Source organism: Melioribacter sulfuriphilus (assembly GCF_052656625.1).
In genome coordinates this window covers 119,678-177,348 of sequence record NZ_JBQXXK010000007.1, presented here as the reverse complement: position 1 = coordinate 177,348, position 57,671 = coordinate 119,678, and the positions used below count along the sequence as shown (strand labels likewise).

Below are 57,671 nucleotides of genomic sequence, written 5' to 3'. Positions count from 1 at the left end.
AGCTGATGGAATTATTACACCTTCACATTCAGTTAAAAACGAAATATTGAATATGTTTGGAAGTAAATTGGAAGAAAAATTATATGTTGCTTATGATGGTATTAGGGACCTATTTTTAATTTCCAATCCATCAATTCAACAGCTGAATAAATATAATTTAGAACCTTATAGTTACTATTTCTTTTTAGGAAGCTTGTCTAAAAGAAAAAATATGGAATTTTTGCTCAGATCTTTTATCAAGGCCAAAAAAGAAAAGATAATCGATAAAAATACTTTGCTTGTGCTGGGAGGCTTAAAATGGTGGAGATCTAGTGAATTCGTAGGACTAGTCACTAAAGAAAATGGAATACTGAGCCTTGGTTATGTTAATGATGAAGACATACCGGCATTGTACAAATTTAGTAGGGGATTTATTTTCCCTTCAATTTACGAAGGATTTGGTATGCCTATAATTGAAGCAATGAGTCAAAATGTTCCAATAATAATTTCAAACATACCAACCTCTATTGAGTTAAACATGAGACACAATAACCAGATGCTAGTTTTTGAATTAAAAAATGAGAGCTCGTTTTTAGAGGCCCTTCATAGAATTGATGTTAAAAACGAGGAGATACGCCGTAATTTGAATTATGGGGATCTATCTTTGTACAATTATCAAAATATTGCAAAGATACATCTGAATATTTATCAACAATTACACTGAAATTATAAAAATGTGATTAGAGCAGAGTTGGATAAAAGCGAAGAAAGAAGTATTAAGAAAAATTCTTTTTTTTCTTTTTTAACTACATCTCTTCGTGTTATAGCTAATTTTTTTCTCTTCTTGACCATAGCACGATTTTATGGACCGGAAGTGTTTGGACAATTCACTTATGCTTTTACTACAATCACAATTTTCCTTTACATCTCTGATTTTGGCATAGATATTTTGCTGGCAACAGAACTACCCAAAAATCGTTCTATCATTGATTCTATTTTCAATGAATTGTTTTCTATTAAAATTATTTTTATAGTCTTTTCATTTTCTTTACTCTTGGTGTATATAATCATTGTTGATATTGGTAAAGTAACTTCTGGATTACTTATTATTCTGAGTTTTTATTTAATTACATCATCTTTACTAAATTATTTTTTTGCTTTTTTCAAAGGTATAGAAAGATTAGAAATAGAGACAAAGGTTACATTTATTTATAATCTGTGTGTTATTGTTCTTATTGCTTTGCTCTACTTTTTCAATTTCAAAATTATTTATATAGCTCTTTCATTGGTAGTATTTAGGATTTTTTCTTTAGCTATAGCTTATTACGATTTATTACGTTTTATAAGCAGTATAAAAATTAAATTTGATTTTAGCTTAATCAATAAATATAGAAATAAGGTCAGTATATTCGGCTTGCATTATATTTTTAATTATTTATACTATAATATAGATACATTGTTATTGGCATATATACTTAATGAAAGGGCAGTAGGTATCTTTCAAGCTGCATTTAAGTTATTGGTTATTTTACTAATAATTCCTGAGATCATAAACAATGCTTTATTGCCAGCACTCTCAAGATTAAATAACGAAAACAAATTAGCCTGGGAAAAATATTCTTATTTATTTAATAAGTTCCTGATGATAATAATTTTTCCAGCAGCAATTATCATTTATCTGAATTCTAAAGATATAATAAATTTTGTTTATGATAATGATTTTAACAAATCCGCAGAGATTCTTAAGTATTATGTTTTAATTATTGCTATCCGGTTTCTTATAGAACCACTAGGCTTACTGCTTACGACAGCTAATAAGCAAAATTTACGAGCGTATACCGTCTTCATTGTAACCATAGTTAGTATTGTTATGAATATAATTTTTATTCACAAATATGGTGTACTCGGTTTAGTATGGACAGGATTCATAACAAATTTATTGATATTAATAACCTATATCTTTTTCAACTATAACATTTGTAAAAATTGGTATGTAAATAAAACAACGCTATCATTTTTTGTCTCTATAATAATACTTGCTCTTTTATTAGCCTATATTAAATCATTATTGATTCAATTTATTATTGCTATTATATATATATTTGTTTACGGTTACTTTATATTTTTAAATCGTGAAGAAAGAATTCTTATAAATCCTTTGAAATATAAGATTAAAACTAAATGAATGAAATCAGTTTATCTTTGTTTATATTACTTCTTTTTACATTAATATTTTCATTAACAAGAAAATTAGATCTTTTGTCACCGGGAAGGCTGTTTTCAGTTGTATGGATGCTATCAATAGGAGTTACACATCTCAAATTAAGTAGATTACAATTTGAATGGCCTGTAATTAGCTGGATCTACTTATTAATACCTGTGTTTTCTGTACTGGCTGGTATCTTTACTATGTATGTAATTTATTTTGATAAAGAAATTATACCGCTGACTTCAATTAGAAATAGATTGGGTAGTATTCAACTGAATGATAAAAAATTATCTCAATCCATTTTAATTTTGTTCTTAGTGTATGCAATTTCGTATTTAGCAATTTATTTATATTTAGGTTATGTCCCTCTTTTTACCAAATATCCTAATGAGGCTAGAACTAAATGGAGTCTATTCGGTGTTGGATTGCTTATTCATTTAGCTCCTCTAATTTTATATTTCATTGTTATTTATTTTGTAGTGACTAAAAAGAGATTCTTAAAGAAATCATTATTAGCTATTATCTTTTTAACTACGTTAGCTAGCTTCCTTTTTCTTTTACAAAGGTTTGGTTTGTTTATAACTATAATACTTTCTACTGTATTTATTTATTATGGAACAAATAAGTTTAACTATAAAACCTTTGTTATATTAATTATATTTTTGACTGGAATCTCTTATTTAATCCTTTCCTTAAGAGCTGGAAGTCTGATTCTTCAGTATTTTCATTATGTTTCTCAGATGAAATACAGTGCCGATTATTCGGTATTTACTGAACCATATATGTATATATCAATGAATTTAGAAAACTATGCATATGCAACTCCAAAATTAGAAGAATTTACTTATGGATTATCGTCGTTCGATTTTTTATTTGCTATAAGTGGCATAAAACACTGGCTGCATGAGTATATTAATTATATCGACAACCCTTATTTGATAAATTATAATTATAATACCTATGGTATGTTTTTTGTCAATTTTAGAGATTTCTATGTGTTCGGTATTATGATTTTACCTTATATATTTGGTTTAGTGTCTTCCTTCCTTTACTATAGGATGAGAATTCAACCTAATGTTAACACAATAACAATGTATGGTGTTTTTGTAATGGTTATTATGTTTTCTTTTTTTAATCCTATGCTCAGTTGGTTATTTTATATTTTTGATATTATAGTCTTATATATAACAACAATGTTTATTATTAGATAGTGTTGTATATGAACGTTGCTATCGATTCCAGGGTACTTAACAAAGGACTAACCGGTACTGGTCGCTATCTACAAAATATATTGGAGATGCTTCCTCAAGTTGATAGGTATAACGAATATTATTTGTTTACAACAGAAGAATTATATGTTGATACTAACTTCTATAAAATTATTAAGTATAACTCCGGTCTTCCTTATAAGTTATTTTCTCCATTTTGGATGAATATTGTTATACCAAAGTTCCTTAAAGAGTATAATATCGATGTTTTTGTTTCACCAAACATTATTTTACCATTTAAAAAAATTGGTAAAGTTAAATATATCACGGTAATTCATGACGTTATCCCATTCATATACAAAGAGTATTATTCTTTTAGTTATAGGTCTTATTTGAATATTGTTATCCCTCGTAGCCTGAAAGTGGCAGATAAGGTACTAACAGTATCAGAACATTCGAAACAAGATATTATTCGACTCTTTAATATTCCCAGTAATAAAATAGATGTTACTTACAATACAGCCAGCCAATGCTTTTATCCACTAAATGATGAATTGCATGAACAAAAATTTAGTTTTGAACTCCCAAATAAGTACTTATTGTATGTTGGTGCAATCGAGAAAAGAAAAAATGTCATTGGATTGATTAACATTATCGATGCTTTATGGAATAAGGGGTATAAATTACCATTAATCGTTGTTGGTAAAGCTAATTACGGTTATAACGAACTCAAAGGTGAACTTGAGAAGAGATATGATAAAATAATTATTGTTAATCATGTCAATGATGAAGAATTAAATATTCTCTACAACAAAGCATTTTTATTCCTTTTCCCTTCTTTTTACGAAGGCTTTGGCATACCACCCCTCGAAGCAATGAAATGTGGATTACCAGTAATAACTTCAAACACTTCGTCTTTGCCTGAAGTTGTTGGAGAAGGTGGCTTTACAATTGATCCCTTTGATGTTGACGCTTTTGTTCGCACTATTATACTATTAATCAATGATAACGACAAATATGTTTTAATGAAAAAGAGAGCCTTAGAACAGGCTGAAAAATTTGATATCCGTACTATAACACATAAATTTTATACCATAATAAATGATATGAAATCATGAAAGTTCTTCTTGTAATTACAAAATCCGAAATTGGCGGTGCGCAGGTATTTGTATTAAATCTCGCGAAAGAATTAAAAAAAAAAGGCGTAGATGTTACAGTTGCTGCTGGCGAAGGGGGATATCTTTTCGATGAATTAGAAAAGCATAATATCCAATATTATTATCTAAAATCTCTGAAACGCGATGTAAACCTTTTCAACGCCCTCTACTTTGTTTGTGATATTTATCGACTCTTGAAAAAGTACAAATTTCAGATAATACACCTAAATAGTACCAATACTTTGCTCTCTACAATATCGACTTTTTTTTTGAAGTACAAACCTAAGATAGTCTTTACTTTCCATGGTCTTTCTTTGCTGGATAAAAATTACCAGTCTCATAGAATTTTTAAGTTTATTACAAAATACTATTTCAAAGCATTGTCAGGATTATTGGACGCATCTGTTTTCGTAAGCGAAATAAATTTTAAAGAGGCAATTCGTTATAAAATCGTTAGTTCAGGCGAAGTAATTTATAATGGTCTTGCAGAAGAGGAAATGGAATATTTATCTAAAAAACAAGCTATTGAATTCTTCAGTAAACTCTGCAAGTATAATTTTGACGGCTGTTTTATTATCGGTTCTACAGGAAGGTTGTCGTACCAAAAAAATTATGATTTTTTAATAGATAACTTTGCTATTGTTAAAAAATATATACCAACGTTAAAAATAATTATAATTGGTGATGGACCTTTCGGTGCTCAGTACAAAAAGAAAATAGAAAATATGGGATTTGAAAAAGATTTCTTTTTAGTGGGAGCAATAAAAGAATCATACAAATATATTAAAGCTTTTGATCTTTTCGTCCTTCCTTCAAGGTACGAAGGCCTTTCGATAAGTTTACTGGAAGCGCTTTTTGCTGGCCTTCCAATACTTACTACTGACGTTGGAGGTAATCCAGAAATTATTAATAACGACTTTAGACAGCTCTATAAGTTGAATAATTTGAATGAATTTATGGAGAAATTATTATTTATAAAGGAAAATAAAGAAGAGATTATCAGATATAATTTATCTTTAAAATCAAAATTCGGATTGAATGTCATGACAGAAAAATATATGAATATTTATAAACGGCTATTAAATCAATAAATTTATGCACGACATTATAATTATAGGCGCGGGCATTGTAGGACTGGCTACAGGATTGAAAATTCTGGAATCAAATCCAGATTTAAAAATCCTGCTGATAGAAAAAGAATCACAGATTGCATCCCATCAAACTGGGAATAATAGCGGAGTAATTCATTCTGGTATCTATTATAAACCTGGAAGCCTAAAGGCACTGAATTGCAGACGGGGATACGATTTATTGCTTGAATTTTGCAACAAGCATAATATCGAGTATAAACTGACGGGCAAACTTATTATAGCCGTTAGCAGTGAACAAATTCCCTTGCTCGATAATATATACAAGCGAGGGATTGAAAATCGATTAACTGGATTGAAAATTATCAGCGAAGAAGAAATAAAAAAGATAGAGCCTAATGCCTCAGGAATCAAAGCTATTTACGTTCCTCAAACCGGTATTATCGATTTCAAAAAAGTTGCCCGGACTTATCTCGACAAAATACTCGAACTCAACGGAAAAATCGAACTGAACAGTTGCGTTAAGAATATTAGAATTAATACGGATAAATGCGAAGTAGTTACCGACAGAGGAACTTACATTTCAAAATTAGTGGTCTCCTGTGCAGGTTTACATTCAGACAGGATTGCTAAATTAACTCATCCGCAATTGGATTTACGTATAATTCCGTTCCGTGGTGAGTATTACAAAGTAAAAAATCATTCTATCGTTAATGGGCTTATTTATCCCGTGCCAAATCCTGCATTTCCGTTTCTTGGTGTTCATTTTACACGCATGATCAATGGCGAACTGGAAGCTGGTCCAAATGCTGTTCTGAGTTTTAAGCGAGAAGGTTATTCTAAATTCGATTTTAATCTTAAAGATAGTTTTGATATTTTTTCATGGCTTGGATTTTATAAAATTGCATTTAAATACTGGAAAGTGGGATTGGGCGAATTTTACCGCTCTTTTAGCAAAAGAGCATTTGTGGAAGAATTGAAAAAATTAGTGCCGTCAATAACTGCCGACGATTTGATTCCCGGCGGTGCTGGCGTTAGAGCTCAAGCTTGTAGCCGAAATGGAAATCTGCTCGACGACTTTTATATACTGGAAAGCAAAAGGGTCGTACACGTGTGCAATGCGCCTTCGCCTGCAGCAACAGCGTCGTTATCCATCGGCGAACAAATATCAAAATCAGTATTGAACAAACTATAGTTTCTCTCGGAGCAAAGTTTGAATAAAAAGACAGAAAAAATTCTTCTGCTCGTTACAGACTTTATAACAATTAATGTTGCCTGGTTTCTTTTCTTTTATTTACGAGTCAACACAGGCTGGTTCGAGCTGATATCTCAACCGGACTTTTTCCTTCCCATGCTTGCCGTTTATTTTTACTGGCTGTTAATTTTCATATTCGTCGGTATGTACCGTACGTGGTTTGCACTTTCGCGCTTCGACGAAATCTCGACTCTCTTCAAGGCTTCTTTCGTTGGAATCTTTATCCTTTTTTTCTTAATTGTAATGGACGACTATTCCACGAATGGCAGAATGTCATTTCGTCTTTTCATTCTTCTTTACTGGGGTATATTCCTATTTTTTGTCGGTTCGGGCAGACTCTTTGTACGAAGTTTACAGCGCCATCTTTTGATAAACGGTATTGGTCGTAGAAAAGCTCTAATTATCGGATTTAACGATAAGGCTAAGGAATTACTTCGTTCGATTAAACGCCACCCCGAATTTGGACTCGATGTCGTAGCTTTTGTTGCTCCTCAAAAAAAAGATACTGGCAATTCACACGACAATATTTACGTAAAAGGCACAATCGATGAACTCGAAAAAATTATAGGGCAGGATGAAATTCGTAATGTAATTATTGCGCTGGATAAACACGACGAAGATTTGATAATCAAGGTGATCGACAAATGTGATAGTACAAAAGTGGAAATTAAAATGGTTGCAGACCTCTACGATATAATAAGCGGGCAAGCCAGGATACTTCAACTTTATGGCTCCCCGTTAATCGACGTAATGCCGGAGTTAATGCCCGAATGGGAAAAGAAAATAAAACGGATAATGGATATCTTCTTCTCATTGCTTTTGCTCATCATAACTTCACCCGTAACAATTTTGGCTGCCATTGCAATTAAACTCGAAAGTGAAGGTCCTGTTTTCTATAAACAAGAACGTGTGGGCATGAACGGAAAAATTTTTAAGATAATTAAATTCCGTACAATGATTAAAGACGCCGAAAAACATACAGGGCCAGTCTGGTCTTCCAAAGGAGACCCACGAATTACTAAAGTAGGCAAATTTTTGCGTAAAGTACGATTGGACGAAATTCCTCAGGCAATCAATATTCTCAAAGGCGATATGAGTTTTGTAGGTCCTCGACCTGAAAGACCATTTTTTGTTGAGAAACTTTCCAGAGAGATTCCCTTGTATAAGAGAAGACTTAAAGTACGTCCTGGTCTAACAGGCTGGGCACAGGTAAAACATAAATACGACGAATCGATTGAAGACGTTAAAATTAAATTGCGTTACGATCTGTTTTATATAGAAAACATGAGTTTACGATTAGACTTCAAGATTATATTACGAACTGTTTTTGTCGTTTTATTCGGTAAAGGTCATTACGAATAATTATAGAAATTTAATTATGAAAACTCTTGTAATAATACCAACTTATAATGAACTCGATAATATCCGAAAGCTTGTTCCTTATATTCTGAATAAATACACCGATTTGAATATTTTAGTTGTCGACGATAATTCGCCCGACGGTACTTCGGATTATATAAAAGAACTTTCCGAAAAGGATAACAGAGTTTTCCTTATAAAAAGAGAAAAAAAATTGGGACTCGGGACGGCATACGTTGAAGGCTTTAAATTCATGCTTAAAAACGGATACGACGCCGTTATACAGATGGATGCCGATTTTTCGCACGATCCCGACGAAATTGAAAACTTTCTCGAGAAAATTAAAGAGTATGATCTGGTCATAGGCAGCCGCTATATAAATGGTGTAAGAGTAATCAATTGGCCTATTAGTCGTCTATTACTGAGTTACTTTGCAAATGTATACACACGAGTTATCACTCGTATGCCAGTCAAAGATGCCACTGGTGGATTCAAGTGTTTCAGACGGCAGGTGCTCGAATCAATTGATCTGGATAAGATTAAATCGAACGGATATTCGTTCCAGATAGAAATGAATTTCCATGCCTGGAAAAAGAATTTTAAGATTACGGAAATTCCAATAACTTTTGCCGACAGAGTGCAGGGCACTTCCAAAATGTCCCGTAAGATTGTACGCGAGGCAGTCTTTATGGTATGGAAACTTCGCTTTAAAAGTTTATTTGGATTGAATAACTAAAATGATCGACCTTTCGATTATCATAGTAAACTATAACGTTAAGGAATTCCTTCTTAATCTGCTCGAGTCGATACGAAAAGCCACAAATAACCTTTCCATTGAAGTAATTGTAGTTGACAATGCTTCTGAAGATGGAAGTGTGGAAGCAATTAAAGCGAAATTTCCTGAAGTTGTATTAATAGTCAATGAAAAAAACGTTGGATTTGGCGCAGCCAATAATATTGCGTTGAAAAAAGCACGGGGCAAATATCTTCTATTGCTTAATCCCGATACAATTGTAAAAGAAGATACTTTCAGTAAAATGATTGAATTCTTCGAAAAAAATCCCGATGCTGGAATTGCAGGTTGTAAAGTATTAAATCCAGATGGCACTCTTCAACTTGCTTGCAGACGCAGCTTTCCGGGTCCCTGGACATCTTTTACAAAAGTAATGGGTCTAAGTAGCCTCTTCCCAAAAAGCAAATTCTTTGCGAGATATAACCTGACTTATTTAGATGAAAATCAAACTTATGAAGTGGACGCTGTCAGTGGAGCCTTCTTGATGATGCGACGCGAAGTTTACGAAAAGATTGGAGGATTCGACCCACAATTTTTTATGTATGGCGAAGACCTAGATTTATGTTATCGTGCACAAAAGGCAGGCTACAAAGTTTACTATGTACATTCAACAGAAATATTTCATTACAAGGGCGAAAGCACAAAAAGGAGTAGCATTGACGAAACAAAATATTTTTACGACGCAATGCATCTCTTTGTTAAAAAGCATTTGTCTTCCTCCTTCATTATTCAGGGAATTTTAAGATTTGCTATATTTTTCAGAAAACTGATTACTTTTACAAATGTTTATAAACTTGTACTACTCAGTATCTTCTTTGATTTTGCTCTTATGTGCGGAGCAGTTTATCTCTCCGAGCAGATTTATGCAAATGAACACTGGCGCGGATTTCCGGACTACGCAAAACCATGGGTCTATTTTATCCCTTCATTGCTTCAAGTATTTATATCTAACATAGCAGGTGCTTACAAAAAAAATGCGATTTCAGTCCTGAGAAGTTTAATAGCACTTGTTTATGGATTGATTATCCTCTCAGCCCTGACTTATTTCTTCAAACAATTTGCTTTTAGCAGGGCAGTAGTTCTAATAACATACGGATTTTCTTTTGTTACTTTCTCTTTGTGGCGGGTAATTTTTAAGGTGTCTACCCGATTGGGACTTGTAAGTGAATCTCGCAAAGCGAGAACTCTTATCGTTGCTTCGCCTGCCCGAGCCGCCGAACTGGCTTCCAAATTAAAATCGAATATCATTTCTTTATATCAAGTTAAGGGATTAATTTCTACAGATAGAAAAAAAATTGGCGAAATTATCGGCGGATACAAAGTAATTGGTTCGCTTGATAATTTAAGAAAAATAATAGCCGAACATAAAATCGAAAAAGTGATCTTTTCTTCAGATGAAATTAACTATGACCAGATTTTTTTTGCCGTTTCCGAGTCGCAGGGATTAAATGTCGATTTTATGGTTTCTGGTAAAGAACTCGATTATCTTGTGGGGAAATCGTCTGTAACGATGCTCGAAGATATACCTCTTTTAAAAATTAATTATAACATTTCTTCATTTGGGCATCGCGTTACCAAACTTGTTTTCGATAAAATTTTGAGTTTAATCTTCATTTTGCTATTAATATATCCTTTTATATATTTAACCGAAAAATTCCGGAATAGAAAAAGCTCAAGAGGAGATTTTCGTAATTTTGTTCTACAGGTTCCTCTGGTGATCAGAGGAAAGAAAAGTTTTGTCGGTCCCAAAAATAAATCATATTACGGCGACCTCTACGTTGGCAAACCTGGATTGACGGGGTTCTGGTACGTAGAAAATATTAATCTGAATGACGAAGTTGAAGTAAAAAGTATGGACTTATTTTACGCAAAAAATCAAAATATTTGGCTCGATTTAGAAATAATCGGTAGGACATTTTCCAAAATGATTTTAAGGACGGAGTAATAATGGCAAGAAATATGCTCGATTTCGAAAAGCCAATTGTAGAATTGGAAAATAAAATCGAAGAAATGAAAAAATATGAAGGGCAACTCGACATATCGGGTGAAATAAAAAAATTAGAAGAAAAGGTTGAAGAGCTGAAAAAAAATATTTATCAGAATCTAACACGCTGGCAGAAAGTCCAGCTTGCACGCCACCCTGAACGACCTTCTACACTCGATTACATTTATATGATGACGAAAGATTTTGTGGAATTACACGGCGACAGACTTTTTAAAGACGATAAAGCAATTGTTGGCGGTTTTGCAAAACTCGACGAGTTGAAGGTCATGATAATCGGTCATCAAAAAGGGCGAGATACAAAATCGAATCTCTATCGTAATTTTGGTATGCCAAATCCAGAAGGATATCGCAAAGCACTTCGACTTATGAAACTTGCCGAAAAATTTAACAAGCCGGTTATTACAATGCTCGATACACCTGGTGCATATCCCGGATTAGAAGCTGAACAGAGAGGACAAGCAGAAGCCATTGCAAGAAATCTTCTTGAAATGAGCCGTCTTAGAGTGCCAATTATTGTGGTTATAATTGGTGAAGGCGCAAGTGGCGGTGCCCTCGGAATCGGAGTGGGCGACAGGATCCTTATGCTACAAAATACATGGTATTCCGTGATAAGTCCCGAATCCTGTTCCAGTATTCTATGGCGCAGCTGGGATTTCAAAGAACAGGCTGCCGAAGCTCTGAAACTAACAGCCGACGATCTTCTCGAACAAGGAATAATTGACAAAATTATTCCGGAACCTCTTGGAGGCGCTCATAAAGACCCACAGAAAATGGCCGATATTCTTAAATCAATTCTTATTGAAGAATTGAATGACCTGTTGAAAATTAAACCCGATAAATTAATTCAGTACAGACTGGAAAAATTCGGCAAGATGGGTGTTTACAAAGAATAATCCTTGATTAATTACAGCTACCGCAGATGATCTCTTTTACGACAGAAATTAGAGTACGATATGCCGACACAGATAAAATGCAATTTGTCTATAATGGCAAGTATCTCGAATATTTTGAAGTAGGTAGAACTGAACTTCTCCGTTCAACAGGACTGTCGTATTCTGAAGTTGAAGAAAACGGTTATCAACTTCCACTTATTGAAGCAAAAGTTCAGTACATTTCGCCTGCCAGGTATGACGATATACTTCAAATAACAGCATCGTTAAATGAACTTAATTCACCTCGCGTACATATTGAATATGAAATCAAACGTAAGGAAGACGGAACGCTTATTGCTAAAGGTTACACAACTCACGTTTTCATTAAAACCGATACTAAAAAGGCTGTGCGCCCACCGAAAATTTATGTAGATGCCCTGAAAAAATATTTTGAATAATTATCCCTGATGAAGTTTTTCGTTTTACATACTGAAACCTTTGTGCTAACATTTTAATGACTACCACACATAGATTAAACGCCCGAATGAATAAAAACATCTCGAAAATTAAGTACTCATTAACCAATAACTCCAAAAACCAAGCACTTCGAAACAAAGAACTAAGCACCCCAAAACCAAGAACCCCAAAACAAAGAACAAAGCACCCAGAACCAAGCATAAAACAACTTTGAATTAAGTAGAAAGAGTTTACACAACACTTCGAAGTTATCTCAATAATTTTTTGTAACTTTTAATTATAATTTTCAGTCTGCTATGTTCGATAAAATAAAAGAATTAACTAAAGACACTGCTATTTATGGTATAAGCACAATTGTAGGCAGATTTCTAAATTTTCTGCTTGTACCTTTTTACACTAATGTTTTCGAACCGCAAGGTGTAGGAATTTATTCGAACATTTACGCTTATATTGCATTTTTAAATGTGGTGTTCATTTATGGGATGGATGCGGCATTTATGAAGTATAATTCCGCCGCAAACGAAAAGGATAAAAAGCTGACATATTCAACCGCTTACCTATTTCTTGCATTCACATCGCTTATATTATCGGCTCTTCTTTTTGTGTGTAGAAACGGTATGATTCAACTGATGGAAATTCCGCATTCTTACGAGGTTCTCTATAATTATCTGATATTTATAATTCTTTTCGATACACTCGCGATAGTTCCATTTGCAAATTTGAGACTTCAGAGAAAATCGATCAAATTCACTTTAATAAAACTTGGAAATATCTCATTAAACATATTGCTCAATCTTATTCTCATTCTCAAATTTAAGATGGGTATTGAAGCAATATTTATAGCCAATCTGGCAGCGTCGGCTTTTTCGTTTATTGTATTGATACCCGATATTTATAGAAATTTTGAATTTCGAGTCGACTCAAAGTATCTGAAGTTAATGTTGAAATTTGCCGTACCGTATCTGCCGGCAAGTATGGCTGCCACGCTGGTTCAGGTGGTTGACCGCCCGATTGTACTGGCATTGACAGACGAGAAAACACTCGGTATTTATCAAGCCAGTTATAAACTTGGGATCTTTATGATGCTGATTGTGCAAATGTTCCAGTTTGCCTGGCAGCCTTTTTTATTGATCAACTCGAAAGAAGAAAATGCTAAGGAAATATTTGCCAAAGTTTTGACTCTATTTTTAATTGCTTCATCGTTGCTCTGGGTTATTTTGTCGTTATTTATTGATGAGATTGCCACAATTCGTTTCTGGAGCGGTGTAAGTCTCATCGGTTATAAATACTGGAGTGGACTGGTAATAGTGCCGATAATTTTACTGGCATATATTTTCCATGGAATGTATGTCAATTTTCAGGCAGGTCTCTACATTGAGGAAAAAACGAAATATTTTCCGATTGTGACTGGTAGCGGAGCGCTTGTCAATATTGCATCAAACTACATATTGATACCTTATATGGGAATAATGGGAGCAGCACTGGCCACCCTTTTAAGTTATATTACAATGGCATTAACGCTCTTTTACTTTTCTCAAAAAGTTTACCACATTAAATATGAATACGCTAAGATAGCAAGAGTATTGTTTTTGATTTTTATAACTTCAGTTGCATATTACATTCTATACTATCAGGGGATATTGAACGTTCAGATTAAAATTCTTTTTCTGCTGGTTTATGTTGTTATGCTGTTTATAACAAAAGTTGTCGATTTAAATGAACTACTTTTTTTGACAAAGCGTCTCGTAATCAGGAAATAAATTCCCCCTAAATTTTTCTGCTAATTTTTGTACCTTTGTTCTTAATCTCTCTTGGGTTTTAACATAAACAAATCAATTAATTGTGGAACTATTGTGGAAAAAGTTCAAATAAAAATTCAAAGAATAGACAAAAAATTTAATGATATAGAATTACCCGCCTATGCAACTTCGGGAAGCAGCGGACTCGATCTAAGAGCCGCCGTAGAAGATAGAATTGTAGTCGAAAAGGGGAAAGTGGCGCTCGTGCCGACCAATTTACGAATTGAAATTCCTTCTGGCTACGAAGTTCAGATACGACCGCGCAGTGGACTGGCTGCTAAACACGGTATTGGAGTTCTAAATTCGCCCGGCACAATCGATTCGGATTACAGAGGTGAAATTAAAGTTATTCTTTTCAATTTTGGTGATTCGGATTTCGTTATTAGTAGAGGTGACCGGATAGCACAAATGGTTATATCAAAAGTATATTGCGCCGAAATTATTGAAACTGAGCACCTCAATGCCAGCACTCGCGGAGAAGGTGGTTTTGGTCACACGGGCAGCAAATAAGGAGAAGTGTATTAATGTCAGATTTTATTCATCTTCACAATCACTCGCATTACAGCTTGCAGGATGGAGCCTGCACAGTTGAGGATTTGATTGAGGCAGCAGTTAAAAATAATATGCATGCCGTTGCTTTAACGGATCACGGCGTGATGTTCGGTGCCCTTCAGTTTTATAAAAAAGCAATTAAAGCTGGAATCAAACCAATTATTGGAATGGAGGCTTACGTCGATTTTGAAAAAAGCCGTTTCGACAAAAAAGTCGATGCAGTCGACGGCAGAAAACGTTCTAAGCATTATAACCATCTTCTTCTGCTCGCAAAAAATGAGGTCGGTTATAAGAACCTTATGAAAATTTCAACAATCGGTCATACTGAAGGATTTTATTATAAACCACGAATCGATTGGGAAGTATTAAGCAAATATAAAGATGGTTTAATTTGCACTTCGGCATGTCCTGCCGGCCCAATTTCGACTCCGCTCATCAATAACGAATGGGATAAAGCCAGAGAGATTGCTATTAAACTTAAGGAATTGTTCGGCGAGGATTTTTATCTTGAAATTCAAAATCACGGAATGGAGATCGAAAAACCAATTCTGGAAGGCATGCCAAAATTAGCAAATGAACTTGGCATTAAGTTAGTTGCAACTAACGATACTCATTACATCGAAAAAGAACATGCAATATCTCATAACATTCTTATCATGCTCGGCGATAAATCGAGCAACTCGAATTATGAAGAATTGAGATATGGCACCGATCAAATCTATTTCAAATCTGCCGACGAGATGAAAAAAGTTTTGGGCAAATATAAAGGTGCAATCGAAAACACACTCGAAATTGAAGAAAAGATAAATCTTAAACTCGAATTCAAAGGTCACCACTATCCGGTCTTCCCTATACCCAAAGATTCCAATGCAAAAACGCTCGAAGAGTATTTAACTCAACTGGCATACGAAGGATTACATAAACGTTTCAAAAAAGTAACGAGAGAAATCGAAGATAGAATGAAGTATGAGCTTGACGTAATTATTAAAATGGGTTATGCGGGTTACTTTCTTATTGTACAGGATTTTATTAATGCCTCCAGAAAAAGGGGAATACCGGTTGGTCCTGGCAGAGGTAGTGCAGCCGGCAGTCTCGTGGCCTACTTACTCGGAATAACTAATGTTAATCCGCTGGAATACGACCTGTTGTTTGAACGATTTCTAAATCCAGAAAGAAGATCGATGCCCGATATCGATGTCGACTTTGCCGACGATAAGCGAGGCGAGGTTATTAATTATGTCAAAGAAAAATACGGCGAAAATTCTGTTGCTCAGATTATTACATTCAACCGCTTATCTTCCAAGCAGGTCATCAGGGATGTTGCGCGTGTTCTTAAAATACCAATTCCTCAGGTGGATAATATCACAAAATACATTCCCTCAAAATTCGGTAAAGTGTATACTATAGAACAGGCTTTGAAAGAAGTGCCCGAATTACAATGGCTCAACACAACTACCGATCCGATGATGCAGGAGTTAATCAAGCATGCGAAAATACTCGAGGGAATGAATCGTAACGCCTCGAAACACGCTGCGGGTGTTGTAATTACTCCAGGTGAAGTTAGTGATTATGTCCCACTTGCAATTTACGGCGAGCAAGGAGAAACTGCCACAGTAACTCAATTCAACATGAAGGACCTCGAAGAGGCTGGCCTTCTAAAAATGGATTTTCTCGGTCTGGATACTCTTTCGATCATCAGAGATACGATCGAACTTGTAAAACAAAATCGAGGAATTGAAATCGACATCGAGAATATTCCGACAGACGACGAAAAAACATTCGAACTTTTTGGCAAAGGGCAAACTACTGCAGTATTTCAATTTGAATCCGCTCCGATGAGAGAATACTTACGTAAGCTTAAGCCTAACAGCATTAAAGACCTTGCTGCAATGAATGCTCTCTATCGTCCCGGTCCGATGCAGTACATCGATGATTTCATCGACAGAAAGCACGGCAGGAAAGAAATTACTTATCTTCATCCCATACTCGAACCAATTCTTAAAGAAACCTATGGAATAATTGTCTATCAGGAGCAGGTAATTCAGATTGCAAATAAAGTTGCAGGTATGAGTCTTGCCGAGGCAGATCTTCTGCGTAGGGCAATGGGTAAGAAAGACCTCGAGGCAATGAAGGAGCAGCGCGATAAATTTATTAAAGGTGCCGTCGAAAATAATATCGATAAAAAAATTGCCGAAGAAATTTTTGAAGCTATCGACAAATTTGCCAATTACGGATTTAATAAAAGTCATGCGGTTGCATATAGTGTTGTGGCCTATCAAACGGCTTATTTGAAAGCCCATTTCCTCGAAGAATTTTTAGCTGCCAACCTTTCGAATAAATTCGACAGCACTGATAAAATAACAATACTACTCGATGATTGCCGAAAGCTAGGTGTCGAAGTGATGTCACCTGATATTAATCATCCTACGGTTAACTTTCAGGTGAAGAATAAAAAAATAATTTTTGGTATGGCAGCAATTAAAAACGTAGGTATCCAGGCTGTTGAAGAAATTAAAAAAGCACATGAAAATCTCGGCAGGGATTTTACAAGTATCTATGATTTTTGCTCACACGTTGATACGCGGATAGTTAATAAACGAGCAATCGAAGGACTTGTATTGGCTGGAGCTTTTGATTCACTTGGAGGAACTCGCTCGCAGTATTATGCAGCGATCGAAGAAGCTATCGAAATCGGGGCAAAAATTAAAGCAGCCCGCGAGTTACATTCAAACAGTCTATTTGCAGATGCTTCTGAAGATTTTACTTATGAAGAGCCTCCTTTGCCAGACGTCGAACCGTGGGACAGTAAAGAAAGACTGGCCAAAGAACGACAGGTGCTCGGTTTTTATTTGAGCGATCATCCCCTTAATAAATATGATATAGAGTACAGATCGTTTGCAACTTTCCATCTCGATGCCGAGCACGATACGATTACGAATGACATTGTAAGAGCATGCGGTGTGGTTACTGATGTGAGCATAAGAACCGACAAGAAAGGTAAACAGATGGCCTTCTTTAGGCTCGATGACTATTACGGAAGTTGTGAATGTATTATGTTTGCCAAAGCATATTCTGAATTTGGTAAATTAATCGAGTCAGAATCAACGGTAATTGTTATAGGAAAAGCTGAAAGTAGTGGAGATGCGGTTAAACTCCAGGTCGACGAAGCCTACGACCTTGCCGATGCAAGAAACAAATTGACAAGAAGACTCGGATTAATTTTGAATTCAAGATTACACAATGAATCAACAGTAGATAAACTTCATGATCTATTTGATACTTTCAGTGGTAGCATTCCCGTAATGATTAGAATAAAAAAAAATGGTAATCACAAAGACTACACGAGCGATTATCAGGTCGAATTGAAAGACGAGTTGATCGAAGAATTGAAAAAACTTTTGGGGAACGACAACATTATTTATTTAACATCATAATAAAAATTTATTTATTACGAAAGATTTGAATTGTTTTTTCATTTTCTTAAGTTTGCACCACATCAATCAACAAGAGGAAGATAAATGAAAAATAAGTGGGCATTAATTTTGGGCGCTTCGAGCGGTTTCGGAGGTGCCTCTGCCGTTGAGCTGGCTAAAGTTGGCTATAACATTTTCGGAATCCATCTCGACCGTCAGGCAACAATGCCTAATGTTCATAAAATTATTAAGAAGATTGAGAAGGAAGGACGGCAAGCTGTATTTTTTAATATAAATGCTGCAGACCACATAAAAATTAACGATACTCTGGACGAGATTAAAGAACGTTTTGCCTCCGATAAGGAGAGCGATAAAGTTCATGTTCTGATTCACTCTTTAGCTTTCGGTACCTTAAAACCGTATATCGGACCCAATCCCGCCGATTGTATAACACCCGCACAGATGAGTATGACTCTCGATGTAATGGCGCACTCGCTGGTATACTGGACTCAGGGACTGGTATTTCGAAATTTGCTTGCCGAGCGGGGACGTATCTTTGCATTGACCAGCGCCGGGTCTCATACGGTCATTCCGAATTACGGTGCTGTATCGGCAGCAAAAGCTGCTCTTGAATCTCATATAAGACAATTGACGGTTGAACTCGGTAGCATGAAAGTGGCATGCAATGCAATAATGGCCGGGGTAACCGACACTCCAGCAGGGCGTAAAATCCCGAACTTCGATAAAATGCTCTATTTCGCTGAGCATAAAAATCCACAAAAACGCCTTACAACTCCCGAAGATGTAGCCAGAGCGATTGTAGCTCTTTGCGATGAAAAGTGCGATTGGATTTCAGGTAATGTTATTGGCGTCGACGGTGGCGAATACATTGTAAATTACATTGGCGATAAATAATGCCATCATAAATAGATACAGGACGTAAAAATGAATGAATTCGCCTTTACTGAAGAGCAGAATATGCTCCGCAGCATCGTAAGGGATTTTGTTGACAATGAAATCAAACCAATTGCTGCAAAAATCGATGCTGAAGAAAAAATTCCTGAAGACCTTATCAAGAAATTGGGAGAATTAGGTCTACTCGGCATATCGTTCCCCGAAGAATACGGAGGGGGCAGTTTCGGTGAAGTAGGATATTGTATTATGCAGGAGGAAATTGCACGCGGCTGTATGTCTACAGCTACTTTTATCGGTGCGCATCAATCTATAGGTGCAAATGTAATTTACCTCGGTGGTAACGAAGAGCAGAAACAAAAATATCTCGTCCCTCTTGCAAAAGGCGAGAAAATAGGCGCATTTTGTCTAACAGAAGCTCAAGCGGGTTCCGATTCCTTTAATCTGAAAACACGCGCATATCTCGACGGCGATGAATGGGTGATTAATGGTGAAAAACTATGGATTACCAATGGAGGAATTGCTGATATAGTTTCAGTTTTTGCAAGAACAGAAAAAGGAATTACAGCATTTATAGTCGAAACCGATCGACCGGGTTTCTCTGCCGGACCACCTGAAAAAAAGATGGGTATTAAAGGTAGCACAACCAATCCGATTACATTCGACAATGTTAGAATTCCAAAAGAAAATATGGTAGGCCAGGAAGGTAGAGGTTTCATACTTGCCATGAAAACGCTGGATGCAGGTAGACTCGGTTTAGGAGCTGCATGTTTGGGAGCTTCGAAGGAACTTCTCGAACTATCGACTCGCTATGCAAAACAACGCAAACAATTTGATACCACAATTGCAAATTTTCAGGCAATTCAATTCATGCTCTCGGAAATGGCTTCTTTGATATACGCAATGGAATCGATGGTCTATCGTACGGCGGTCGATTACGACCTAAAGAAAGATATTTCCCATCAATCTGCTATCGTAAAATTATTTTGTTCCGAAGCACTCGATAAAATTGCCGATTATGCTGTTCAGATTCATGGTGGTATGGGATATTCACGCGAAATGCCAATTGAAAGATTTTATCGTGATTCAAGAATTAATAGAATTTTCGAAGGTACAAACGAAATACAAAAGGGCATTATAGCTCGTCACGTTCTAAAGAAAAACGGTAAATTATAAAAGGAGTTGTCATGAAACCATTTACATTTACGGACGGAAATTTCGAAGCCGAAGCTTTGAAATCAAATATACCTGTAATAGTTGATTTTTGGGCTGCCTGGTGTGGTCCCTGCCGAATGATTGCACCGATAATTGAAGAACTTGCTGAAGAATACAATGGCAAAATAAAAGTCGGCAAGCTCGACGTCGACGAGAATCAGCAGACGGCAATTAAATATGGCGTCCGGAGTATTCCAACAGTACTTTTCCTAAAAAATGGAGAAGTGGTCGACGCTATCATCGGGGCAGTGCCTAAAAGTGTTTTTGTTGAAAAAGTAGGCAAACTTTTGGGATAATTTGACTAAATTATTAAGAGAATTTTTTTAAAATTTCTTATAAAGTAATAAAGAAAAATTATCTGCATCTTTTTTTGAAAAGGAATAATAAAAATAAGTTTGTTAGTGTTGGATTGATGAAATAAAAATTGGTAAAGTTGAATGATTATTTGTGAAAATACTTCATAATTAGCTTGACAAAAATAAAGTTATTCTTTTATATTAATAACGCTTAATATGAAGCAAAGCTAAAAGGAGCTATTAAGTGTTTAATTCTTTTCTAGGGCTTATTGAATAATACAAATAAATTCCTTTTACACACAAAATTAGGAGGTAGCTATTGCAAGTGATGTTTACCGTATTACCTTTCAGATATCCTTTCTTTTATAAACCAACAAATTAAGGAGTAAAGTATGCATCGAAGAATTTTATACTTTTTGCTATTTCTTACTCTTATTCCTGCGCTACTAATGGCGGGAACAAGGGGTAGGATTAAAGGAAAAGTAGTAGATATGCAAACCGGAGATCCGCTAATCGGTGCCAATGTGATCGTTATGGGAACAACGATTGGTGCAGCTACGGATGCTAGCGGTGAATATCTACTTATTAACCTTGAGCCCGGTGTTTATGAGGTAAGAGCTTCATATCTGGGTTATCAAACCATAACAATTTCAAATGTTCGTGTTAGTGCAGATCTTACTACTGAACTCAATTTCCAACTACCTAGTGAAGATATCCAGGTAGGCACTGTTGAAATTGTGGCTCAAAAACCGCTAATACAAAAAGATAACACCAATGCAATTCGTGTTACATCAAGTGAAGATATCGAAGCTTTACCTGTGCGCGGAGTAAATAACATTATTGCTCTAACAGCAGGTGTAACGCTCCAAAACGGAGATATTTATATCCGTGGTGGTCGTAATGACGAAGTAGGTTATTATCTGGAAGGTGTATCGATTAAAAACCCAATTACCGGACGGAGAGGGGTTACTATCTCTCAGGATGCTCTCGAGGAAATTCAAGTACAGGCTGGTGGTTACACTGCTGAATTTGGTGGAGCTAATGCCGGTATTATTCGCCAGCAGTTCAAAACCGGCGGACCAGAATTGAAAGTAAGCTATGAGTATATAACAGATAATGTAACATTTAAGAGCAAAAAAGACGCATTTGACGGCAAAAAACGTCTTGGTGCTTACTGGTGGGGCTACAACGAACAAAGCGCCACATTGAGCGGTCCTCTCTTTTCTGATAGAGTTAAATTCTTTACTAATGTAAACTATAGATATGATAGAGATGGCAACCCGCAGCCATGGCCGGGGATGAACCTTGGCGTAATTGGCGATCCCGTTTCCAATGATACAATTAATTTCTATTATCCCGCAGGACCTCTGAAAGGACAACAAAGTGAATTTATTACATATACTGGAACTCTTAATTTCGATTTAAAACCAGTAATCATAAGACTATCTGGAACCTATACTACACAAAATGGTGCTACATCTGCCTACTCTGCAATACAGGATCTACTTCAGACAAGACGCGGGAAATTTGAATCGAATAATGGCGCTCTTAACTTGAAAATTACGCATGTGCTAACTCCTACTATGTATTATGAAGTATCTGCAGGTTATTATTTCTCAAACTATGAAGAATATACACCAGGACTTGGCTCGAATATCTGGGTTTATGGCGATAGTGTTGCAAATGCAGAAGCTGGATGGACAATACCCAGAACGCCAAAAGATATTGAAAACGGTGTATATGGCAGATATGTAAGCCCAACTTATGCTAATATCTATGGTTTTGATTTTGTAAGAGACGGTACAGTTCCGATTGGCTATGGAAAGAATGACAGACGAGGAATTTCACTTAATGCATCACTTTCATTTTTAGTCGGTAAAAATCATTCTTTCAAAGTAGGTGGTGAATATCAAACTTATACTTTAAGAAACTGGACACTTGGAACAGTTTCGCAGGTAGGTCTGGCAGCATCTGTCGATCAGTTTATTAATTCTTCAAATTATGATGGAACCGAAGCTTCATTAAATGCATACAAGCGGCAGCTTTTAATTACACGCGGTGTCAATAACTATGGATACGACGTTTTTGGAAATAAAGTTGACGATGGATACTTCGATGCTCCTCACAAACCTGTTTTTGCAGCTGCATATATCCAGGATAGAATTGAATACGAAGATCTCGTAATTAACGCTGGCTTAAGATTCGATTATATCGATATTGATAATCTCAAACTTGTAGATCCCACTAAACCAGATCTCGGCATCAATCCAACTACGGGTGAACTATATGAAGAAGGATGGGAAAAAGTACCTACCTTCAGTGCAGTAAGTCCTCGTTTAGGTTTCTCTTTCCCTGTTACAGATAAAACTGTATTCCACGCTCAGTTTGGTAAATTTATACAACAACCCGCATTAAGTACTGCTTACCGTGGATTGTATAGAGTAGGATTCGAAATTAAAGGTGGTTTCTTTATACCTCAACCAGCAGGTTTCAATTTGAGACCCACCAGAACCACTCAGTACGAGTTAGGCTTTACTCAGCAGTTAACAGATTTTATGTCTATCGATATTACCGGTTATTATAAAGACATTAAAGATCAAGTACAATTCACTAATCAGCCAGTAGATCGTAATTCAGCTTTCCAGAACTATAACGTATTGACTAATGGGGATTATGCTACTACGAAGGGTGTTGAAATTACGCTTAACATGAGAAGATACGAAAGGCTGTCAATGAATGCATCCCTTTCGTTCCAGGATGCACGCGGTACAGGATCAAATCCCTATTCTAATAGTGGTATTGTAGGTGCTCCTCTTGATGGTGTTACAATCTTTGTTCCAAAATATATCAGTCCTCTTTCCTACAATCAGGCTTTGAGAGGAAATGTCAATCTTGATTATCGATTCGGTCCGAACGATGGTCCAGCTTTGCTGCATGATTTTGGAGTATCAGTACTTGCTATGTTTAATAGTGGTCATCCCTTCACACGTGGTATTGGTGCTTTGAATGCCGAAACCGACGCTCGATTCCGTCAACCGCTCGAAGCTTTGAATAGTTCAGTTACACCGGGAGAATTCCAGGTAGACTTACGTATTGATAAAACTTTCAGATTGATGGATAAACTTTCTATGAATGTTTATGTCTATGTAATTAATCTCTTTGATAATCTCAATATTCGCAACGTATTCTTAAGAACCGGTTCTCCCCAAGACGACGGTGTGATTTATAACCCCGAATTATCACAACAATTGATTGAGACATATGGTGAAAAATATATTGATTTATACAAAGCTATCAATGTTGATTATCAAGAAGGTTATGGCGGAGTGCCGGGTGCGCTTACTAATTTAATGTATGGACCGCCTCGTCAGATTAGATTAGGTGTAAGATTGGAATACTAATCATAAAGTTTGAAAAAAAGAGGAGTAAAACATGAATAAAAAATTAATCAGACTAATAAACTTAACGCTAATGCTGTTGGCGTTTACAGCGCTAACCTTTGCCAAGGGAGGAGGCGAAAAGAAAGCCAATTCTCTTTTCAAAGCGTTGGGTGAACCTGTTTATACAAAGTTCAATATCAATAATATCTCTACTTGGATTAAAAATGACGGCGAATCCGATATTAATCAAAACGGTAATTCAGGATTTGTTTTCCCAAAAGGAAGTAACAGAACCGCTGTATTCCAGTCGGGCTTCCTGTGGGGAGGTAAAGTAGATGATCAATTTCGTGTTGGTGGCTCGACTTATCGGCAGGGGACTGTACCAGGTAGAATATTACCAGATGGTACTCCTGCTAATCCAGCTGACCCGGATGTAAGAATTTATCGTGTTAGAAGAGATTATAAAGATGGCGATTTAAGCGCTGAATTGGCTGATGGTGATGGACCTACGATCGAAGCTATCAGAGCACAGTATGAAAAAGACTGGAATGAATGGCCAGCAAGCCAGGGCGCTCCGTTTGAAGATGTTAATGGTGACGGCCAGTATAACCCTGCTGTCGATATACCTGGGGTTCCCGGAGCTGATCAAACTATCTGGTTCGTTTGTAACGACTTAGACCCCGCTCAAACCGACTTTATGTACGGCTCTTTACCGATGGGAATTGAAGAACAAGTTACAATATGGGGTTATAATGCTACCGGAGCTCTGGGAAATATGTTGTTCCGTAAATATATAATTATCAACAAAAATCCCGAGCAAAAACCTTTCACGGAGATGTATGTCTCCATGTGGTCAGACCCCGATGTTGGTGATGCAGGCGACGACTTTGCGGGATGCGATACCACTCTCAGTTTAGGTTTTGCTTATAATGCAAACGCTACAGATGCTGTTTATAATCCTCTTCCACCACCAGCAGTTGGTTTCGACTTCTTCCAGGGACCTATTGTTGATGGCGAAGCTGAAGATGTTGCTATCTACAAAGGTAAATATATACAGGGCAAAAAGAATTTGCCGATGACGGCATTCTACTTCTTCATAAACGGCGACAATGTTTATAGTGACCCTGATCTGGGATTGTATGAAACCGGTACTTTGCAGTGGTACAATTTATTTAGAGGAAGAGTATCAACTACAGGAGATCCTTTTGTTGACCCCACAACCGGTCAACCAACGAAATTTACTTTAGCTGGTGATCCTATAACTGGAACTGGTTGGTTAGATGGTATGCTTCATCCACCAGGAGATCGTCGTATCGGTTCTGTATCCGGTCCATTTGAAATGGCTTATGGTGATACTCAGGAAGTTGTAGTTGCTGAAATTGCTGCTGGAGCAGTTGAAGGTGTCGATCGATTAGGCGCTGTACAATTATTGAAATTCTACGACCTGCAGGCTCAATTAGCTTACGACAACTTCTTTAACGTTCCAACACCACCTCCGGCTCCTGTAGTAAATGTAGCTGAGATGGATGAAGAAATTATTTTATCCTGGGGCAGCGACCCTGCAAAAGTAAACGCCACCGAAACTTATTCGAAAGGTGGGTTTGAATTCCAGGGTTACTGTGTATACCAGTTACCAACAAAAACAGCTCAGGCAAGCGAGGCCCGTTTGATTGCTACTTATGATGTTGTTGACGGCGTTCTTAAGATTACAGATAAAGAATTTGATGCTACTTCAGGCGTAGTTCTCGATCGCGTTGTTAAATTTGGTAGCGACTCTGGTATAAAGAGATATATCAGTATTAAGAATGATGTATTCAAAGGCGGATTACCTTTAAATAATGGCAGTAAATATTACTTTGCAGTAACTGCTTACGCTTATAATCCTGATCCTGCAGCAGTACCGAGAGTGCTGGAAAATCCAATGAATGTCATCGAAGTTGTACCTCAATCTCCAAAACCTGGTATACGTTACGAAGGTGAAGTGGGACAGGTTCTCGATGTAACACATTCTGCAGGTTTCAGTGATGGTATCGTAACACCGATAGTTGTAGATCCTACAAAGTTAACCGGTGCTGACTATACAGTTACATTTAATATTGACGCGGAAGGCAACAAAACATGGAATGTCCTGAGAAATGGACAAACTGTTCTTGCAAATCAAACCCATTACGGCGATGATAATGAATTTATTATCGTTGATGGTATACAAATTGGGGTTCAAGATGCTCCAGCAATGATTAAAGGTCCTGGCGAAGGTGATGGTATGGTTGAAGTTGCTTATGCAGGTGCTCCACTTGATCCCTCGAAATACGATGCTGCTGGTGCACCGTACAAAGGCAACAAAGTATGGCACAGTCTTAATTCTTCAGGCGGTGATAGATATTATGTTAGTGCTGGTGGTGGTAGCGGCACTATCGACCGTTTATATAGATATGTAAATTATGCTGCACCATACGATTACGAATTTAGATTTACTGAAAATGGTGGGTACGCTGTTTTTGCATTCACTGACGATAAAATTGCAAGAGTTCCATTTGAACTCTGGAACATTGGTATCGGTACACCAGATGATCCTTCAGACGATTTTAGAATGATTCCATTTTTAGTTGAAAATGTTGCAACATCCGATCAATGGGGTTGGGCAACAGGTGAGGACCCGTATTTTGGTTATCCCGCTTCTGACTGGGTCTACTGGATGGATCCGAAGGATAGAACACCAGGAGATGTTGGTTATAAACAATTTGAAAACACGTGTATCCAATCTGGTGGTGCAGGTGCAACATACAATTACGCATTCGATGTCGATCCAAATGCAGGTGATTATAATGCTGATTTCCATGGCGGCTTTGTTTATCCGATTGGTAGATTTGTCGTCTGTGATTTTGACGGCGACGGAAAAATGCCACCAGCAGGAACAGTTATCAGAATTAACTATAATAAACCGATAAGTGCTGAAGATAAATATACTTTCAAGGCTCCTTCAGTTGTAAACGATCCCGAACTGGCAAAAGAAGACGTTGAGGATGTCAACGTATTTCCGAATCCGTACTATGGAGTCAATCCGCAGGAAATAAACAAATACCAGCGTTTTGTAACTTTCAACCACTTACCACAGAAGGCTACAATTCGCATATTTAATCTTGCTGGTCAATTGGTTAGAACGCTCCATAAAGATACACCGGATCAATTCTTCAGATGGGATCTCAACAATGAAAGTGACCTTCCGGTAGCAAGCGGATTGTACATAGTACATATTGATATGCCGGATTTAGGAAAAACGAAGATACTCAAAGTCGCTATAATTCAAGAACAGCAAATTCTTGATCGATTCTAAAAAATTGAAGGAGATTGAAAATGAAAAAAATAAATTTAATAACCTTAGTACTATTAACACTATTCATCGCAGGCAGCCTATTTGCAGGCGGTGGTAGTCGTAATGGAACTGCCGGAGCAACTCAGCTGCTGGTTCCTGTTGGTGCGCGAGGTATATCGATGGCTGGTGCTACTCTTGTTGACGCTACTGGGGTAGAATCTCTCTACTGGAACCCGGCAAATTTAGCTCGCGGTGAGTACAATACCTATGCTCTCTTTTCTCATATGAATTACTTTGCCGACATTAATGTTGAATACGGCGCAGTTTCTACTAATATCGAAGGCATTGGCGCACTCGCTTTCTCGATTAAATCAATTGCAGTTGGCGATATCCCTGTTACTACTGTTCAAAATCCCGACGGTACAGGCCAAACTTTCAGCCCTTCTTTTATAACCGTTGGTATGACTTATGCTCGTATGCTGAGCGATCGTATTTCGGTTGGTCTTACGGCAAACATAGTATCTGAAAAAATAGACCTTGTTTCTGCGACTGGTATTGCCTTCAACCTCGGTATCTCCTATAAAAATCTCGGTAATATCGACGGTTTGAGCTTTGCTGTCGTTCTGAAAAACCTCGGTCCACAAATGGACTACGATGGCAGCGGTCTTAATGTTAAGGCTATTTCCACAGATCTTTCGAGACCTACTCAGTATTACAAAATCGACGCTGCATCCTTCGAGTTGCCTTCAACTCTGGAATTAGCACTGGGCTATAATTACCAGTTTAACGAGACCAATTCATTAATCGTTAACGGCGTTTTCCAGAACAGCAATTTCTACGGCGACGAATACAGGTTCGGTGCTGAATATGCTTATAACGATTTATTCTTCGTTCGCGGCGGTTATACTTTTATGCCTGAGCTCGACAGCGACAGCAACACCTTCGGTTTAACAGCGGGCTTTGGTATTAACTATAACCTCGGTGGTCTCGGATTTAAAATCGATTATGCTTTCAGGGAAATGAAGTTCTTCAACGATAATCATGTCTTTACAGTAACTTTAGGACTGTGATTCGGATACATTAATTCACAGCAGGAAGCCCTCGAATAGAGGGCTTCTGCTTTTTAAATCTATCGCTGAGATTTGATTCTCTTTTTTCATTTCGTTAAATATGCATCATCAAAATTATTGGTGGGGTTATTCTATAATGAAAAAATTATTTTTTATTCTATTTATCTTCTCTACTATAAATATTTTTGGTCAGGACGAACTTGCTTTCGAATTTGATTACGCACGATTCAAATATGATACATCCTCTGTTTATATCGAATTCTACTACGACTTAATGCCTTCCCAAATGACGGTTTCTAATGACCTTAAAATCGAAGCAATTGTTCACATCGAAATTAAGAATTTGACTACCGATACTTTGTTTTTTAGGAAAGACTGGAAAATTGCAAATTCTGTCGATACTACTAACACTTTGAAGTCGTATACCGGAGTAGTTGGTATGGTCATTCCCAAGGGGAAATATTCTCTGTATATCAAAGCTTACGATTCGAATAATCCTTCGTTATCGAAGGAAATAAATGAAATTATTGAAGCAATCCCAATTAAAGAAGATAAATATGCTTTGAGTGATATCCAGATAGCTACAAATATTAAAAAAGAAGGTGCCAATCCAAATTCAATTTTCTATAAAAATACTCTCGAAGTAATTCCAAATCCCTCGATGATTTTCAGCCATAAAATGCCTGTTCTTTTTTACTACGTGGAATTGTACAATCTCAAACTTAAAGATCCGAACGCAGACTTTACACTATACAAGGAGCTTTTTAATAGCAGTAGCAAGAAGGTGGATGGACAATCGAGAAAAATTCCTCAAAACGATAAGTCAACAGTCGATATCGGATTCTTTAATTTGTCAAAATTACCTACAGATTCTTACACTCTTAAGTTGAGTTTAGTAAATAATAGTACGAATGAAGGATATGTGTCTTCGAAAAGATTTTATTATTATAACCCTGAGTTCGTTGATACGGCTACAAATTTCAGAATTAATAGAGGATTTGCCGGTAGCGAGTTTGCCATAATGACTTCTGAAGATTGCGATAAAATGTTCGACCAGATAAAATATATTGCATCGGGAAATGAAATCAGTCAGTATAAAAAGCTCGATTCTCTCAACGGCAAACGAGAATTTCTTTATACATTCTGGCAAAGAAGAGACCCTGATCCATCGACATCTATAAATGAATTTAAAGAAGATTATATGCGTCGACTTGAGTATGTGAACCAAAATTTCAGTAATTATACACGTCCAGGATATCTTACGGACAGGGGACGCGTTTATCTCATATACGGCGAACCCGACCAGCGGGATCGATATCCTAATCAATCGAACATGAAACCTTACGAGGTCTGGTTCTATAATCAAATCGAAGGTGGTGTAACTTTTATTTTTGGGGACGTGACCGGATTTGGAAATTATGAGTTGCTCCATTCCGACAAACGCGGTGAAGTGCGGGACGACAACTGGCAATACAGATTAAAAACCACTCAATAAGAATGCCCGACAAAAATAAAATCGAGTACTTTCTTTTTAGAAGTCTGGTTGCAGTTTTTAATAAAATCGGTCTTAATCGTACCAGAAAATTAGCACGTATTATTGGCTTCTTATTCTATTATTTAATTCCTATTCGAAAATCTACCGTACTGAAGAATTTAAGAAAAGCATTCCCGGAAAAATCTAAAAAAGAAATTCATAAAATTGCCAGGCAAAATTATGTTCATATGTCAATTACATTTTCCGAACTGATGATTTTGCCTTCTCTTGAAGACACAGAAATCAAAAACGAAATTATTTTTGAAAATAAGGCGCATATTGAAGAGATAATTAACAATGAAAAAGGAACGATACTACTTACCGGTCACTTTGGCAATTGGGAAGTTATTATGTCGGCATTGGCTGTTAATATTCCAGCTGTCTATAATGTTCTGGTTAAACCACAAAGAAATATTTACATTACAAAGTGGTTAGAAAGCACACGCAAGCGCGGAAATATTAGGGTTATTCCCTCTGGTGTAACGGTTAAACAAATATTTAGTGCACTTAAAAATGGGGAAGTGGTTGGCATTGCCGGTGACCAGCGAGGACCAGCAGATGCGTTTCGATTCAGCTTCTTTGATGTACCAACGGCTCTAAATACCGGAGCTGCAGCGTTTGCGCTAAAAACAGGTAGCGATATTCTTTTGCTTGTTGCTGTACGTCAGCATGATTTCAAATATAAAATTTATACAAGTAAATTAGAGCTCGATTTAGTACAGGGGGAATACAATGAAAAATTAATTTATATAACTCAAAACTATATTTCCTTCCTCGAAAGCTATATCAGAAAATATCCCTCGCAGTATTTCTGGATGCACAAAATATGGAAGTACTGAATAAACATGAAAAAATACTCGTAATCCAAACTGCTTTTATGGGCGACGCAATCCTCACTCTACCGCTAATAAGGAAATTAAAAGATTCATTTCCTAACAGTATTATTGACGTACTTACTATACCGCAATCAAAAGAGATATTTGAAAATTCTCCCTTTGTGGATGAACTGATTTTATACGACAAAAGAAGGGATAAATCTTTCAATACTTTCTTCTCTATTATTAAAGGAATACGAAGTAAAAAATATACGCGACTTTATTCCCCACACCGTTCTTTCCGTTCTTCTCTCGTTGCATTAATGTCAGGGATAAAATTCAGAGCGGGATTTGATAAAGCTGCAATGAGTTGGGTTTATAATTATCGCGCTGAGTATCATAATTCTATTCACGAGGTGGAAAGAAATCTCAGACTTGCTGGGCAGAATGAAAAAGATGATTCCTGGAAAATATTTCCTGAATTTTTAATAGAAGAAAAAGTATTGATAAAAGTTAAATCTCTTTTGCCATCTTCGGAAAAGAAAATAATATGCATAGCTCCTGGCTCTGTATGGTCTACCAAAAGATACCCACGCTACGACGAAGTAATAAAAAAATTAATTGAAAAGAACTATTTCGTAATTTTGATCGGAGGACCAGACGACATCTCTCTATGCGAAAATTTGAGTAAAAACTTCGACATGACGGATTTAATTTCTTTAGCAGGAAAATTAACAGTAATTGAAAGCGTGGCTTTGCTGATGAATTGCGATGCGCTGATTTCAAACGACAGTGCACCAGTGCATATGGCTATGGCAACAGATACGCCAGTTATCGACGTTTATTGCTCAACGGTTCCCGAATTTGGCTTTTACCCATATAGCCGTTTCAGTTCGATTGTCTCTTACGCAGGTCTCGAATGCAAACCGTGCGGCATTCATGGACATAATTCATGTCCTATTAAATCATTCGATTGCGGGTATATGCTCGAGCCGGACATTATTGTTAATGAATTGGAACGCTTGCTAATTCGAAAGCAAAAATCTAACTAAATTGTTATTTTAAGGCTGTCTATCACGGAATTTATTGATGAACTGGCTTAACTTAAAAAAATTCAAAAAAATATTTTTCCTTCTTACCCCGAATATTCCCGACTCGGGTACAAAAACTTATAAGTTAAGTCTACTCCGTGCAAGTGCCTATGTTTTTATCTATACTGTAGTTGCATGGTTCATCCTGATTTTCATTCTTTCAGTTACACCAATCAAGAATTTTATGTTTGTACTGGACAATCAGGAACTGAAACTCCAGCGAGAAAAAATAAACGAACTGCAGGGGAAAGTAAACTTATTGACTTCACAGCTCGAAAAAATCGCTTCTACCAATGAAAAGTTAAAATATGCGGTAATGCTGGCAAATTCAGATTCATCCGATTCTACGCGTATTCTTTACGACTCACTTCAAAAGAATATTAAAAAACGAATCGAACTTGGCGGGAATATTTTGAAAGCGATTTCGTTATTATATTATAAATTATCCGAGCAAGATAAAGAAACCGGGAAACCAATCTTTTTTTTTACACCCGTCAGAGGTGTCATCACAAAAAAATTTAATCCCTCCGAAGGGCATATGGGACTTGATCTGGGAGTTAAAGAAGGGACTCCAATTTATGCCGCAGCCGGTGGACTGGTTATCTTTGCCAACTATACAATTGACTATGGATATACAATCATTCTTCAACATGATGACAATTATATTTCGATCTACAAACATTGCTCTGAGCTTTTGAAGAAGCCGCAGGATTATGTGGTGGCTGGCGAATTAATCGCTCTAAGTGGCAATTCGGGTACGAAAACCACAGGACCACATCTCCATTTCGAATTGTGGTTTAAAGGCAAACCTGTCGACCCCGAGCAATATATTCTAATTAAATAGGAGTTTAATATGGCATTGAAAAAAGAAATTAACGAAGAGGAAGTAAGTATAATTAGCAACGGCGTAAAAATCGAAGGTAATATTAATAGCGAAGGAAACGTAAGAATTGACGGAATAGTTAGGGGAAATCTTTCAGTTAATGGAAATTTGACTATGGGCGAGCAAGCTCAAGTTATTGGAGAAATTAAAGCACGTAATGTAATTACAAACGGCAAAGTAGAAGGTAAAATTATAGCTGCCGAAAAATTGCGCCTTGAATCGAAAGCGGTCGTCAAGGGTGATATTATATCAAGAATATTAATTGTAGAAGAAGGTGCGGTCTTCGACGGAAATAGCAGTATGAATGCACCCAAGCTATCTAATGAAGAAAATAAATAACACAACGTCTAAACTTACTGAAACTTACAAAACTGTCGGTCCGTATCTCGGTCTGGGTACACAACTGGCTGCTACAATCATACTAATGTTCTTTCTGGGAAGGTGGCTCGACAAAAAATTCAATTTGCATCCCTGGTTAACGATTATTTTTTCGTTTTTCGGCGGATTTGCAGGAATTTACAATTTTATAAAAGCTGTTATGAGTTTAAATAAGAAAAAAAATGATTAGAGCAGCTAAAAATATATTAGTTCTATATATGTTTTTGAATTTAACTGTTCTTATGACCTTTATGACAAATATTATAAATTCAGGTCTATTTATCTCTATAATGGTGCCCAGTGGTATTGTTTTCATAAATTTTATTGTCTTTTCATTATTGTATAAAAAGTCGACAGAAAAAGGGAATAAAATTTTTCTTCTTTATAACCTGGGAGGTATGGGTTTAAGGATGATTCTGGTTTTGCTTCTAATTTTTCTTTCTTTAAAATTCTTGAAAATTGATAAATATGGGTTTATATTTGCATTCTTTATATGGTATATTTTGTTTTTAATAGTCGAGATAAAAGCCGTAAAGGCAAAAGCGGATGCAATAAAAGGTAAATAATTAAAAATGTGGTATAATACCTCTGCAGTAACAGATACTTTGAAAGCAGCGGAATCGGGAGGAAATGATTCCGGTTGGATAATGCACCACATACTCGATTCGAGAGAACTCGATTTCGAGCCTTTTGGCATTATTCATCTACCAGAAATTCACCTTTTTGGAATTGACCTGTCGATTACCAAACATGTAGTCTTTATGTGGGTTGCTGCTTTAATGTTAATTTTTATCTTCTGGAAAGTTTCTAAGGAATACCGGAAATCGCACGTACCTCACGGCGTATCAAATTTAATGGAAGTTCTGATTGTTTTCGTACGCGACGAAATTGCACGGCCAACCATCGGTAGTGGATACGATAGGTTTCTCCCATACCTTTTGACAGTCTTTTTCTTCATACTTACTTGTAATTTTTTAGGACTTGTGCCGTATGCTGCAACTGCCACGAGTAATATAGCCGTTACAGCTACATTGGCCACTATGTCTTTTTTTGTTATTCAGATTGGTGGCATAATTAAAAATGGATTCTTCGGTTATTTCAAAGGTCTAATACCGCACGGTATACCGGTCTGGCTGATACCTATTATGTTTGTCGTTGAAATATTGGGACTCTTTACAAAGCCATTTGCACTGGCAATTCGTCTTTTCGCAAATATGACAGCTGGACATATTGTTATATTGGCTCTGCTTGGTTTGATATTTATTCTTAAAACATATATTGTTGTTCCTGTTTCAGTTGCATTTGCTCTTTTTATCTATTTGCTCGAAATTTTGGTTGCATTAATACAGGCATACATTTTTACAATGCTTTCATCCCTGTTCATCGGGATGGCATATCATCAAGAACATTAATTAATAACAGATATTAAAGGAGGAATTAAATGGATTTCGCATATTTAGCAGCCGGTTTTGGAGCAGCATTAACAGTTATTGGCGGTGCCTTTGGCATCGGTAAATTAGCCAGCTCAGCAATGGAAGCCAGCGGTCGTCAACCTGAAGCTGCAGGTGATATCAGAACTTCTATGATTATTGCTGCAGCATTAATCGAAGGTATTTCGCTCTTTGCGCTCGTTATTTGTATTCTTCTGGCATTAAAATAATATTTGACTCTTTTATTTAAGGAATCATTATAATGATACTTGGGAAAATGTTTGCTCTGCTTCTCTTTAACACAGGCGAGGCTCCAGGTAGTCCACTTGATGTTAACCCGGGACTTATAATCTGGACACTCGTTACTGTTGCTCTGTTGCTGGTTATTTTGAAGAAGATAGCCTGGAAACCGATTCTTAATTCCTTAAATGAAAGGGAAAATTTAATACGAGAATCTCTTGAAAAAGCTGAAAAGGCAAGAATTGAGGCTGAAAAGCTTTTCGAGCAAAATAAAGAAAACCTCAAAAAAGCCGAAGCTGAAGCTCAAAAAATTATTGAACAGGGTCGGCAATATGCCGATAAGTTACGTGAACAAATTCTCGAAGACAGCAAACAACAAGCCAAGAAAATGATTGAAGAAGCTACCCAAGAAATCGAACGTAAAAATGCCGAAGCATTTTCTAAATTAAAAGATCAGGTGGCAGACATTGCAGTATCAGCAGCAGAAAAAATATTGAGAGAAAATCTCGATAAAGAAAAACAAATTAAAATTATCACAAAGTACCTGGAAGATCTATCTAAGAATTGATATGAGTGTATACAGAGTTGCATATCGTTATGCCAATTCACTTTTCAGTTTATTGCTTGAAAAAGCAAAAGACAACGAGGCTTTGCTCGACGAAGCAGCTTCGGATGTCGATTTTGTTTTCAGTACGCTGGAAGCTTCCAGAGAGCTTAGAGCGATTCTGAAAAATCCAGTAGTCAAGCATTCTGATAAGAAAGCTATTCTCCATTCGATTTTTGAAAACAAAATTTCTAAAGTTATTGTTGATTTTATCGATTTCGTTCTCGAAAAAAACAGACAGGATATTCTCAAAGAAATTATGCACGAATTCCTTTCTCTCTATGATGAAAAAAAAGGAATACTCAGAACACAGGTAACTACCGCGGTGGATATTCCTGACGAATTAAAGGAGGAATTGAAAAAAAATCTTGAGAAAGTTACCAGAAAACAAATTATTCCTACTTACAATGTAGATGAAAAAATAATGGGTGGTTTCAAGGCTCAATACGGAGATACTATAATTGATGCCTCTGTAAAGAGTCAACTGGGACGCCTGAGAAAAAAATTATCTGAAGATATTAGTTTATCGAACAATTAGGAAAGAAAAATGGTAGAAATCAGACCTGACGAAATATCGGCAATTTTAAGAAAACAACTTGCCGGCTACGACAACGAAGTTGAAGTTTATGATGTCGGAACTGTATTACAGGTGGGTGACGGTATTGCGCGTATTTATGGATTGTCGAAAGTAATGGCAAGCGAACTGGTGGAATTTCCAAATAATGTTATTGGAATGGTGCTCAACCTCGAAGAGGACAGTGTCGGTTGCGTACTTTTTGGCGAATCGAGCTTAATTAAAGAAGGCGATACTGTAAAAAGAACCAAACGAGTTGCTTCGTTTCCCGTCGGCGAAAAACTATTGGGCAGAGTGGTTGACCCGCTCGGTCAGCCTCTTGATGGCAAAGGCGCTATTCAATTCGAAAAATACGCTCCAATTGAAAGAAAAGCCCTCGGAGTAATTTATCGTCAACCAGTTAAAGAACCGCTTCAAACTGGTATAACGGCCATCGACTCGATGATTCCAATTGGAAGAGGCCAGAGAGAGCTTATCATTGGTGATCGTCAGACTGGTAAAACTGCCATTGCTATCGATACAATTATTAATCAAAAGTATACTCATACCGAGGAAGCGAAAAAATACGGTATTAAACCCGTTTATTGTATTTACGTTGCAATCGGGCAGAAAAATTCTACAGTTGCGCAGGTAGTAGCTAAACTTGAAGAAAATGGAGCTATGGAATATACCACTGTAGTTTCCGCACCGGCTTCGGCTCCTGCTCCTTTGCAGTATATTGCGCCGTATGCAGGTACTGCGCTGGGAGAATATTTTAGAGATTCGGGTCGTCATGCACTTGTAATTTATGACGATTTATCGAAGCAAGCAGCTGCATATAGAGAACTATCGCTTCTTTTGAGAAGACCTCCAGGACGCGAAGCCTATCCTGGCGACGTTTTCTATCTTCACTCCCGCTTACTCGAACGTGCTTCCAAATTAAGTGAAGATCTTGGCGGAGGAAGCCTGACGGCATTACCAGTTATCGAAACACAACAGGGTGACGTTTCGGCATACATTCCTACAAACGTTATTTCGATTACAGACGGTCAGATTTATCTTGAACCAAATTTGTTTAACGCAGGTGTACGCCCGGCAATCAATGTGGGTATATCGGTTTCACGTGTGGGTGGTAACGCACAAATCAAAGCTATGAAAAAAGTAGCAGGTTCACTCAAACTCGATTTAGCACAGTATCGTGAACTCGAAGCGTTCGCAAAATTTGGCTCGGACCTCGATAAAGCTACACAGAAAACGCTTGCTAAAGGTGCTCGCCTCGTTGAGTTGCTCAAACAAGGTCAGTATACACCGATACCCGTTGAGAAACAAATTGTAAGCGTTTTTATCGGGACGAACGATTACCTTGAAACAATAGAAGTAAAAGACGTAAAAAGATTTGAAAAAGAATTTCATGAATATGTGGAGTTGAAGTATCCTCAAATTTATGAAAATATCCGTACTACAAAAGAATTGAAAGAAGACACTGTAGAACTGCTTAAAAAGGCAGCAGAAGAATTTTTACAAAAATTCAATAAATCCTGATTATAAGAATGGCAACGCTTAGGGACATAAAAAGAAGAATTATTGGCGTAAAGAGCACGCAGCAAATAACCAAAGCAATGAAAATGGTAGCAGCGGCGCGACTACGCCGGGCGCAGGAAAATATTATTAATGCTCGTCCTTATTCGCGTAAAATTTCCGAAGTGTTGTCTCACCTCTTAAAGATCGAAAAGAACTTCAGCCACCCGTTTTTAACTGATCGCAAAGTAGAAAGCGTTGCCTTTGTTATCGTTACTTCCGACAGAGGGCTTTGCGGCAGTTTTAACATGAACGTTATCCGTACAGCCGAAGAATTGATCAAAAACGACTACAATAGATATTATGAAGAAGGCAAATTAGAACTTTATTGTGTAGGCAAAAAAGGACTCGATTATTTTAGTACACGAAATTACAAAGTGGCTGGTGCACACCCCGGAATTTTTTCTCGCTTGAAATTTGAATTCGCTTCCGGCTTAATCAAAGAACTGACGCATAAATTTATTAACGTGCAAATTGATAGAGTCGTTGTTATTTATAACGAGTTCAGGTCAATTATTCAACAAAAAACAGTTGTAGAACAATTATTACCGATTGTACCATTTGTTGAAGAAAATCAAGAAGTGAACGTAGCTGAGTATATATACGAACCGGATAAAGTTGGCATAATCAATTCATTGCTTCCCAAGCATCTCAATTCACAAATGTGGAAAGTGTTGCTCGAATCGTATGCTGCAGAATTGGGCGCCAGAATGACGGCAATGGATATGGCTACTGAAAATGCCAAAGAATTAATCAGAAACTTGCAGATAACATATAATAAGGAAAGACAGGCAACTATTACTCGAGAGATAATTGAAATTGTATCCGGGGCAAATGCACTTAAAGAAGGATAAACCCGTTAGAATAGAAGCCGGAACTGAAATAGTTTGATATTCATCACCTTTTTATTATCTTAACGAGAGTTGATTAACTATGCTCGAAGAACTGACTGAAAAATTCGAACGGGTACTTAAGAAAGTAACTGGACAGGGAAAATTAACCGAAGAAAATATTTCTGAAACTCTTCGGGAAATTCGTCGTGTTCTTTTGGATGCTGATGTAAATTATAAAGTTGCAAAGCAATTTATTGAAGATGTCAAGGTAAAAGCACTTGGGAAGGAAGTTCTTACTTCCATTACTCCCGGTCAGCTTATTACAAAAATTATTTATGACGAATTAACCAGGCTACTTGGCAGTAACGGGGCGGAAATTAAATTAAATCCCTCCGGAATTACAACCATTATGCTCATTGGACTTCAGGGTTGTGGTAAAACTACATTCAGCGCCAAGTTAGCAGGTTTATTAAAAAGCAAAAAACGAGATGTTCTTTTAGTTGCTGCCGACGTTTATCGGCCTGCAGCTGTCAACCAATTGAAAATACTTGGCAAACAGATCGACGTTCCAGTCTTTTCGATTGACGGCTGTATGGATCCGGTGAAAATTGCCGAAGAAGCTATCGAGTATGCCAGAGGAAATAAGCTCAATACCGTAATTATCGACACTGCGGGCAGATTGCATATTGACGAAGAAATGATGCAAGAAGCCGCTGCAATTAAAGCAAAGGTCAAGCCGACTGAAACCTTGTTCGTTGTCGATTCGATGACCGGTCAGGATGCTGTTAATTCTGCAAAGGCTTTTCATGAAAAAGTTGACTTTGACGGTATTGTAATTACAAAGCTGGACGGCGATTCGCGAGGCGGTTGTGTCCTTTCAATACGCGCCGTTGTCGATCGCCCGGTTAAATTTGTAAGTACTGGCGAAAAACTCGATTCGATCGAAGTCTTTTATCCCGACAGGCTGGCTTCCAGAATTCTCGGGAAAGGCGATATCATTTCCCTCGTCGAAAAGGCTCAAAAGCAGGTCGACGAAAAGGAAGCCGAAGAGCTACAAAAAAAATTATTAGCAAATAAGTTTGACTTCGACGATTTTTTGAAACAAATTAAGATGCTAAAAAAAATGGGTTCTTTAAAATCGATCATTTCAATGCTCCCGGGAGTCGGTTCGGCAATTAAAAATGCGGACATTGACGATAAACAATTGGTAAAAGTGGAAGCAATTATTCAATCGATGACAAAAGAAGAACGTCGAAATCCAAAAATTCTTAATGGTAGTCGACGCAAAAGAATTGCACGGGGTAGTGGTAATTCGATTCAGGATGTCAATCGACTTATTAAGCAGTTTAATGAAATGCAGAAAATGATCAAGATGATCAATAAACAAGGTGGTGGAAGGGGGATGTTGAATTTGAAAAAATTTGGATTAAATTAAACATAAAGGAGGAATAAATAAATTGGCGGTTAAATTAAGACTGAAACGAATGGGAAAAAAGAAGCAGCCTATCTATAAAGTTGTTGCTGCCGATTCGAGATCACCAAGAGACGGTAAATTTATCGAAGCAATTGGAACGTATAATCCCAAATCTGAACCGGCTGCAGTAGAAATTAAAGAGGAACGTGCTCTCTACTGGTTAAATGTTGGAGCTCAACCGACTACAACGGTTCGAAATCTGCTTTCTGCTCAGGGAATTTTCCTTAAAAGACAACTACAAAAAAAGGGTTTGTCTGAGCAGGAAATAGAGACAAAACTCGAAGAATGGAAAAAAATGAAGCAAGCTAATTTAGAAGCTAAACTGAATAAGAAAGCAGCCAAAACCAAAAAAGAAGAAAAACAGTCGGATGAAGTAAAGTCTAAAGATTCACAGGAAGCACAGGGTACTGCTTCCGAAGAAGCCTGAATCCGATAATTATGGAAACAGGTACTCTAAATTAGGTACCCGTTATTTACAATATTATAGGTACTCTCATGAAGGAATTTATTGAATTTATCGCAAAACACCTTGTGGATAATCCCGATACTGTACAGCTGGAAGAATCCACTCCCGACGAAAAAACCATTGAACTTACTCTTAAAGTCGGTGCTGACGACGTCGGTAAGGTAATCGGAAAACAGGGAAAAACTGCTCAAGCAATGCGTACATTGCTGACAGCTATCGCTGCTAAAGAAGGTAAACGTGCCATATTAAAAATCTTAGATTAATCGTTTGCTGCGGGATGCAAAATCCTTCGGTAAATGATCTAATCTTAATTGCTGTTGTTAAATCCGTTGCAGGCGAGCAAGGATTTTTTGCGGTAGATTCCTATTCCGATTTTATTGAGAGATTCTTCAACCTCGATTATGTTTATGCTGAGTTTTTTGGCAATGTAAAACGTTTCGAAGTCGAGGAGAGTGTGGTTGAAGATGACCGTGTCTTACTGAAAATAAAAGGTTTCGACACGGCTGAAGATGCAGCTTTGTTTATTGGAAAGAGATTATTCGTGGATGAAGAAAACAAAGTTGAACTTGACGATTTTACTTTCTTTATCCATGATTTGATAGGTAGTAAGGTCTACCGTGCAGGTTTTTTTATTGGCACAATTGAAGACGTTTGGGTTCTTAAATCTAATGACGTCTATGTTATTAAAGACAATGACGGAAAAGAAATCCTTTTTCCGGCAATAAAAAATTATATTAAAAATTTCGATGCTGTTAAAAAAAGACTCGACTTAACAGACGATAGCGATTTGCTCTATGACAATGAGGATTGACGTTATATCAGCAGTGCCCGATTTTTTTACGAGTCCGTTAAATACCAGTATACTCAAGCGAGCGCAAGAAAGAAAAAAAGTTGAAGTATACGTTCATAATTTACGGGATTATGCATACGACAAGCATAAGCAGATAGACGATAAACCCTTTGGCGGTGGACCCGGAATGCTTCTTAAACCGGAACCGTTCTTTGAATGTATTGAAAAATTAATGGACCAGCGGAAATACGACCATATAATATTCCCGACTCCCGGTGGTAAGTTTTACAACCAGAAACTTGCCAATCAATTTTCGCTGGCAAAAAATATTATGATTATTGCTGGACACTACAAAGGTATCGATGACCGCGTAAGACAAAAATTTGCTACCGACGAAATTTCGGTAGGTAATTATATTTTGACCGGTGGTGAAATTGCAGCTCTAATAATAATTGATTCTGTTGTTCGATTGATTCCGGGAGTACTCAACGACAGCGAATCGGCATTGAACGATTCACTTATGGACGGTGATATTATTGAAGCACCTTATTATACTCGGCCAGCGGTTTATAAAGGAATGGAGGTTCCTGAAGTGTTACGATCGGGCAACGAAAAAAGAATTAAAATGTGGAAAGAAGAGCAATCGAAAATTTTAACAGAAAAATGGAAAAAAATAAATAAAACGGAGTAACAATGGATAAGATAAAAGAACTGACAGCTGAACAGATACGCACAGATATTCCAGAATTCAGAAGTGGCGATCGTATTAAAGTTCACGTAAGAGTTATTGAAGGCGATAAAGAAAGAATTCAGCCTTTCGAAGGAGACGTAATTAACATACGCGGCTCAGGTCTAACAAAAACTTTTACGGTTCGCAAAATTTCAAGTGGTGTGGGAGTCGAAAGAATTTTCGCCTTTAATTCACCCAAAATTGCCAAAATTGAAGTTATCCGTCAGGGTAGAGTAAGGCGTGCTAAGCTCTACTACCTGCGCAATCTTTCGGGTAAAGCCGCAAAAATTAAAAATAAGAATGATAAATAATATGAAAAGCCGCTCTAAGATGCGGCTTTTTTTATCTATGCCATGAATTTGTATGTGCCAAATAATATCTTTATTCAGATTTTCACCAATGAACCTACAATAAAACAGAATTATTGTATCATCCCTTCTCCTTCGTCTTTAGTAGTAAAAAATTTGTTGAACGATAAAGAAAGTATCGGTCTTATTCCCTCACTGGAATTAATCAACAATAAGGAAATTTTCGTTTCTTCGAAAATTGGTATCTCATTTGATGGTTTATTGTCAGCCGCTTATCTCTATTTTGTAAAGGGTGAAAGAACCATCGATAAAATATATCTTCGCGGCGACATTTCCGTCAACGAAGCCTTAATTTCGAAGATTCTCTTTGAAGAACGTTACTCAGTTGACCCTGAAATAATTCTGGATACTTCTTTAAAATTAGCTCCTCAATTTGACTATCTGATTGCTGGAGACGAAAATTTTATTGACAGTAAATACAAAAAAGGACTTAGTCTGGCAGATGAAATTTCCGATCTTTTAAATCTGCCATATGTTAATTATTTGCTGGTGTCCGAAAACAAACAAAATCTTGAATCATTCAATAATACATTTAAGAAAATCGACACATTGATTGAAGACAATATCGACAATATTTTGAATGAATTAGGTTTGAGCGATGATACAAAAAACTTTATAGCCGACAATTTTAACTCAATTTATTATGAACTAACGCCCAACGAAACAGAAGCTATTCAGGAACTAATTAAACTGGTATATTATCACGGAATAATCGATGATATTATTGACGTGAAATTTATTTAATCTGGTTCTGAACAATAAAAAAGCTGCCTCCAGGAAGGCAGCTTTTTTTGTATTAATCGAGCATTACGTGAGAGTAAGTAATTACATCTGGATTTTGTCTAATTTTTTCGAGCATTTCATTACTGAGAGGAGCTTTAAGTTTCATAGTGCAGCATGCAACCAGTCCACCGTCGAAAATAATGTTTTCAATTTCCTCTATGTTGATATCGCCGTCTTTAATTATACCGAGTACTGAAGCAAGCACGCCGGGCTTATCATAATGTTTAACGACGAGTTGATAGTGTGTATCGGGTGCTTTTGCTTTGTTGACCCAGTGAGCAATAACTCCGCTTTTAATATAATCAAGGATGATATTAACAGTTTCTTCAGCAACTGCGTTTTGTGCCTGTTCTGTTGATGCTCCGATATGATGAGTAACATAAACATTTTCGAGTTCTTGAAGTTTTGAAGAGACGCTTCCTTTTTTGTCTTCCGGCTCGTCATTGAAAACATCCAGTCCCACGCGCAAATTTTTTTCTTTTACTGCCTTGATCAATGCTTCTTCGTCTACGACGTCGGCACGCGAAGTATTGATAAATATTGCTCCATCTTTCATCATATTAAACATCTTTTCGTTAAATAATCCTTTGGTTTCTGGGGTTGATGGGAGGTGAACTGATACTACATCTGCAATCGGTAAAACTTTGTCGAATTCGGAAAAGTCTTTAACGCCGTAACCCTCAATCCTCGAAATATCTTTTGCATAGATATTCATGCCAAGAGCTTGAGCACGTTTTGCTACTTCTTTTCCGATATGACCGTATCCTACGATAGCAAGAGTTCTGCCGTAAAGTCCTTTTGCTTTAGAGTATTCGGCCTTGTTCCATTTGCCATTCCTGAAATCAATTACATTATTTGGTATACGCCTGTCACAGGCAATCATTAGTCCGATAGCCAGCTCGGCTACTGCAATTGCATTTTTACCCGGGCAATTAGCAACATAAATTCCTTTTTTGTTTGCAGCAGGTATATTAATATTATTTACACCGGCACCTGCACGTACAATTAAATTCAAATTCTTCGATTTCTCAATTGTCTCGGCGCTGACGACTGTTGAACGCACAACTAAACAATCAACCTCTTGTGCAGCTTCCGGCAAATCTTTTTCTCCTAAATTAGGATTATAGATGACTTCAATACCGGCTTCTTCCAGTTTTTTAATATACTGTTCAGGAAATTTGTCGGCTATTAATACTTTCATTTTAATTTATCCTGTGTTTGTTAATGATTTCTATTTGTTGAGCATTGGTATATTGATATTGAATTTCAAGGCGTTGTCGATGGCTCTTTCATATCCAGCATCTGCATGACGGACTATTCCCATACCAGGGTCGTAAGTTAAAACGCGTTCAAGTCTTTCTTCAGCAGCAGATGTGCCATCTGCAACGATAACCATGCCGGCATGAATCGATTTACCAATCCCTACACCTCCGCCGTGATGAACGGATACCCAGCTAGCTCCTCCAATGGCATTTAATAGAGCATTAAGAATTGGCCAATCTGCGATTGCATCGCTTCCGTCTTTCATTCCTTCGGTTTCACGGTTGGGAGATGCTACCGATCCACAATCCAGATGGTCTCTTCCAATTACAATGGGGGCTTTTACTTTTTTACTTGCTACAAGCTGATTGAAAATTTTCCCAATTTTAGCTCTTTCACCATAACCCAACCAGCAAATACGCGCAGGCAATCCTTGAAAGTGAACTTTTTTACCCGCCATTTCAATCCATCGTACAAGTTTTTTATTGTCTGGTAATGCTTCAATAACTGCATTATCGGTAACATAAATATCTTCTGGATCGCCACTTAATGCCACCCACCTGAAGGGTCCTTTACCATCGCAAAATAGAGGTCTTATGTATTCTGGTACGAATCCCGGAATATCGAATGCATTTTCCACACCGTTATCTTTTGCTTCTCCACGAATATTGTTACCGTAATCAAACGCAACTGCGCCTCTCTTTTGAAATTCGAGCAGTGCTTTTACATGCTCTACAATTGTTTTCTTTGCCAATGAAATATATTTTTCTGGATTTTGTTTTCTAAGACTCAATGCTTCTTCGAGACTCATACCCATCGGGACGTAGCCATTAAGAGTGTCGTGTGCAGACGTTTGGTCTGTGACGATATCTGGAATGATATTTCTTTTTAGAATTTCCGGCAGCACTTCGCCTGCATTACCTACCAGTCCAACCGAAAGTGCTTCTTTTTTTTCTCTGGCATCGAGTACAAGTTTAAGAGCTTCGTTGAGGTCGTAGGTCATTACATCGATATAGCCTGTATCGAGTCGTTTTTGAATTCTGGAAGGATCGACTTCGATTCCCAGGAATGCAGCACCGTTCATAGTAGCGGCGAGAGGCTGAGCTCCGCCCATTCCACCTAATCCTGCAGTCAACAAAAATTTACCGGATAACGAACCGTTAAAGTACTTATCGGCGCATGCTGCAAAAGTTTCATATGTACCCTGAAGTATTCCCTGAGTGCCAATATAAATCCAGCTACCTGCTGTCATTTGACCGTACATTGTAAGTCCCAGACTTTCGAGTCGCCGGAATTCATCCCAGGTTGCCCAATCAGGAACGAGCATTGAATTTGATATTATAACTCGCGGTGCATTTTCATGAGTTCTAAAAATAGCAACAGGTTTACCCGATTGAATTAACAAAGTTTCGTCATTGTTTAATTCTTTCAGAGATCTTACAATAGCATCAAAACTCTCCCAGTTGCGGGCAGCTTTACCAGAGCCTCCGTAGACTATCAGGTCTTCGGGTCGTTCTGCAACTTCAGGATCCAGGTTGTTCATAAGCATACGCATTGCGGCTTCCTGAATCCAGCCTTTACAAGTTAATTTTGTGCCTGTTGGTGCTTTCACTACTCGTTTAGTCATTAAAGTGCGTCTCTATTATGTTTTTATATTGTTTGTAGAGAGGTTTGAAAAACAATTTTTTTATGAATCCCGCATTTTTAATCTGTTTTTCTAAATGCTTTTCATTTTCTTTCAGTCGGAATACGAGTTTTGTCTTTTCGTCTTTTGTCAGTTTGATAGGGTTATCTTTACTTTCTAATTTTTGAATCAACGAGTTAAATGTTTTAATTTCGGTGTAAAATCTCTCGTCATTCGACATTTGTTTCACAATTGATTTACAAAAAGTGATTAATAATTTTTTTTCGTTCTTGTCGAATTCATAAGAATAATTTTTAAAGAGTGGTTTAGCCATAATTATACCTTTAATGATAGTAATTTTTCTCTCATTTTCTGAAAACCGGGTTTAATAACATGGTAAATATAATATAATCGTTTTTTGTATGGAATAAATGATGACTTCATCGCATTTATATTAAGCTTTTCGACGTCGTCCAGATTAAGTCCAAACAGCTCACTTGCTATTGTATATTCTTTGGTAAGAGTAGTATTGCTCATCAGGCGGTCGTCGGTATTAAGGAAGACTCTAAATTTTTCACGGAACAGTTTGATGAACGGATGATTTTCGAGTTTGTCGATTGCGCCGGTATGGACGTTGCTCAAAAGACAGATTTCCAGAGGCAGTCTCGTGTCGAGTATATATTGTGCGAGTTCCCCCAATTGAACCACGTTGCCATCCTTATCGAACACAATATCTTCGACAAGTCGTGTTGCGTGTCCTATTCTGTGAGCCCCACAAATTTGAATAGCCTGCCATATCGATTCTTTACCAAAAGCCTCGCCTGCATGAATTGTAATATTGAAATTTTTTTGCTTTATGTACTGGAATGCGTCGAGATGTTTTTTGGGAGGATATCCGCCTTCTTCGCCCGCAAGGTCAAATCCTACCACGCCTTGATTTCTGTAATTTACAGCCAGCTCGGCTATCTCGAGTGTATTCTTCATATTCCTCATTCCACATAAAATCAATCCATAACCAACTCCGAAATCTCTTTTGCCTTCTTCCAGACCTTCAAGGACAGCATCAAGAATGTCCTCGTAATAAAGACCTTTTTGCGTATGAAAGACCGGGGCAAAACGGGTTTCGACGTAGCATACACCGTCGTTTTTCATATCCTCCAGCATTTCATAAGCTACTCTTTTGAGAGCTTCTTTCGTCTGCATAACTGCACAGGTGTGTTCAAAACCCTGAAGGTATTCAACGAGGTTTCCTTTATTTGCACCTCTATGAAACCATTCAGCAAGTTCCTCTGCGTCGGTTGTAGGTAATTTTTTATATCCAATTTGTTTTGCAAGTTCAATTATCGTTTGAGGTCTCAAACCACCGTCGAGATGGTCGTGAAGCATTACTTTGGGCACATTTCTGATGATTTCTTCTGTTTTCATTATGTCCTCTTTTATTTTTAAAAATATCCTTTTAACACTCTAAAATCAATTTGACATTTAGTAAAATGGAGAGCTTCAATGCGAGATTCTTTAGTGAAGCATTGAAAAAAATCTTGACTTAGGAATCTTAAATTGGTTATTTTTCGAGGTATTTTTTAAGATAAAATTCAGGAGTATCAATGAAAAAAGCGCTTATATTTTTAAGTATTTTGGGGATGGCTTTGGGGATTACGGCATTTCAGTGTGCTTCGGCGGAATTGACAGGCGCAAAGCTTTATATTAATCAAAAGCAGTACGAAAAAGCTAAAGAAGCACTTCAAAAAGATATTGCTAAAAATCCAAATAGTGACGAAGGATGGTATCTTCTGGGATATATTTATGGTGAAGAAGGTAACATTCCCGAAATGTTAAATGCTTTCGATAAATCTTTATCAATAAGTGATAAGTACAAAAGTCAGATTGAAGATTCTAAAAAATATTACTGGGCAACGAGCTTCAACAAAGGCGTAAATTTCTTCAATAAAGCCAGCAATACAGCCTCTAAGGATACAATGCAAATCTTCTTCGAACAGGCTGCGGAACAATTTAAAAACTCGATTTTGTGTCAACCCGATTCGTCGGTTGGCTACATTAATCTTGTCTATACTTATCTTAATATGAATAAAATTGACGATGCAATTGAACCGCTTGAAAAATTAACTTCACTTGGAAATTCGGCAGAAGCATTTTCAATGTTAGGACAAATCTATACAGAAAAAGGTAATACTTTAATCGATTCATATCGCGAATCTAAAAATGAACAGGATAGCGTTAAAGCATACGAATATTTTGATAAGGCTATTTCTGTACTTGAAAAAGGAAGAGATTTATTCCCGGATGACAACGAAATTTTATTGAGACTTTCGAATGCTTATATTTCGGCAAATAAGCTCGACGTGGCACTCGAAGCTTTCAAAAAAGGCGTTGAAAAAGATCCCGAAAATAAATTCTATCAGTACAATTTAGGTGTTCTACTTTTGAATGCAAATGATTTTGAAGGTGCAGAAAAACATTTCAAAAAAGCGATAGAGCTCGACCCACAGTACACAAATGCAATTTACAACCTGGCTGTAACATATATTCGCTGGGGTGCAAAGATACGCGAGGAGATGGAACAAAATGAAAATGTGAAAATAGACGAAACTAAGTACAAGGAAAAATTCCAGGCTGCCATTCCTTATCTTGAAAAGTATCTGGAAGTAAATCCCAACGAAGCAGCAATATGGGAATTATTGGGTAAAGTTCACGCTAATCTTGGCAACGAAGAAAAATCGGCAGAAGCTTTCAATAAGGCGGATCAGTTAAGAAAATAATTTTTTGCCGGGGGAATTTGATTTCCCCCGGTTTTTCCCTCGCAATGCAAACTTCCCTATAAAACAGGAGCGGCAATGGAACAGAACGAAATAAAAGCTCAACAAATAAATATCGAATTGGGTGAAAAAGAAGCCGAAGGCATCTATTCGAACCTCGCAATAATAACACATTCTCCCGCTGAATTTGTAATCGACTTTACGAGAGTGGTACCTGGAGTGCCAAAAGCAAAAGTGTTAGCAAGAATAATAACAACGCCGCAACATGCAAAAATGCTAATGCGTGCTCTTAAAGACAACATAGAAAAATTTGAAGCACGCTTTGGCGAAATACGAATCGACGCTCACACTTCTCCTCAATATGGGTTTATAAATCCCGATAAGGAAAACAAGATAAATTAAAAACAGCGCCGGGCAAGCTCCGAAATTTTAATTGAGTAAATCATAATATTTAATTACATTTCTGTCGTCTTCAATTAGGGCTGGTAAAATAAATCGGAGCTGCAATGAAGAGAATTACCCTTTTGGTTTTTCTGCTGGCGACAACTTTAAATGCACAGCAAGGGATTTCAATTCAACTGGATATTTTTCAGGACCTCAGTACTATAGACCTTGCGGCATTCCTGCCGGACAACAATATCGCCAATCAACCTCGTGTTATGAGAGTATCAATTTTTCCCGAAAATGTAGAAGTAATTGTTGAAGGATTTGTAGAATGGAAAAAAGATGAAACTTCCGGCTTTGTTCAAGTTGCCTACTTCAAAACCGCCCCTTTTTTATCCAGAAGTTTTTATAACGACGAACTGGATAATGACGATTTAATTTATGAAGAATCCGAATTGAATTCTGATGTTATTTCCGATATTGTCAGTATTGGAAAACCAAGAGGTATTTTCAGGGTAGTTTTGAAAGTACAGGACATTAATTCAGGTGAACAAGATGAAGTGGAAAGGATTTTTACATTTCTTAATGCTACTGCACCTGAAATCACCTCGCCTCTCCAATTTGAAGAAGTCGATGTTGGAAACATTATAATTACGTGGGACCAATCAATAGGAGCAAGCAGCTATATAATTAAGGCAAATTATAAGAATGATGAGGCATCCGACGAAGACGCTCTTAATTCTGGCAATCCGCTTGTGGATAATCTTGAAGTCGATGCAAATATCACTCAAATAAACCTTACTAATTACCTGGGAAGAGAAATCCTGCAGGATACTAATGTGGTTGTTTCGGTTACTGCAAAGATTGAAGGAGCCGGTGAAATTTTATTATTGAGAAGTAAACCAAGAGTTTTCAGAACTTCTTCTACTGCTGGTGGAGAAGCTGCAAATGTGCGTGAGGTCAATCCCGTAATATTGCGATTGGCAAATTTCCTTCAAAACAAGATAAGCTCGGAATTGATAAATAAATTTCTTAACGGCGAGATTTCTCCCGAAGGGATTAAGATTTCAGACAGCGAAGGAAATCAACTTGACTTCAGCGATTTGAATGCTCTTCTCGATTTCTTTGATCAAAATGAACAATCTATAATTTCAGTAGAGTTTAAAAACAGGTGAAGGCAATGAAGAGTAAAGTTTTTATCTTATTAATTATTCCACTTCTCTTTGGATTTAAAAGTGGAGAAGTTGGCAATCTTCAAAAACCTGCCGACGATACAAAGGAAATCATTGCCCTAATTAAAAAAGTATTTAATAGTGTAACATTTCGCTTGACCGAAAAAGAATCTAATTGGCAGGAAGCAAAAATTGGGTTACCCCTTTCTGACGGAAACGAACTGAGAACAGGTTCGAAATCCCTGGCAGTTGTGTTATTCAAAGACGGGTCGGGAATCTTAAGAGTGCGAGAAAATTCAATACTTCATATTTACGGTGCCTCGGAAGGACGTAAATTAAACAAGGATGCGTTTCTTCAAAGAGGGATGATCGGCTTTGATGTGAATAAACAAGACGAGGGAGAAGAATTTCGTTTTACTACTCCTACGGTCGTTGCATCTATACGAGGCACGAATGGATTTCTCGAATTTGACGAGGATAGCACTTTTACCATGTCTTTAGAATCAGGAATGGCCGACCTATCTTTTCGAGGTCCTCAGGGCGGTAGTGGACAATTGAACGGAGGGAATACAGTTGTTATCACACCCGATGGCAATTTCCAATTCCGCACTCAAAATCAGGAAGACCTGAATAAATTAAATATGTCCAAGCATGCAGCAGTTAAGAAAATTTATATTGAAACTGATGAAGGTACAATTGAGATTGAGTACTACGCTCCCGAAGAATAAAAATTTATTACAAGGTATATTTATGAGTAAAAAATATATCATTGTTTTGTGTTTATTGGCGAGCTTAATGTATGCTCAGGTCAGTAATTATATTACAGATGTGCAGGTAAGTAAAGCCATCGAAAATTCGCCGTTAAATATTACTGCCAATCTGACATCCGGTGAAAATATTTCCTCGATGGAAATTGCTTTCAGACAGTTCGGTAAAGATGAATATAGTCTTAAAGAGATGGAGATTAAAGGTAATACTGCATCTGTTAATATTGTCGGCGAGTCTGTACAAAGCCCTTACATCGAATATTACATTGTCATAAATCTGAAAGACGGATCTACCGAGACTTATCCGGAGGGAGTACTTAATGGTGCCCCGCCCATTCAAATAGCAGTTCAAGCGACATCTGAAAAAGATAAAGAGATTTTAATTTTAAGTCCCGCACAATCAGAAAAATTAACCCCAGATAATTTCCTGTTAAGTTTATCTTTCATGAAAGCCCCTGAAACAGTTGATATAAAGAAGACCAGGATATTATTAAACAACGAAGATGTCAGTTCTAAAACACTTATTGCGGGTGATCTGATTATTTTGAGCTCGTCGAATATAAATATAGAACCAGGAAATTATGTTCTAAAAGTGGAAGTGTACAACAAAGATGGCAACATCTATCATACAATATCCCGCTCAGTTCAGGTTGTATCAACTGAGACAATGGAGCAGCTGGAAAATCAATTTAAATTAAGAGGGAATATACGCGCTGAAACCCGATCTGAAAACATGAGCGAATCGAGCACTCAGTATTCCAACATCAACGCAACATTAAATGCATCATACGGTTTCTTGAATTTAGAAGGACAACTTTATTTAACTTCGGAAGAAAAAAGTTATCTACAACCTTACAATCGTTATCTGCTTAAAATAGCCGGGGGCGAAGTCTTTGAACTTCATCTGGGCGACACGTATCCTCAATTCCCATCGCTAATATTAAACGGCAAGAGAGTGCGGGGAATAAGCGGCGAGATTAAATTGGGTCTTTTAAATATTCAAAGTTCACTTGGTGAGATTTCGCGTGGTATTGAAGGTAAACTTATCGAAACATATCAAAAGGAAAATGCTCCATTAGGCTCTAATATAATTTTGATAGACGAACTCAAGTATGGCAATCCATACGGTAAAGTGGAACTGGGAACTTATAAAAGAGAAATATTTTCACTCAGACCATCATTCGGCAGTGGTGAGAATTTTCAATTGGGTTTTTCTTATTTACACGGCAAAGACGATCCAGGTTCTATTGAGTTTGGAGCAAGGCCCAAAGAAAATGCAGTCTTTGGTACAGATCTGATGTTTGCTCTCGATAACAAAAACATAGTATTCAATTCCCAGGTAGCATTTAGTATGAATAATAATGATATCTCGGCAGGTGAAATTGACGATGCCAGAATTGATTCGGTATTTGGAGAAGGGAAAGCCATCGATGTCGATCCCGATCAAATAAGAACTATACGCGATCTACTCGGAAATTTCATAACTGTTAACGAATACCTGGGTCCCCTTAACCCTCAAGAATTAGCTTCGTTTGCGGCAGAAACCAACTTAAATATCAATTACTTTTACAATACTTTGAAAGCCTCGTACATTTATCGTGGCAACGATTTCCAGTCATTTGGACAGAATTATTTGAGGACTGATGTAAAAGGATTTAATATAAGCGATCGTCTCCGTCTTCTGGATAATCAATTGTTCATTTCCCTTGGAGTTGAAAAACTGGAGGACAATTTACAGAATACAAAAATTGCCACTACAACTTTTGATAATATTTCATCTTCGATATCGTATTTCCCAAGGATTAATTTTCCAAAAATTACTTTATCGTACAGCGTCTACAAAAAAAATAACGGCATCGATATTTACGATACTCTCTATAACAATTATATGATTAAAGACAAAACGAACAGAATTTCACTGGGTGTGTCGTATAATTTTAACTGGTATGTTCGCAACTCGATTTCTTTCACTCTTGTAAATCAAAAGAGGGAAGATGAAACGTTGTTTAATAATGATCTTAATTATAATTCAGTTTCTTTGTCGGTCAACAGTTTCTGGAACCGTAATTTGACTTCTTTGATACAAATACTGTTCAACTCGACAGAGATGCAAAGTACTTCTTACGATTACGTTTCATTACTTGGACGTGTAAATTATAAAATGTTGGAAGATCGATTGCAATTTACATTTTCTTACAATCCAAGTTTCGGGGATTATAAAAGACATTATGTAGAACTGCTGGCAGATTACAATTTGATTGCTAATCTTTTTCTTGGATTTCAGGCGCGATTATTCCATTACCCTGGGAAATATACCAATTCAATTGCTGGATTATATGCAAGATTAAATTTCTAAATGGAAATAAAAAAAGAGAAAGATTTATTTGGCGGGATTTTAATTGTATTTCTTTCTGCAATTTTATCCTTTTTAATTACGAATGTATCGCCATTTCAGATCTCACCATTGAAGGATCTGGAATTACGCCTTATCGATAAACGATTTCATGAAAGAGGTGCACTCGATATCAAAGATAGTTCGAATGTTATTCTCCTTGAAATTAATCAAAATACATACGACCAGATACCGGAAAGTCAAAGGAGATGGCCCTGGCCGCGATCCATTTTTTCACATGTCATCGATAATCTTTCGCAAGCAGGTGTAAGAGCAATAGGTATTGATATCAATTTTTCTAATCCGGATTCATATTCTTCGTTGAACGACTCCCTAATGTCTTTATCAATCAAAAGGTGCGGAAAAGTTGTGCTTGCCGGTAAAATCGACATCTCAAATGAGAGTAAATTACAGGCGGGAAAGAGTTTTATTTCCAGTACAATTTACAACTTAGACAATATATTTTTTGGCGTTGACAGTTCAATCGGGATTGTACAGGTGCCATCCGATAACGACGGAGTTTATCGCAGGTATCTTCCTTATGTCAGCTCTGCCGTAATTGGAAAGTCTTTCCCCACTTTCAGCTTTGCTATCATCAACAAGTTCAAAAGTCTGAAGAACAATTATCTGGTTAAAGATACCGCCGATTATTTTATTTTGAACGACGTCAGAATTCCTAAATGGGACACCGAAAGTATGCTTATTAATTTTTACGGAGGTGATGCAACGTTCAAAAGAGTTAATTTAATTGATGTACTGGATGATAAGGATTATGAAACATCAGACGAACAATTGCTCGGCATCGAAGTTAATACATGGGACGACCCGGATATCGGATTGCTTCATTCAGGAATATTCAAAGATAAAATCGTCATTATTGGTTCGACCATGCCAGAAGATAGAGACCTGCTTCCGGTTGCATTTTCGGAAGGCAAGACTGGAAGTAACATCCTCTATGGTATCGAATTCCATGCAAATGTAATTCAAAATATTTTATGGAAAGATTTTTTATATAGGCAGTCATCCTCTGTAATTTTTATTCTTACCTCAATTCTTTCTTTTCTTACTTTTATTCTTACAAATGCCGTAAGAAATATTAAATTGAAAAATAGTATCGTCATTGAAGTGTTAAATATGACGGCCATTGCCTGTAGCTTATATTTAATCTACAGAGGAGCTGTAATTTTGTTTATTGATTTTCATCTTGTTGTGCCGGTAGTAAATTACTCGCTTGCGGTGGTATTGTCCTATTTTACGTCGACAGCGTATAATTTTATTACCGAGCGGAAGCAAAATCTTGTTATAAAAAATATGTTCAGCCAGTATGTAAGCAAGGAGATTGTAAATGAGTTATTAAAGAATCCATCAAAATTGAGATTGGGTGGGGAAAGGAAAGAAATTACCATAATGTTTTGTGATATTGCCAATTTTACATCGTTCTCCGAAAAAAGGAAACCCGAAGAGCTGGTCGGATACATTAATGAATTCCTTAACGAAATGAGTGAAATCATAATTGAACATAAAGGTACTGTCGATAAATATTTAGGTGATGCAATTATGGCTTTCTGGGGAGCCCCTGTTGAAATAAAAGATCATGCGTTGCTGGCTTGTCATGCAGCATTAAAAATGCAAAAACGTCTCGTTGAACTGAGAGAGAACTGGATGGCTGTTGGAGAAATACCAATTTATATTAGAATTGGTATCAATACAGGTGAAGCAATTGTGGGTAATATTGGAGGTGCAAAGAGATTTGACTACACTGTGCTGGGCGATAACGTCAATCTGGCATCGAGACTTGAAAGCGCAAACAAAGCCTACGGTACTAATATTATGATTAGCGCATCGACTTATGAATTGATTAAAGAACATTTCCTCGCAAGGGAACTCGATGTAATCAGAGTAAAAGGTAAAATGGTACCGACTAAAATTTATGAACTGATCAGTCTAAAGGATGACGTTGCAGCAAAGGTAGCACTGGAAAAACTCGATTTTTATTTCCAGGGCTTAAGCTTGTATAAAATGCGCAATTTTGAAGCTGCTTGTGATTACTTCAAGCGAACATTTGATGAACTGAAAGATTATCCTTCACGAGTTTATGCAGAGCGTTGCGAATTTTATATTACAAATCCACCACCTGCAGATTGGGATGGAGTTTTTGAACTTACCACAAAATAATGGATTACTTCGAAGCGTATTTTAAATTAAATATTGCTGCGATCAGAAATACAAAGTTTGCAAACCACGCCGTTAAAAACGGATCTAACATTCCGTTCTTACCAAATGCCTGACTTACTTTCATGAAAACAAGATAAATGAATGTGATCAACAAATTAATCCCAAATTGGAGCGCCAGCCCTCCTCTTCTTTTATTTGCCGAGATTGGCAAACCAAACAACACTACAACTATGCACGAAAAAGCAAATGAAATTCTCGATTGATATTCAATTTCAATTGCAGTCGGATTGTTGCCCGTACGTTTCTGTTCGTCTCCGAAATTTTTCAACTCAACGAGCGACATTTCTTCTGGTTTACGCTGCTTTTTAATTACATCCTCAGGTTTAAAATTCAGTCCAGGAAATTCTTTCACTGCAAATCGCGACATACTTTCCGTTGTGTCGCCGAATACTCGCTCGACTCCATTATACAATACCCATTGATTCTTTAGGGTGTCATATTTCATTCTGAATGCATCGTATCTTCTTAAAATTTTAGTGTTGTCGTTGGGTGAGAATTCCTGAATGCTAACCTGATTAGCCTGGTCGTTAGCAACGTCATAGAGATTAATAGTCACTATTCTGTTCTTTGTATCCTGAAAGTATATATTGCTTCCAAAATAGACTATCCCTTTTTTTAGATAAGTTTGTTCAATAAAAACTTTGTGTTTGTTTGCCATCGGTACAATATAGCCTCCAAAATATACCAATAGAATCGATATAAAAAATGATGTTATAAGAAATGGAGTCATAAAACGATAGATACTAATGCCCGCTGCTTTAATAGCTGTTAATTCATTTAGATTCGACATTTTGCCTGCAGTGAATAAACTTGCCAATAAAACTGCAACTGGCGTCATTAGTCGTATTATTTCAGGCATGAAGACGATGTAGTATTCCGTTATCATACTTGCATCGACATTCTGGTCGATAAAATCGCCGAGTTTTTCCATCATGTCGATGATTACGAAAATCACCGTGAAAGTGATCAATCCAAATAATACGGATTGTAAAAATTGTTTAATCAGATAGCGGTCAAGAATTTTCATTTTCATCCGCATTAAATTTCCAGGATTTAGGTATTGCTTTATTGATGAAGTCGAATTTCAATTCGATACGTTCTCTTGCGCTCTTAATCGTAAGTATGATTCCTAAAATTCCCAACAAAATATTTGCGCTCCATATACCCCAGAAGGGTGATAGTAATCCGCGGTCAGAAAGTTTTTCTCCGCCTATTAAAAATGTCCAGTAAATCAGAAAGAATACAAGGCTGATTCCCGCTGCCATTCCGAAACCACCTTTTCGTGTCATTGTGCCGAGCGGTGCCCCGATTAGTATAAATACTATGCAGGCGAAAGGTAAGGCATACTTTTTATGGATTTCGACCCAATAACGATTAATCTCCTTTTTATTGTATTCAAGTCGGTTTAAAACGTTTATTAATATATTTTTATGATTGATTAATCTTCGTTTAACATTTTCATATATCCTATCGTCTCTCTTCTCGGGTAATGTAAGAGTTTCATTGATTGTAATATTAGAAAGTGTATTGTTTAGTTCGGCCAGATACTTTTCCCTTGTTTTTTGAAGGCTATCGACAATTTGCAACATTTGTGGTGCACCAAGTTCGCGGTCGCCGCGAGGACCGCCCGGTGTCGATTGCTCAAATGTAAATTGTTCAGCAGGCATCGCAATTTTATGTCTGTTAAAACGAAGTCGTCTATATTCATCCCAGTTGCTATTATTAAATTCGTGTATTTCACCCAGCTCTAAATCCATTATCAATTTTTTCTGATTTGGCGAAAGATAAATTATACCTTTTTTCGCAGTAACTACATTAATAGATGGTGGAGTCGAATAGTCATAAATTGTGATCTCCTTCAATATATTTTTTTCCTGGTCGATTTGGCGTGCAAGAATTGAATAATTGGGGACGTCCTGTGAAAATACTCCAGGTACAAGCGATAGTGTCGGTTTTTGACGTGATATATCTTCCATCAAAATTCTGGCAGCATGATTTGCATCGGGATAGATATTGTTATTGAAATAGATTAGAAATAGAGCCAATAAAACGGAGGCTCCAAGGGGTGGCAATATCATTCTGTAGAGACTCATGCCGGTGGCTTTCAAGACGGCAACTTCGTTATTTTGTGCCATTCCTCCGAATGCCATTAAAGTTGCAA

At 37.0% G+C, this 57,671-nt stretch carries 51 protein-coding genes (2 of these 51 running past the window's edge); 45 read left to right on the top strand and 6 right to left on the bottom strand.

Annotation, left to right across the window (positions count from 1 at the left end; genetic code table 11):
• The 39 genes from ACUN8G_RS10900 to ACUN8G_RS10710 form a co-directional block, all read left to right on the top strand.
• Window positions 1-703: the 3' portion of a glycosyltransferase family 4 protein gene (locus ACUN8G_RS10900; RefSeq protein WP_445480939.1), read on the top strand. Its footprint begins 338 nt before the window's first position; only the last 703 of its 1,041 coding nucleotides appear in the window; its start codon lies off the left edge, out of view; it ends in the stop codon at window positions 701-703.
• 27 nt (window positions 704-730) lie between these two features.
• Window positions 731-2,164, top strand: a complete 1,434-nt coding sequence (locus tag ACUN8G_RS10895; RefSeq protein WP_437347409.1) for a flippase — start codon at window positions 731-733, stop codon at window positions 2,162-2,164.
• Window positions 2,161-3,399 carry an O-antigen polymerase gene (locus ACUN8G_RS10890; protein ID WP_437347410.1) on the top strand — a complete coding sequence of 413 codons (1,239 nt, stop codon included), beginning with the start codon at window positions 2,161-2,163 and terminating at the stop codon, window positions 3,397-3,399. Before ACUN8G_RS10895 ends, ACUN8G_RS10890 begins: the two co-directional genes overlap by 4 nt.
• 8 nt (window positions 3,400-3,407) lie before the next feature.
• Window positions 3,408-4,514: a glycosyltransferase family 4 protein gene (locus tag ACUN8G_RS10885; RefSeq protein ID WP_437347411.1), complete on the top strand. Its 1,107-nt coding sequence runs from the start codon at window positions 3,408-3,410 to the stop codon at window positions 4,512-4,514.
• Complete coding sequence (locus tag ACUN8G_RS10880) at window positions 4,511-5,644, top strand: glycosyltransferase (RefSeq protein WP_437347412.1); 1,134 nt, start codon at window positions 4,511-4,513, stop codon at window positions 5,642-5,644. Before ACUN8G_RS10885 ends, ACUN8G_RS10880 begins: the two co-directional genes overlap by 4 nt.
• Window positions 5,645-5,648: 4 nt before the next feature.
• Entirely contained in the window at window positions 5,649-6,836 is a 1,188-nt protein-coding gene (gene lhgD, locus ACUN8G_RS10875; protein WP_437347413.1) for an L-2-hydroxyglutarate dehydrogenase, read from the top strand.
• 18 nt (window positions 6,837-6,854) lie between these two features.
• On the top strand, window positions 6,855-8,258 hold the full coding sequence (locus tag ACUN8G_RS10870) for a sugar transferase (RefSeq protein ID WP_437347414.1): 1,404 nt from the start codon (window positions 6,855-6,857) through the stop codon (window positions 8,256-8,258).
• 16 nt (window positions 8,259-8,274) lie between these two features.
• Window positions 8,275-8,991, top strand: a complete 717-nt coding sequence (locus ACUN8G_RS10865; protein ID WP_437347415.1) for a polyprenol monophosphomannose synthase — start codon at window positions 8,275-8,277, stop codon at window positions 8,989-8,991.
• 1 nt (window position 8,992) lies between these two features.
• Complete coding sequence (locus ACUN8G_RS10860; RefSeq protein ID WP_437347416.1) at window positions 8,993-10,993, top strand: glycosyltransferase; 2,001 nt, start codon at window positions 8,993-8,995, stop codon at window positions 10,991-10,993.
• 2 nt (window positions 10,994-10,995) lie between these two features.
• Window positions 10,996-11,946 carry an acetyl-CoA carboxylase carboxyltransferase subunit alpha gene (locus ACUN8G_RS10855; RefSeq protein ID WP_437347417.1) on the top strand — a complete coding sequence of 317 codons (951 nt, stop codon included), beginning with the start codon at window positions 10,996-10,998 and terminating at the stop codon, window positions 11,944-11,946.
• Window positions 11,947-11,972: 26 nt separating this feature from the next.
• Window positions 11,973-12,383: an acyl-CoA thioesterase gene (locus ACUN8G_RS10850; RefSeq protein WP_437347418.1), complete on the top strand. Its 411-nt coding sequence runs from the start codon at window positions 11,973-11,975 to the stop codon at window positions 12,381-12,383.
• A gap of 315 nt (window positions 12,384-12,698) precedes the next feature.
• Window positions 12,699-14,162, top strand: coding sequence for a lipopolysaccharide biosynthesis protein (locus tag ACUN8G_RS10845; protein WP_437347419.1), 1,464 nt, complete (start codon window positions 12,699-12,701; stop codon window positions 14,160-14,162).
• A 93-nt stretch (window positions 14,163-14,255) separates the two neighbouring features.
• Complete coding sequence (dut, locus tag ACUN8G_RS10840; protein ID WP_437347420.1) at window positions 14,256-14,711, top strand: dUTP diphosphatase; 456 nt, start codon at window positions 14,256-14,258, stop codon at window positions 14,709-14,711.
• Between the two features lie 14 nt (window positions 14,712-14,725).
• Entirely contained in the window at window positions 14,726-18,187 is a 3,462-nt protein-coding gene (gene dnaE, locus ACUN8G_RS10835) for a DNA polymerase III subunit alpha (RefSeq protein WP_437347421.1), read from the top strand.
• Between the two features lie 84 nt (window positions 18,188-18,271).
• Window positions 18,272-19,081: an enoyl-ACP reductase FabI gene (locus ACUN8G_RS10830; protein ID WP_437347422.1), complete on the top strand. Its 810-nt coding sequence runs from the start codon at window positions 18,272-18,274 to the stop codon at window positions 19,079-19,081.
• Window positions 19,082-19,111: 30 nt separating this feature from the next.
• Complete coding sequence (locus ACUN8G_RS10825; RefSeq protein ID WP_437347423.1) at window positions 19,112-20,254, top strand: acyl-CoA dehydrogenase family protein; 1,143 nt, start codon at window positions 19,112-19,114, stop codon at window positions 20,252-20,254.
• A gap of 11 nt (window positions 20,255-20,265) precedes the next feature.
• Window positions 20,266-20,589: a thioredoxin gene (gene trxA / locus ACUN8G_RS10820; protein WP_437347424.1), complete on the top strand. Its 324-nt coding sequence runs from the start codon at window positions 20,266-20,268 to the stop codon at window positions 20,587-20,589.
• Window positions 20,590-20,981: 392 nt separating this feature from the next.
• Window positions 20,982-23,990, top strand: coding sequence for a TonB-dependent receptor (locus tag ACUN8G_RS10815; RefSeq protein WP_437347425.1), 3,009 nt, complete (start codon window positions 20,982-20,984; stop codon window positions 23,988-23,990).
• Between the two features lie 31 nt (window positions 23,991-24,021).
• A complete protein-coding gene (locus tag ACUN8G_RS10810; protein ID WP_437347426.1) occupies window positions 24,022-27,303 on the top strand; it encodes a T9SS type A sorting domain-containing protein in 3,282 nt (1,093 codons plus the stop codon).
• Window positions 27,304-27,323: 20 nt separating this feature from the next.
• Window positions 27,324-28,352, top strand: coding sequence for a PorV/PorQ family protein (locus ACUN8G_RS10805; protein ID WP_437347427.1), 1,029 nt, complete (start codon window positions 27,324-27,326; stop codon window positions 28,350-28,352).
• Between the two features lie 136 nt (window positions 28,353-28,488).
• On the top strand, window positions 28,489-29,847 hold the full coding sequence (locus tag ACUN8G_RS10800; protein WP_437347428.1) for a GWxTD domain-containing protein: 1,359 nt from the start codon (window positions 28,489-28,491) through the stop codon (window positions 29,845-29,847).
• Window positions 29,848-29,849: 2 nt separating this feature from the next.
• A complete protein-coding gene (locus ACUN8G_RS10795) occupies window positions 29,850-30,725 on the top strand; it encodes a lysophospholipid acyltransferase family protein (RefSeq protein ID WP_437347429.1) in 876 nt (291 codons plus the stop codon).
• A complete protein-coding gene (locus tag ACUN8G_RS10790; protein WP_437347430.1) occupies window positions 30,713-31,753 on the top strand; it encodes a glycosyltransferase family 9 protein in 1,041 nt (346 codons plus the stop codon). Before ACUN8G_RS10795 ends, ACUN8G_RS10790 begins: the two co-directional genes overlap by 13 nt.
• Window positions 31,754-31,790: 37 nt before the next feature.
• The gene (locus tag ACUN8G_RS10785; protein ID WP_437347431.1) at window positions 31,791-32,636 is read left to right on the top strand and encodes a M23 family metallopeptidase; all 846 of its coding nucleotides are present in this window, start codon (window positions 31,791-31,793) and stop codon (window positions 32,634-32,636) included.
• 9 nt (window positions 32,637-32,645) lie between these two features.
• Window positions 32,646-33,014: a bactofilin family protein gene (locus ACUN8G_RS10780; protein ID WP_437347432.1), complete on the top strand. Its 369-nt coding sequence runs from the start codon at window positions 32,646-32,648 to the stop codon at window positions 33,012-33,014.
• Entirely contained in the window at window positions 32,998-33,243 is a 246-nt protein-coding gene (locus ACUN8G_RS10775) for an AtpZ/AtpI family protein (protein ID WP_437347433.1), read from the top strand. Before ACUN8G_RS10780 ends, ACUN8G_RS10775 begins: the two co-directional genes overlap by 17 nt.
• Before the next feature lie 382 nt (window positions 33,244-33,625).
• On the top strand, window positions 33,626-34,465 hold the full coding sequence (gene atpB, locus ACUN8G_RS10770) for a F0F1 ATP synthase subunit A (RefSeq protein WP_437347435.1): 840 nt from the start codon (window positions 33,626-33,628) through the stop codon (window positions 34,463-34,465).
• 29 nt (window positions 34,466-34,494) lie between these two features.
• Complete coding sequence (gene atpE / locus ACUN8G_RS10765) at window positions 34,495-34,713, top strand: ATP synthase F0 subunit C (protein ID WP_014854956.1); 219 nt, start codon at window positions 34,495-34,497, stop codon at window positions 34,711-34,713.
• Window positions 34,714-34,745: 32 nt separating this feature from the next.
• A complete protein-coding gene (atpF, locus tag ACUN8G_RS10760) occupies window positions 34,746-35,291 on the top strand; it encodes a F0F1 ATP synthase subunit B (RefSeq protein WP_437347436.1) in 546 nt (181 codons plus the stop codon).
• Window position 35,292: 1 nt separating this feature from the next.
• Window positions 35,293-35,865, top strand: coding sequence for an ATP synthase F1 subunit delta (gene atpH, locus ACUN8G_RS10755; protein WP_437347437.1), 573 nt, complete (start codon window positions 35,293-35,295; stop codon window positions 35,863-35,865).
• Between the two features lie 9 nt (window positions 35,866-35,874).
• Entirely contained in the window at window positions 35,875-37,422 is a 1,548-nt protein-coding gene (gene atpA / locus ACUN8G_RS10750) for a F0F1 ATP synthase subunit alpha (RefSeq protein ID WP_437347438.1), read from the top strand.
• 8 nt (window positions 37,423-37,430) lie between these two features.
• Window positions 37,431-38,312 (top strand): ATP synthase F1 subunit gamma, encoded by an 882-nt coding sequence (gene atpG, locus ACUN8G_RS10745; protein ID WP_437347439.1) that lies wholly within the window; start codon window positions 37,431-37,433, stop codon window positions 38,310-38,312.
• Window positions 38,313-38,391: 79 nt separating this feature from the next.
• Window positions 38,392-39,726, top strand: coding sequence for a signal recognition particle protein (ffh, locus tag ACUN8G_RS10740; RefSeq protein ID WP_437347440.1), 1,335 nt, complete (start codon window positions 38,392-38,394; stop codon window positions 39,724-39,726).
• A 22-nt stretch (window positions 39,727-39,748) separates the two neighbouring features.
• Window positions 39,749-40,192: a 30S ribosomal protein S16 gene (gene rpsP / locus ACUN8G_RS10735; protein WP_437347441.1), complete on the top strand. Its 444-nt coding sequence runs from the start codon at window positions 39,749-39,751 to the stop codon at window positions 40,190-40,192.
• Window positions 40,193-40,260: 68 nt separating this feature from the next.
• On the top strand, window positions 40,261-40,494 hold the full coding sequence (locus ACUN8G_RS10730) for a KH domain-containing protein (protein ID WP_437347442.1): 234 nt from the start codon (window positions 40,261-40,263) through the stop codon (window positions 40,492-40,494).
• Window positions 40,495-40,508: 14 nt separating this feature from the next.
• Window positions 40,509-41,042 (top strand): ribosome maturation factor RimM, encoded by a 534-nt coding sequence (rimM, locus tag ACUN8G_RS10725; RefSeq protein ID WP_437347443.1) that lies wholly within the window; start codon window positions 40,509-40,511, stop codon window positions 41,040-41,042.
• Window positions 41,032-41,712, top strand: a complete 681-nt coding sequence (gene trmD / locus ACUN8G_RS10720) for a tRNA (guanosine(37)-N1)-methyltransferase TrmD (RefSeq protein WP_437347582.1) — start codon at window positions 41,032-41,034, stop codon at window positions 41,710-41,712. Before rimM ends, trmD begins: the two co-directional genes overlap by 11 nt.
• A 2-nt stretch (window positions 41,713-41,714) precedes the next feature.
• Window positions 41,715-42,062 carry a 50S ribosomal protein L19 gene (rplS, locus tag ACUN8G_RS10715; RefSeq protein WP_437347444.1) on the top strand — a complete coding sequence of 116 codons (348 nt, stop codon included), beginning with the start codon at window positions 41,715-41,717 and terminating at the stop codon, window positions 42,060-42,062.
• 54 nt (window positions 42,063-42,116) lie between these two features.
• Window positions 42,117-42,863, top strand: a complete 747-nt coding sequence (locus ACUN8G_RS10710) for a type 2 periplasmic-binding domain-containing protein (RefSeq protein ID WP_437347445.1) — start codon at window positions 42,117-42,119, stop codon at window positions 42,861-42,863.
• Between the two features lie 52 nt (window positions 42,864-42,915).
• On the opposite strand, the gene ACUN8G_RS10705 is transcribed toward ACUN8G_RS10710, so the two are convergent.
• The 4 genes from ACUN8G_RS10705 to ACUN8G_RS10690 are packed head-to-tail and all read right to left on the bottom strand — an operon-like array spanning window position 42,916 to window position 47,211.
• A complete protein-coding gene (locus tag ACUN8G_RS10705; RefSeq protein ID WP_437347446.1) occupies window positions 42,916-44,103 on the bottom strand; it encodes an NAD(P)-dependent oxidoreductase in 1,188 nt (395 codons plus the stop codon).
• A gap of 30 nt (window positions 44,104-44,133) precedes the next feature.
• Window positions 44,134-45,789, bottom strand: a complete 1,656-nt coding sequence (gene hutU / locus ACUN8G_RS10700) for a urocanate hydratase (RefSeq protein ID WP_437347447.1) — start codon at window positions 45,787-45,789, stop codon at window positions 44,134-44,136.
• Window positions 45,782-46,120, bottom strand: coding sequence for a hypothetical protein (locus ACUN8G_RS10695; protein WP_437347448.1), 339 nt, complete (start codon window positions 46,118-46,120; stop codon window positions 45,782-45,784). Before ACUN8G_RS10695 ends, hutU begins: the two co-directional genes overlap by 8 nt.
• Window positions 46,121-46,122: 2 nt before the next feature.
• Complete coding sequence (locus tag ACUN8G_RS10690; protein WP_437347449.1) at window positions 46,123-47,211, bottom strand: adenosine deaminase; 1,089 nt, start codon at window positions 47,209-47,211, stop codon at window positions 46,123-46,125.
• A gap of 179 nt (window positions 47,212-47,390) precedes the next feature.
• Here ACUN8G_RS10690 and ACUN8G_RS10685 point away from each other — a divergent pair, with 179 nt between their 5' ends.
• The 6 genes from ACUN8G_RS10685 (at window position 47,391) to ACUN8G_RS10660 (ending at window position 55,450) form a co-directional block, all read left to right on the top strand.
• Complete coding sequence (locus ACUN8G_RS10685) at window positions 47,391-48,563, top strand: tetratricopeptide repeat protein (RefSeq protein WP_437347450.1); 1,173 nt, start codon at window positions 47,391-47,393, stop codon at window positions 48,561-48,563.
• A 75-nt stretch (window positions 48,564-48,638) separates the two neighbouring features.
• Window positions 48,639-48,962, top strand: coding sequence for a DUF3467 domain-containing protein (locus ACUN8G_RS10680; protein WP_437347451.1), 324 nt, complete (start codon window positions 48,639-48,641; stop codon window positions 48,960-48,962).
• A gap of 104 nt (window positions 48,963-49,066) precedes the next feature.
• Window positions 49,067-50,119, top strand: a complete 1,053-nt coding sequence (locus ACUN8G_RS10675) for a hypothetical protein (protein ID WP_437347452.1) — start codon at window positions 49,067-49,069, stop codon at window positions 50,117-50,119.
• A gap of 5 nt (window positions 50,120-50,124) precedes the next feature.
• On the top strand, window positions 50,125-50,844 hold the full coding sequence (locus ACUN8G_RS10670) for a FecR family protein (protein WP_437347453.1): 720 nt from the start codon (window positions 50,125-50,127) through the stop codon (window positions 50,842-50,844).
• A 22-nt stretch (window positions 50,845-50,866) separates the two neighbouring features.
• Complete coding sequence (locus tag ACUN8G_RS10665; protein WP_437347454.1) at window positions 50,867-53,239, top strand: hypothetical protein; 2,373 nt, start codon at window positions 50,867-50,869, stop codon at window positions 53,237-53,239.
• Window positions 53,240-55,450 (top strand): CHASE2 domain-containing protein, encoded by a 2,211-nt coding sequence (locus tag ACUN8G_RS10660; protein WP_437347455.1) that lies wholly within the window; start codon window positions 53,240-53,242, stop codon window positions 55,448-55,450.
• A 4-nt stretch (window positions 55,451-55,454) separates the two neighbouring features.
• Here ACUN8G_RS10660 and lptG read toward each other — a convergent pair whose 3' ends face one another.
• Together lptG and ACUN8G_RS10650 are read right to left on the bottom strand one after the other, a co-directional pair.
• Window positions 55,455-56,537: an LPS export ABC transporter permease LptG gene (gene lptG, locus ACUN8G_RS10655; protein WP_437347456.1), complete on the bottom strand. Its 1,083-nt coding sequence runs from the start codon at window positions 56,535-56,537 to the stop codon at window positions 55,455-55,457.
• On the bottom strand, window positions 56,524-57,671 hold the 3' portion of the coding sequence (locus tag ACUN8G_RS10650; RefSeq protein ID WP_437347457.1) for an LptF/LptG family permease. Its footprint extends 208 nt past the window's final position; only the last 1,148 of its 1,356 coding nucleotides appear in the window; the start codon falls outside the window, past its right edge; the stop codon is at window positions 56,524-56,526. Before ACUN8G_RS10650 ends, lptG begins: the two co-directional genes overlap by 14 nt.

Excerpts from the sequence above, each read along its gene's own strand:
- ACUN8G_RS10680 (WP_437347451.1), top strand. The coding sequence starts at position 48,639 with ATGGAACAGAACGAAATAAAAGCTCAACAAATAAATATCGAATTGGGT.
- dnaE (WP_437347421.1), top strand. The coding sequence starts at position 14,726 with ATGTCAGATTTTATTCATCTTCACAATCACTCGCATTACAGCTTGCAG.
- lhgD (WP_437347413.1), top strand. The coding sequence starts at position 5,649 with ATGCACGACATTATAATTATAGGCGCGGGCATTGTAGGACTGGCTACA.
- ACUN8G_RS10825 (WP_437347423.1), top strand. The coding sequence starts at position 19,112 with ATGAATGAATTCGCCTTTACTGAAGAGCAGAATATGCTCCGCAGCATC.
- atpG (WP_437347439.1), top strand. The coding sequence starts at position 37,431 with ATGGCAACGCTTAGGGACATAAAAAGAAGAATTATTGGCGTAAAGAGC.
- atpF (WP_437347436.1), top strand. The coding sequence starts at position 34,746 with ATGATACTTGGGAAAATGTTTGCTCTGCTTCTCTTTAACACAGGCGAG.
- hutU (WP_437347447.1), bottom strand. The coding sequence starts at position 45,789 with ATGACTAAACGAGTAGTGAAAGCACCAACAGGCACAAAATTAACTTGT.
- ffh (WP_437347440.1), top strand. The coding sequence starts at position 38,392 with ATGCTCGAAGAACTGACTGAAAAATTCGAACGGGTACTTAAGAAAGTA.
- ACUN8G_RS10675 (WP_437347452.1), top strand. The coding sequence starts at position 49,067 with ATGAAGAGAATTACCCTTTTGGTTTTTCTGCTGGCGACAACTTTAAAT.
- ACUN8G_RS10865 (WP_437347415.1), top strand. The coding sequence starts at position 8,275 with ATGAAAACTCTTGTAATAATACCAACTTATAATGAACTCGATAATATC.
- atpH (WP_437347437.1), top strand. The coding sequence starts at position 35,293 with ATGAGTGTATACAGAGTTGCATATCGTTATGCCAATTCACTTTTCAGT.
- ACUN8G_RS10730 (WP_437347442.1), top strand. The coding sequence starts at position 40,261 with ATGAAGGAATTTATTGAATTTATCGCAAAACACCTTGTGGATAATCCC.
- ACUN8G_RS10800 (WP_437347428.1), top strand. The coding sequence starts at position 28,489 with ATGAAAAAATTATTTTTTATTCTATTTATCTTCTCTACTATAAATATT.
- ACUN8G_RS10690 (WP_437347449.1), bottom strand. The coding sequence starts at position 47,211 with ATGAAAACAGAAGAAATCATCAGAAATGTGCCCAAAGTAATGCTTCAC.
- ACUN8G_RS10790 (WP_437347430.1), top strand. The coding sequence starts at position 30,713 with ATGGAAGTACTGAATAAACATGAAAAAATACTCGTAATCCAAACTGCT.
- ACUN8G_RS10785 (WP_437347431.1), top strand. The coding sequence starts at position 31,791 with ATGAACTGGCTTAACTTAAAAAAATTCAAAAAAATATTTTTCCTTCTT.
- rplS (WP_437347444.1), top strand. The coding sequence starts at position 41,715 with ATGGATAAGATAAAAGAACTGACAGCTGAACAGATACGCACAGATATT.
- ACUN8G_RS10880 (WP_437347412.1), top strand. The coding sequence starts at position 4,511 with ATGAAAGTTCTTCTTGTAATTACAAAATCCGAAATTGGCGGTGCGCAG.
- atpE (WP_014854956.1), top strand. The coding sequence starts at position 34,495 with ATGGATTTCGCATATTTAGCAGCCGGTTTTGGAGCAGCATTAACAGTT.
- lptG (WP_437347456.1), bottom strand. The coding sequence starts at position 56,537 with ATGAAAATTCTTGACCGCTATCTGATTAAACAATTTTTACAATCCGTA.
- ACUN8G_RS10795 (WP_437347429.1), top strand. The coding sequence starts at position 29,850 with ATGCCCGACAAAAATAAAATCGAGTACTTTCTTTTTAGAAGTCTGGTT.
- atpB (WP_437347435.1), top strand. The coding sequence starts at position 33,626 with ATGTGGTATAATACCTCTGCAGTAACAGATACTTTGAAAGCAGCGGAA.
- ACUN8G_RS10670 (WP_437347453.1), top strand. The coding sequence starts at position 50,125 with ATGAAGAGTAAAGTTTTTATCTTATTAATTATTCCACTTCTCTTTGGA.
- ACUN8G_RS10845 (WP_437347419.1), top strand. The coding sequence starts at position 12,699 with ATGTTCGATAAAATAAAAGAATTAACTAAAGACACTGCTATTTATGGT.
- ACUN8G_RS10860 (WP_437347416.1), top strand. The coding sequence starts at position 8,993 with ATGATCGACCTTTCGATTATCATAGTAAACTATAACGTTAAGGAATTC.
- ACUN8G_RS10805 (WP_437347427.1), top strand. The coding sequence starts at position 27,324 with ATGAAAAAAATAAATTTAATAACCTTAGTACTATTAACACTATTCATC.
- ACUN8G_RS10705 (WP_437347446.1), bottom strand. The coding sequence starts at position 44,103 with ATGAAAGTATTAATAGCCGACAAATTTCCTGAACAGTATATTAAAAAA.
- ACUN8G_RS10660 (WP_437347455.1), top strand. The coding sequence starts at position 53,240 with ATGGAAATAAAAAAAGAGAAAGATTTATTTGGCGGGATTTTAATTGTA.
- trmD (WP_437347582.1), top strand. The coding sequence starts at position 41,032 with ATGAGGATTGACGTTATATCAGCAGTGCCCGATTTTTTTACGAGTCCG.
- ACUN8G_RS10695 (WP_437347448.1), bottom strand. The coding sequence starts at position 46,120 with ATGGCTAAACCACTCTTTAAAAATTATTCTTATGAATTCGACAAGAAC.
- ACUN8G_RS10665 (WP_437347454.1), top strand. The coding sequence starts at position 50,867 with ATGAGTAAAAAATATATCATTGTTTTGTGTTTATTGGCGAGCTTAATG.
- ACUN8G_RS10890 (WP_437347410.1), top strand. The coding sequence starts at position 2,161 with ATGAATGAAATCAGTTTATCTTTGTTTATATTACTTCTTTTTACATTA.
- ACUN8G_RS10885 (WP_437347411.1), top strand. The coding sequence starts at position 3,408 with ATGAACGTTGCTATCGATTCCAGGGTACTTAACAAAGGACTAACCGGT.
- rimM (WP_437347443.1), top strand. The coding sequence starts at position 40,509 with ATGCAAAATCCTTCGGTAAATGATCTAATCTTAATTGCTGTTGTTAAA.
- ACUN8G_RS10775 (WP_437347433.1), top strand. The coding sequence starts at position 32,998 with ATGAAGAAAATAAATAACACAACGTCTAAACTTACTGAAACTTACAAA.
- ACUN8G_RS10810 (WP_437347426.1), top strand. The coding sequence starts at position 24,022 with ATGAATAAAAAATTAATCAGACTAATAAACTTAACGCTAATGCTGTTG.
- ACUN8G_RS10685 (WP_437347450.1), top strand. The coding sequence starts at position 47,391 with ATGAAAAAAGCGCTTATATTTTTAAGTATTTTGGGGATGGCTTTGGGG.
- ACUN8G_RS10855 (WP_437347417.1), top strand. The coding sequence starts at position 10,996 with ATGGCAAGAAATATGCTCGATTTCGAAAAGCCAATTGTAGAATTGGAA.
- trxA (WP_437347424.1), top strand. The coding sequence starts at position 20,266 with ATGAAACCATTTACATTTACGGACGGAAATTTCGAAGCCGAAGCTTTG.
- atpA (WP_437347438.1), top strand. The coding sequence starts at position 35,875 with ATGGTAGAAATCAGACCTGACGAAATATCGGCAATTTTAAGAAAACAA.
- ACUN8G_RS10780 (WP_437347432.1), top strand. The coding sequence starts at position 32,646 with ATGGCATTGAAAAAAGAAATTAACGAAGAGGAAGTAAGTATAATTAGC.
- ACUN8G_RS10850 (WP_437347418.1), top strand. The coding sequence starts at position 11,973 with ATGATCTCTTTTACGACAGAAATTAGAGTACGATATGCCGACACAGAT.
- ACUN8G_RS10830 (WP_437347422.1), top strand. The coding sequence starts at position 18,272 with ATGAAAAATAAGTGGGCATTAATTTTGGGCGCTTCGAGCGGTTTCGGA.
- ACUN8G_RS10815 (WP_437347425.1), top strand. The coding sequence starts at position 20,982 with ATGCATCGAAGAATTTTATACTTTTTGCTATTTCTTACTCTTATTCCT.